This window comes from Streptomyces sp. 2P-4 (genome assembly GCF_030167965.1).
GTDB classification, from domain to species: domain Bacteria; phylum Actinomycetota; class Actinomycetes; order Streptomycetales; family Streptomycetaceae; genus Streptomyces; species Streptomyces globosus_A.
The window spans coordinates 223,408-279,571 of sequence record NZ_CP095011.1 but is presented as its reverse complement, the minus strand read 5'-3'; the positions used below and the strand labels follow the sequence as shown (position 1 = coordinate 279,571).

The 56,164-nt window shown below is 74.8% G+C and carries 51 protein-coding genes and 1 pseudogene (2 of these 52 running past the window's edge); 32 read left to right on the top strand and 20 right to left on the bottom strand.

Annotation, left to right across the window (positions count from 1 at the left end; all coding sequences use genetic code 11):
- The 6 genes from MUK52_RS01320 to MUK52_RS01295 form a co-directional block, all read left to right on the top strand.
- A protein-coding gene (locus tag MUK52_RS01320; RefSeq protein ID WP_284574234.1) for a hypothetical protein crosses the window boundary here: on the top strand, positions 1 to 2,239 show its 3' portion. It extends 140 nt beyond the left edge of the window; only the last 2,239 of its 2,379 coding nucleotides appear in the window; its start codon lies off the left edge, out of view; the stop codon is at positions 2,237 to 2,239.
- A 240-nt stretch (positions 2,240 to 2,479) separates the two neighbouring features.
- Positions 2,480 to 2,746: a hypothetical protein gene (locus MUK52_RS01315; RefSeq protein ID WP_114055665.1), complete on the top strand. Its 267-nt coding sequence runs from the start codon at positions 2,480 to 2,482 to the stop codon at positions 2,744 to 2,746.
- A gap of 769 nt (positions 2,747 to 3,515) precedes the next feature.
- Positions 3,516 to 5,051, top strand: a complete 1,536-nt coding sequence (locus MUK52_RS01310; RefSeq protein ID WP_114055666.1) for a SulP family inorganic anion transporter — start codon at positions 3,516 to 3,518, stop codon at positions 5,049 to 5,051.
- Between the two features lie 288 nt (positions 5,052 to 5,339).
- The gene (locus MUK52_RS01305; RefSeq protein ID WP_174250396.1) at positions 5,340 to 5,492 is read left to right on the top strand and encodes a hypothetical protein; all 153 of its coding nucleotides are present in this window, start codon (positions 5,340 to 5,342) and stop codon (positions 5,490 to 5,492) included.
- Between the two features lie 160 nt (positions 5,493 to 5,652).
- Entirely contained in the window at positions 5,653 to 6,990 is a 1,338-nt protein-coding gene (locus MUK52_RS01300) for a phenylacetate--CoA ligase family protein (protein ID WP_284574232.1), read from the top strand.
- Positions 6,987 to 7,517: a glycine-rich domain-containing protein gene (locus tag MUK52_RS01295; protein ID WP_284574231.1), complete on the top strand. Its 531-nt coding sequence runs from the start codon at positions 6,987 to 6,989 to the stop codon at positions 7,515 to 7,517. Before MUK52_RS01300 ends, MUK52_RS01295 begins: the two co-directional genes overlap by 4 nt.
- Before the next feature lie 32 nt (positions 7,518 to 7,549).
- Here MUK52_RS01295 and MUK52_RS01290 read toward each other — a convergent pair whose 3' ends face one another.
- Both MUK52_RS01290 and MUK52_RS01285 read right to left on the bottom strand, forming a co-directional pair.
- Positions 7,550 to 8,770, bottom strand: a complete 1,221-nt coding sequence (locus tag MUK52_RS01290) for a serine hydrolase domain-containing protein (protein WP_284574230.1) — start codon at positions 8,768 to 8,770, stop codon at positions 7,550 to 7,552.
- Between the two features lie 120 nt (positions 8,771 to 8,890).
- Positions 8,891 to 9,859, bottom strand: coding sequence for an aldo/keto reductase (locus MUK52_RS01285; RefSeq protein WP_246042537.1), 969 nt, complete (start codon positions 9,857 to 9,859; stop codon positions 8,891 to 8,893).
- Positions 9,860 to 9,941: 82 nt separating this feature from the next.
- On the opposite strand from MUK52_RS01285, the gene MUK52_RS01280 reads away from it, so the two are divergent.
- Positions 9,942 to 10,967, top strand: a complete 1,026-nt coding sequence (locus MUK52_RS01280) for a glutathione S-transferase family protein (RefSeq protein ID WP_114055670.1) — start codon at positions 9,942 to 9,944, stop codon at positions 10,965 to 10,967.
- 69 nt (positions 10,968 to 11,036) lie between these two features.
- On the opposite strand, the gene MUK52_RS01275 is transcribed toward MUK52_RS01280, so the two are convergent.
- The gene (locus MUK52_RS01275) at positions 11,037 to 12,560 is read right to left on the bottom strand and encodes a serine hydrolase (RefSeq protein ID WP_284574228.1); all 1,524 of its coding nucleotides are present in this window, start codon (positions 12,558 to 12,560) and stop codon (positions 11,037 to 11,039) included.
- A 143-nt stretch (positions 12,561 to 12,703) separates the two neighbouring features.
- On the opposite strand from MUK52_RS01275, the gene MUK52_RS01270 reads away from it, so the two are divergent.
- Together MUK52_RS01270 and MUK52_RS01265 are read left to right on the top strand one after the other, a co-directional pair.
- Positions 12,704 to 12,946, top strand: coding sequence for a DUF6480 family protein (locus MUK52_RS01270; protein ID WP_114055672.1), 243 nt, complete (start codon positions 12,704 to 12,706; stop codon positions 12,944 to 12,946).
- A gap of 88 nt (positions 12,947 to 13,034) precedes the next feature.
- Positions 13,035 to 13,817: a VOC family protein gene (locus MUK52_RS01265; RefSeq protein WP_114055673.1), complete on the top strand. Its 783-nt coding sequence runs from the start codon at positions 13,035 to 13,037 to the stop codon at positions 13,815 to 13,817.
- A 15-nt stretch (positions 13,818 to 13,832) separates the two neighbouring features.
- On the opposite strand, the gene MUK52_RS01260 is transcribed toward MUK52_RS01265, so the two are convergent.
- Complete coding sequence (locus tag MUK52_RS01260) at positions 13,833 to 14,366, bottom strand: flavin reductase family protein (protein ID WP_502963530.1); 534 nt, start codon at positions 14,364 to 14,366, stop codon at positions 13,833 to 13,835.
- Positions 14,367 to 14,520: 154 nt separating this feature from the next.
- Positions 14,521 to 16,122 carry an FAD-binding oxidoreductase gene (locus MUK52_RS01255; RefSeq protein ID WP_284574224.1) on the bottom strand — a complete coding sequence of 534 codons (1,602 nt, stop codon included), beginning with the start codon at positions 16,120 to 16,122 and terminating at the stop codon, positions 14,521 to 14,523.
- A gap of 165 nt (positions 16,123 to 16,287) precedes the next feature.
- Here MUK52_RS01255 and MUK52_RS01250 point away from each other — a divergent pair, with 165 nt between their 5' ends.
- From MUK52_RS01250 to MUK52_RS01240, 3 genes are all read left to right on the top strand, one after another.
- The gene (locus tag MUK52_RS01250) at positions 16,288 to 16,956 is read left to right on the top strand and encodes a TetR/AcrR family transcriptional regulator (protein WP_284574223.1); all 669 of its coding nucleotides are present in this window, start codon (positions 16,288 to 16,290) and stop codon (positions 16,954 to 16,956) included.
- A 151-nt stretch (positions 16,957 to 17,107) separates the two neighbouring features.
- Positions 17,108 to 18,772: a flavin-containing monooxygenase gene (locus tag MUK52_RS01245; RefSeq protein WP_284574222.1), complete on the top strand. Its 1,665-nt coding sequence runs from the start codon at positions 17,108 to 17,110 to the stop codon at positions 18,770 to 18,772.
- A gap of 275 nt (positions 18,773 to 19,047) precedes the next feature.
- A complete protein-coding gene (locus tag MUK52_RS01240) occupies positions 19,048 to 19,602 on the top strand; it encodes an EF-hand domain-containing protein (protein WP_114055678.1) in 555 nt (184 codons plus the stop codon).
- 15 nt (positions 19,603 to 19,617) lie between these two features.
- Here MUK52_RS01240 and MUK52_RS01235 read toward each other — a convergent pair whose 3' ends face one another.
- Together MUK52_RS01235 and MUK52_RS01230 are read right to left on the bottom strand one after the other, a co-directional pair.
- On the bottom strand, positions 19,618 to 20,448 hold the full coding sequence (locus MUK52_RS01235) for a class I SAM-dependent methyltransferase (RefSeq protein WP_284574221.1): 831 nt from the start codon (positions 20,446 to 20,448) through the stop codon (positions 19,618 to 19,620).
- Positions 20,449 to 20,540: 92 nt separating this feature from the next.
- Positions 20,541 to 21,500 (bottom strand): STM4015 family protein, encoded by a 960-nt coding sequence (locus tag MUK52_RS01230; RefSeq protein ID WP_284574219.1) that lies wholly within the window; start codon positions 21,498 to 21,500, stop codon positions 20,541 to 20,543.
- A gap of 149 nt (positions 21,501 to 21,649) precedes the next feature.
- Here MUK52_RS01230 and MUK52_RS01225 point away from each other — a divergent pair, with 149 nt between their 5' ends.
- Genes MUK52_RS01225 through MUK52_RS01215 form a run of 3 tightly spaced genes read left to right on the top strand, consistent with a single transcriptional unit; the run spans position 21,650 to position 24,531 of the window.
- Positions 21,650 to 22,651, top strand: coding sequence for an ATP-binding cassette domain-containing protein (locus tag MUK52_RS01225; protein ID WP_284574217.1), 1,002 nt, complete (start codon positions 21,650 to 21,652; stop codon positions 22,649 to 22,651).
- Positions 22,648 to 23,463, top strand: a complete 816-nt coding sequence (locus MUK52_RS01220) for an ABC transporter permease (RefSeq protein ID WP_114055682.1) — start codon at positions 22,648 to 22,650, stop codon at positions 23,461 to 23,463. Before MUK52_RS01225 ends, MUK52_RS01220 begins: the two co-directional genes overlap by 4 nt.
- A 51-nt stretch (positions 23,464 to 23,514) precedes the next feature.
- Positions 23,515 to 24,531, top strand: a complete 1,017-nt coding sequence (locus MUK52_RS01215) for an NsdA family TPR-like regulatory protein (RefSeq protein WP_284574214.1) — start codon at positions 23,515 to 23,517, stop codon at positions 24,529 to 24,531.
- Here MUK52_RS01215 and MUK52_RS01210 read toward each other — a convergent pair.
- Both MUK52_RS01210 and MUK52_RS01205 read right to left on the bottom strand, forming a co-directional pair.
- Positions 24,464 to 24,604: pseudogene (locus MUK52_RS01210) on the bottom strand (histidine phosphatase family protein); the annotation flags it as partial. The gene MUK52_RS01215 and the pseudogene MUK52_RS01210 overlap by 68 nt on opposite strands.
- Before the next feature lie 13 nt (positions 24,605 to 24,617).
- Complete coding sequence (locus MUK52_RS01205) at positions 24,618 to 24,815, bottom strand: hypothetical protein (RefSeq protein ID WP_284581808.1); 198 nt, start codon at positions 24,813 to 24,815, stop codon at positions 24,618 to 24,620.
- A 182-nt stretch (positions 24,816 to 24,997) separates the two neighbouring features.
- Between MUK52_RS01205 and MUK52_RS01200 the strand changes: the two genes are divergently transcribed.
- Both MUK52_RS01200 and MUK52_RS01195 read left to right on the top strand, forming a co-directional pair.
- The gene (locus MUK52_RS01200) at positions 24,998 to 26,650 is read left to right on the top strand and encodes a phospholipase D family protein (RefSeq protein ID WP_284574213.1); all 1,653 of its coding nucleotides are present in this window, start codon (positions 24,998 to 25,000) and stop codon (positions 26,648 to 26,650) included.
- 122 nt (positions 26,651 to 26,772) lie between these two features.
- Positions 26,773 to 26,970 carry a CsbD family protein gene (locus MUK52_RS01195; RefSeq protein WP_284574211.1) on the top strand — a complete coding sequence of 66 codons (198 nt, stop codon included), beginning with the start codon at positions 26,773 to 26,775 and terminating at the stop codon, positions 26,968 to 26,970.
- Positions 26,971 to 27,068: 98 nt separating this feature from the next.
- Here MUK52_RS01195 and MUK52_RS01190 read toward each other — a convergent pair whose 3' ends face one another.
- Positions 27,069 to 28,292, bottom strand: coding sequence for a GDSL-type esterase/lipase family protein (locus tag MUK52_RS01190; protein ID WP_114055687.1), 1,224 nt, complete (start codon positions 28,290 to 28,292; stop codon positions 27,069 to 27,071).
- Positions 28,293 to 28,353: 61 nt separating this feature from the next.
- A complete protein-coding gene (locus MUK52_RS01185; protein WP_284574208.1) occupies positions 28,354 to 28,929 on the bottom strand; it encodes a TetR/AcrR family transcriptional regulator in 576 nt (191 codons plus the stop codon).
- A 194-nt stretch (positions 28,930 to 29,123) separates the two neighbouring features.
- Here MUK52_RS01185 and MUK52_RS01180 point away from each other — a divergent pair, with 194 nt between their 5' ends.
- The gene (locus tag MUK52_RS01180) at positions 29,124 to 29,939 is read left to right on the top strand and encodes a class I SAM-dependent methyltransferase (RefSeq protein ID WP_114055689.1); all 816 of its coding nucleotides are present in this window, start codon (positions 29,124 to 29,126) and stop codon (positions 29,937 to 29,939) included.
- Between the two features lie 89 nt (positions 29,940 to 30,028).
- On the opposite strand, the gene MUK52_RS01175 is transcribed toward MUK52_RS01180, so the two are convergent.
- The 3 genes from MUK52_RS01175 to MUK52_RS01165 form a co-directional block, all read right to left on the bottom strand.
- Positions 30,029 to 30,532: an FxLYD domain-containing protein gene (locus MUK52_RS01175; RefSeq protein ID WP_174250397.1), complete on the bottom strand. Its 504-nt coding sequence runs from the start codon at positions 30,530 to 30,532 to the stop codon at positions 30,029 to 30,031.
- A 382-nt stretch (positions 30,533 to 30,914) separates the two neighbouring features.
- Entirely contained in the window at positions 30,915 to 31,559 is a 645-nt protein-coding gene (locus MUK52_RS01170; RefSeq protein WP_114055691.1) for a class I SAM-dependent methyltransferase, read from the bottom strand.
- A gap of 28 nt (positions 31,560 to 31,587) precedes the next feature.
- Positions 31,588 to 32,511 carry an NAD(P)/FAD-dependent oxidoreductase gene (locus MUK52_RS01165; protein ID WP_284574204.1) on the bottom strand — a complete coding sequence of 308 codons (924 nt, stop codon included), beginning with the start codon at positions 32,509 to 32,511 and terminating at the stop codon, positions 31,588 to 31,590.
- Between the two features lie 96 nt (positions 32,512 to 32,607).
- Between MUK52_RS01165 and MUK52_RS01160 the strand changes: the two genes are divergently transcribed.
- The 10 genes from MUK52_RS01160 (at position 32,608) to MUK52_RS01115 (ending at position 44,348) form a co-directional block, all read left to right on the top strand.
- Positions 32,608 to 33,288 (top strand): SAM-dependent methyltransferase, encoded by a 681-nt coding sequence (locus MUK52_RS01160; RefSeq protein WP_284574201.1) that lies wholly within the window; start codon positions 32,608 to 32,610, stop codon positions 33,286 to 33,288.
- A gap of 43 nt (positions 33,289 to 33,331) precedes the next feature.
- Positions 33,332 to 33,943, top strand: coding sequence for a TetR/AcrR family transcriptional regulator (locus MUK52_RS01155; protein ID WP_162793205.1), 612 nt, complete (start codon positions 33,332 to 33,334; stop codon positions 33,941 to 33,943).
- Between the two features lie 452 nt (positions 33,944 to 34,395).
- Entirely contained in the window at positions 34,396 to 35,499 is a 1,104-nt protein-coding gene (locus MUK52_RS01150) for an amidinotransferase (RefSeq protein WP_114055695.1), read from the top strand.
- A gap of 196 nt (positions 35,500 to 35,695) precedes the next feature.
- Positions 35,696 to 36,688: a proline dehydrogenase family protein gene (locus tag MUK52_RS01145; RefSeq protein ID WP_284574199.1), complete on the top strand. Its 993-nt coding sequence runs from the start codon at positions 35,696 to 35,698 to the stop codon at positions 36,686 to 36,688.
- A gap of 153 nt (positions 36,689 to 36,841) precedes the next feature.
- The gene (locus tag MUK52_RS01140) at positions 36,842 to 37,153 is read left to right on the top strand and encodes a hypothetical protein (RefSeq protein ID WP_114055697.1); all 312 of its coding nucleotides are present in this window, start codon (positions 36,842 to 36,844) and stop codon (positions 37,151 to 37,153) included.
- Between the two features lie 135 nt (positions 37,154 to 37,288).
- Complete coding sequence (locus MUK52_RS01135; RefSeq protein WP_114055698.1) at positions 37,289 to 39,361, top strand: SpoIIE family protein phosphatase; 2,073 nt, start codon at positions 37,289 to 37,291, stop codon at positions 39,359 to 39,361.
- Between the two features lie 125 nt (positions 39,362 to 39,486).
- On the top strand, positions 39,487 to 40,938 hold the full coding sequence (locus MUK52_RS01130) for an amino acid permease (RefSeq protein WP_114055699.1): 1,452 nt from the start codon (positions 39,487 to 39,489) through the stop codon (positions 40,936 to 40,938).
- A 115-nt stretch (positions 40,939 to 41,053) separates the two neighbouring features.
- Positions 41,054 to 41,644, top strand: coding sequence for a hypothetical protein (locus tag MUK52_RS01125; protein ID WP_114055700.1), 591 nt, complete (start codon positions 41,054 to 41,056; stop codon positions 41,642 to 41,644).
- Between the two features lie 284 nt (positions 41,645 to 41,928).
- Entirely contained in the window at positions 41,929 to 42,924 is a 996-nt protein-coding gene (locus MUK52_RS01120; protein WP_284574195.1) for a GNAT family N-acetyltransferase, read from the top strand.
- Between the two features lie 137 nt (positions 42,925 to 43,061).
- A complete protein-coding gene (locus tag MUK52_RS01115) occupies positions 43,062 to 44,348 on the top strand; it encodes a phytase (RefSeq protein WP_284574193.1) in 1,287 nt (428 codons plus the stop codon).
- A 22-nt stretch (positions 44,349 to 44,370) separates the two neighbouring features.
- Here MUK52_RS01115 and MUK52_RS01110 read toward each other — a convergent pair whose 3' ends face one another.
- From MUK52_RS01110 to MUK52_RS01085, 6 genes are all read right to left on the bottom strand, one after another.
- Positions 44,371 to 44,925, bottom strand: a complete 555-nt coding sequence (locus tag MUK52_RS01110; RefSeq protein ID WP_114055703.1) for a DM13 domain-containing protein — start codon at positions 44,923 to 44,925, stop codon at positions 44,371 to 44,373.
- A 56-nt stretch (positions 44,926 to 44,981) separates the two neighbouring features.
- Positions 44,982 to 46,151, bottom strand: coding sequence for a tryptophan 2,3-dioxygenase family protein (locus MUK52_RS01105; protein WP_284574190.1), 1,170 nt, complete (start codon positions 46,149 to 46,151; stop codon positions 44,982 to 44,984).
- A gap of 259 nt (positions 46,152 to 46,410) precedes the next feature.
- Positions 46,411 to 47,145 carry a CAP domain-containing protein gene (locus MUK52_RS01100; RefSeq protein ID WP_284574188.1) on the bottom strand — a complete coding sequence of 245 codons (735 nt, stop codon included), beginning with the start codon at positions 47,143 to 47,145 and terminating at the stop codon, positions 46,411 to 46,413.
- Between the two features lie 397 nt (positions 47,146 to 47,542).
- A complete protein-coding gene (locus tag MUK52_RS01095) occupies positions 47,543 to 49,897 on the bottom strand; it encodes an ABC transporter permease (protein ID WP_284574185.1) in 2,355 nt (784 codons plus the stop codon).
- A gap of 2 nt (positions 49,898 to 49,899) precedes the next feature.
- Positions 49,900 to 50,682, bottom strand: a complete 783-nt coding sequence (locus MUK52_RS01090; protein WP_114055707.1) for an ABC transporter ATP-binding protein — start codon at positions 50,680 to 50,682, stop codon at positions 49,900 to 49,902.
- Positions 50,679 to 51,185, bottom strand: coding sequence for a PadR family transcriptional regulator (locus tag MUK52_RS01085; protein ID WP_114055708.1), 507 nt, complete (start codon positions 51,183 to 51,185; stop codon positions 50,679 to 50,681). The genes MUK52_RS01090 and MUK52_RS01085 overlap by 4 nt, the downstream gene beginning before the upstream one ends.
- A 170-nt stretch (positions 51,186 to 51,355) precedes the next feature.
- Here MUK52_RS01085 and MUK52_RS01080 point away from each other — a divergent pair, with 170 nt between their 5' ends.
- From MUK52_RS01080 to MUK52_RS01065, 4 genes are all read left to right on the top strand, one after another.
- Positions 51,356 to 52,630, top strand: a complete 1,275-nt coding sequence (locus tag MUK52_RS01080; protein WP_284574183.1) for an ABC transporter substrate-binding protein — start codon at positions 51,356 to 51,358, stop codon at positions 52,628 to 52,630.
- Between the two features lie 273 nt (positions 52,631 to 52,903).
- Positions 52,904 to 54,586 (top strand): glycoside hydrolase family 13 protein, encoded by a 1,683-nt coding sequence (locus MUK52_RS01075; protein ID WP_114055710.1) that lies wholly within the window; start codon positions 52,904 to 52,906, stop codon positions 54,584 to 54,586.
- A gap of 115 nt (positions 54,587 to 54,701) precedes the next feature.
- Positions 54,702 to 56,036, top strand: a complete 1,335-nt coding sequence (locus tag MUK52_RS01070) for an ABC transporter substrate-binding protein (protein ID WP_284574182.1) — start codon at positions 54,702 to 54,704, stop codon at positions 56,034 to 56,036.
- Between the two features lie 8 nt (positions 56,037 to 56,044).
- A protein-coding gene (locus MUK52_RS01065; RefSeq protein WP_284574180.1) for an ABC transporter permease crosses the window boundary here: on the top strand, positions 56,045 to 56,164 show its start. It continues 1,233 nt past the right edge of the window; 120 of the gene's 1,353 nt are visible here — the first part of the coding sequence; the start codon lies at positions 56,045 to 56,047; the stop codon falls past the right edge of the window.

Below are 56,164 nucleotides of genomic sequence, written 5' to 3'. Positions count from 1 at the left end.
CGCGGCCGGACGGATGGAGAAGTGGCGGGCGGTGCTCGCGGGCATGGCGGACGGCACCCTCGCGGTCGGCTCCCGCACGCCCGTCGCCGGACTGCCCGCCTGGGTCACCCCCGAGGTCGTCCGGGGCGGCTTCGCCACCGGCACTCCCGCCGCCGGCGGCCCGCTCGCCCCGTACGAGGAGGAGGCCGCCCGGCGGGCCGGGGTGCCCGCGGACCGCGCCGCCCTCTTCGAGCACGCCCTGACGGAGGACGGCCTCGCCGGCCTGTGGCAGCTCCTCGACAGCGGCCGGTACGAGGTCGCGCTGCCCGAGGAGGCGGCCCTGCTCACCGTCGCCTGGCTGGTGCGCGCCGACGACTTCGAGGCCGCCGCCGAACTCGTCGCCCGGCTGCGGCCGTTCGCGGGCCGGCTGCGGTTCCTGCCGCGCCCCGCCGACCGCCCCGCCGCGGACCCGAACGCGGTGCACCGCCGCACCGTCGGCGAGGCCGCCGCCGCACTGCGGGCCCGGCGGCCCAAGGAGGCCGTCGAGACCCAGCGGGAGGCGCTGTCGGTGTGGCGGCCCTTCGACGACGAACTCCTCGCCTACTGGCTCCCCCGCACCGACGCCGAAACCGCCGCACCGGCGCGCACCGGCGTACGGGACGGCGGCGCCCGCGCCCTTCGTACGGCGGCCCCGTGCGCCGAGGCCGCGCGCCTGCTGGAGCGCTACCGCACCCTCGCGGCGGCCCACACGCGGTGCGGCAGGCACCGCGACCCCAAGAGCAACACCGGCATCATGCTGCGGGCCCTGGAGGACGCCGCCGCGGGCCGCCCGCAGGAGCCCAGGCTCGCGGGACTGCTGCGGCACGCCGTGACGTCGGCCGTCGCCAAGCGCGGCCGGCCCGGCTCGCCCGAACACGCCCGGCTGCGCGCCGAGCAGGCCCGCCAGGCCGCCCGGCCGGCGCACCACCGCATCGCCGCGGCCGTCGCCGACCGGCTCGCGGAGCTGGACCAGGGCGCGGGCACGCCCGACGTGGACGGCCCCGTCGCCCCGATCGGCGTACCCGAGGCCGAGGCCACCGGCCTGCCGGCCGGCACGGTGGTCCCGCCCCGGCTGCAGCAGGCGGTGTTCGGCGCGCTCAGCGCCCCGCCGGAGACCCTCGTCGAACGCGGCCTCGTGCCGTCGGCGGAGGTGCTGGCCGCGCTCGTGCCGCAGCTCGTGGCCAACGCCACGGCCGCCCGCCACGCCGACCCTGCGCTGCGCACCCTGGCCGCCGCCACCTACCGGGCGTTCCGCAACCGCCGTTCGCTGCTGCTGGTCCAGTACGCGCACCAGGTGCGCGTCGACGAGCTGCCCTGGGTGCAGGCCGTCGCCGCGCACGGCGTCGACGCCGATGCCGGGGCCCGGGCGAGGGCCGCGGCGCATGCCGCGCTGCGCCGGGTCGGCGACCTGGCCGTCGGTGCGTTCCCCGGCACGCTGCTGCCCAACCCGCTGGTGCGGGAGATGTCCCACCTGGCTCAGCAGGCGGAGCTGTCCGCGCCGTTCACCGAGGAACTCGCAGCCGACATCTTCATGGGGGGCTTCACCCCGAAGTTCCTCGCCGCCGCCCGCACCGCCGCCGACCTCCTCGACGGCAGCCTGTACGCCCGCTACTACGGCATCGACTGCGCCGCCGTGCGCAGCATGGCCGTCGTCCACGCCGCGGAAGGCCTCGGCAGCCCGTCCCGGCGGCCCCGCACGGTCGAGGCCTTCGACCGGCTGTGCGCGCAGCGCGCGGGCGGGGACACGGGTCGCTCCTGGTCGCCCGCGGCGAACGGCACCGTCATCGAGCAGGCGCAGATCCTCACCACGCACAACCTGGCCGTCCTCGTGCGGTACGCGGACGTGGCGCCCGCGGCCGGGTGGGAGGCGCTGGCGGGGGAGTGCCTGGCGACGGTGTGCCGGCTCGTCACCCGCGTCCAGGGCCACCCCCGGCCCCTCGGGACGCTGAAGGACGCGGCGTACGCGTGGCGGCAGATGCTGTTCCACCTGTCGCTGTGCCCGCCCGACCGGCAGGCGGCGTTCGCCGGGCACGCCGCGGCCGAAGCCGCCCGGCAGCCCTGGCACACCGCGGCCCGCCTGGCCCCGGCGGTCGCCGGACTGCGCCTGGTCGCGGCCGGCGGGGCGTTCGACGCGGACGGCACCGCTCTGGGCGGCCTGGCGCGCCGCTTCCAGGGCTGGACGACGACCGGGCACTGGATGCGGGGCCGGCCAGCCGGCTGAGCTGCGCGGGGGCGCCGCGGCTCGGGACGGGGGAGTGGCGTCGCCCACACTCCGAGTCGCCGGATTCCAAGGCGGCTGCGGTGGTTTGTGCATCGATCCGCAGGGGGCCGGTGGCCGCAGCCGTCGAGCCGACGGACTGAACCCTTCCGACAGGGGGTCAGCCCGCACCGGCCTCCCGGCGGTTGTCGGAGCCGGATGGCACCATCTGGCGCGTGGTTCGAACGGCTACAGGGGGTAGGCATGGCGAACACGTACGACTGGCCGCGCGGAGCGGAGAGCGCCGACAGCGAGGCGCTGGAGCGCTGGCTGGACGCCCGGGGGTGGGAGGTCGACCCGACGGTGTTCATGGCGGGCGTCCTCGGCCCGGCGGTCCAGGTGCGCCCCGTCGGCGAGACCGCGTTCGAGGACGAGGCGGGCCTGCTGATCCTGCCCGGTGAGACGGTGGAGTTCGACGGCCGGCGCATGCGCATCGTCCCGCCCCTCGCCGCCGCGGCCGCCCCCGCATAGCGGCACCCACGGGAGACGCCGCCCGCCCGGCGGCGGCATCCCCCACCCGGGATTCGCCCGGCGCATTGCCGCACGGGGGGCGTTCCGCCTGCGGGCGGGAGAACAGGCGGAGGATTCCGGGGCACGGGCCGGGGCGTGCGCCGTCCGGGCGCGGATGTCACCCGCCCGGCCTACCATGAAACGGCCGGACCGCTCCCCGGCCGCGTGTAGCGACGCCCCGGGCGGCTCCGGCGTTTCCGCAGGCCGCGGCACCCGTCTCGGGGGACGCACGGGCTGCACGGCCGCCTTCGCCACCGGACGGGAGGGCGCGATGTCCGCGTACCGCACCGCAGCCGCCGACGGCCGGATCGTCCGAGTCCCGAGCGGGACTCTCCCCAGCGTGCACGGGGCCCGGTATTCCGGCTATTGAACGAGCGGGGGGCGCGTGCAGCGATTTCGTGCGCCCGCGTAAAGCGCCGGCCTTAGGTGCCTGTATGGCGAAATCGTTGTGGCGAGAAATGCATCTGCCATGAATTGGTAATGCCTTGGTAAATTGGGCGCTGCTCCTGTGGTGTGGAATGCGCCGCGGGTTTTCCGCCCGACCCCGGCTCTTCCGGGGCCGTCCCCGTGTGCCGCACCACCCGCCCCAGCAGCGCATCCGGACCCGACCCGACCACACCGCGCCCACACGGCACAACCCCCCTGCGGGCGCAGGAGGCAGGCCTTCGTGAATCCCTCATCGAAACGGCGCGCCCATGCCGCCCCGATCGACGAACGGGAAACCCCGCCCATGACCGACACCACTTCCGTGTTCGCCGCATTCCGGCGCCCCGCCCTGCTCCGCAAGGAGGCGATGGCATCCCTCGTCGTCTTCCTGGTCGCCCTGCCGCTGTGCGTCGGCGTGGCCGTCGCCTCCGGTGTCCCCGCCGAACTCGGCCTCATCACCGGCATCGTCGGCGGCATCGTCGTCGGCCTCATGCCCGGCAGCAGACTCCAGGTCAGCGGGCCCGCCGCCGGCCTGACCGTCCTCGTCTTCGAAGCCGTACGGGAATTCGGGCTCGGCATGCTCGGCCCCATCGTGCTCGCCACCGGACTGCTCCAGGTCGTCCTCGGGTGGGCGCGGTGCGGCCGCTGGTTCCGGGCGATCTCCGTCTCGGTGGTCCAGGGCATGCTCGCGGGCATCGGACTGGTGCTGGTCGTCGGCCAGTTGTACACCGTCGCCGGGGCGGAGCAGCCGCACTCCGGCCTCCGCAAGATCCTCGGGATCCCCGGCCTCCTGGCCGACACCGTGACCAGCGCCCCCGCGCTGACGGCGGCCGGTGTCGGCGTGTTCACCGGCGCCGTCCTCGTCGCCTGGAAGAAGGCGCCCGCCCGGGTGCGCGCCGTGCCGGCGCCGCTCGCCGCGGTCGCGCTCGCCACCGCGGGAACGGCTGCCCTGGGACTGGACGTTCCGAAAGTCGAGGTGCAGGGGCTCCTCGCGGCGATCCAGCCGCCCAGCCTGAGCGACCTCGGCGGACTGGGCACCCTGGCCGTCCTCGGCACCGTCCTCGCTTTCACCCTCATCGCCTCCGCCGAATCCCTCTTCAGCGCCGCCGCCGTGGACCGCATGCACGACGGCCCCCGCACCCACTACGACAAGGAACTCGTCGCGCAGGGAGTCGGCAACACCGTCTGCGGCGCCCTCGGCTCCCTCCCGATGACCGCCGTCATCGTGCGCAGCTCCGCCAACGTGCAGGCCGGCGCGACGACATCGCTCTCCCGCGTGCTGCACGGAGTGTGGCTGCTGCTGTTCACGGTCCTGTGGCCGACCGCCATCGGCGTCATCCCGCTCGCCGCGCTCGCAGCCGTGCTCGTCCACGCCGGCTGCAAGCTGATCCCCGTCAAGGCGCTGGTGCCGCTGTGGCGCGAGCACCGGGGCGAGGCCGTCATCCTGTGCGCGACGGCCGCGGCCATCGTGATGACGAGCATGTTCGAGGGCGTGGTCCTCGGGCTCCTGCTGGCCGTCGTCAAGTGCGCGTGGGAGACCTCCAAGGTGCAGGTCACCGTACGCGAACTGGTCGGCGGGCGCACCGTGGTGGCGCTCACCGGCAACGCGACCTTCCTGCGCCTGCCGCACATCCTGGAAACGCTGGAGGCGCTGCCGCACGGCCGGCCTGTCGAACTCGACCTCACCGAGGTGCGCCACCTCGACCACGCCTGCCGGGCCGCCCTGGAGGGCTGGGCGGAGCGGCACCGCGGGGCCGGCACGGCGCCGGTGCGGGTCAGGGAGCCGGCCGCGCAGGAGGCCGGCGGGGCCGGCCCCGGGCCGTCGGCGGCGGGAGGCTGACGCACACACCTCCCGGCGGGGCGCCGGAGCCGCGGAGGGCGGCCCGGCGCCCCGCCGCCGGCCGCGCCCGGCTCCGGACAGGCCCGAGCGGTCCCGAGCAGCTCGCAGACGGCTCGAAGCAGGACCGGCTCCCGCCGGAGCGCGCAGGATTCAGGCCGTCCTTCTGGCCGACCGACGGCGATTCCTTGGTTTCCCCTTGTCCGCTTCTTGGGTCCCCCTTTACTGTCTGGAAGCGGCGGGTGCAAAGCAGCACTCTCGCCGCAATTCCCCATCTATCGGAGGTTTCCCATGGAGCAGCTCATCCGCAAGATGACGCAGGACGACGTCTGGAACCGCTGGGTCGCGGCGAACTCCGCCCAGGGCGCGAAGGACGGGTGCATCAGCTCCTCCCCGAAGGCGGGCTGCATCAGCGCCGCCGGCAAGACCGGCTGCATCTCCTGACGGCCGGACCACCCGGCACCGCCTGAGGCGGGGCCCCGAGGCCGGCGCCGCACCGGCAGGGCCGCCCCCTGCCCGCTGCGACGGCCCGACGGCCCCGCCCGGCGGCCGAGACAGCACCCGCCGCGCCGCCACTCCGCGCCCCGCACACCCGAAGGTGGTCATGGACGCCACACCCGCCCCGAGCGGCATCCCGGACGCGGACGGGCTCCCGTCCGCCGAAGTCCTCGCCTGCATCCGGGACATACCCCTCTACCAGCCCTCCCTCGCCCGCGGCCGCTTCCCGATCCTGGAGAAGCCCGACATCGCCCGCGGCTTCCCCGACAACTGGATGACCCCGGGCCTGGCCGCCGCCCTGGAGTCCGGCGAAGCCGAGTACGTCCTGTCGACGGGCACCAACCACGCCCGGATGCAACTCATCCGGCCCCCGTACTTCCTGCTCCGCTCCTACTACCGGCTGTGGAGCGAGCACCCCGACCTCGCCCACACCTGGGAGAGCGGCTGCCGGCGCGTCTCGCTGACGACCGTCCTCGCCACCGAGCACGTCGCCCGCGTCAACGCCCGCAAGCACGGCACCGAACCCGCGGCCGTGCCCTCCCTCGAGGACCGCCGGCTCGACGACCGCACCCTCTACCTGAACCTGCACCTGGACCCCGCCGAGTGGAGCCGCGCCGACATCGCGCGGATGCTCGCCGAGATCCGCCGCGTCTGTGCCGAACACCCCAAGGGCGACTACCACCTGGACTGCTCCGGCTACCACCTGGCCCACCTCGTGCACCGCGCGCAGGCCTTCGGCCTGTGGAACCCGGAGGACTTCCCCCGGCCGGCGAGCATCGTGACCGCCTACGAGTACACGCCGGCCAACGTCCGCCGCTATCTCGCCGACCGGTTCGACGTCCCCGTCATCGACCTGTTCGGCAGCACCGAGCTGGGCTACCTCTTCCACAGCGACCGCCACGGCCGCTACCACCCCTACCTGGACCGGATGGGCGTCGAACTCGTGCCCGTCGCCCCCGGCAGCGGCATCCACAGCCTCATCGTCACCAGCATCCGCAACCCGTACATGCCGCTGGTCCGCTACCGCTCCGGGGACTGCGTCCGCACCGCCGACGGCAGCCCCGACCCGGACAGGATCACCGCCTTCTGCGGGCGCGAGAAGGAACTGCTCGCCACCCCGCACGGCCCCGTGGCCCACGCCGACGTCGACGACGTCGTCACCGCCACCGCCCCTCAGGTCTTCCTCGCCCGCCTCGACGTGGCCGCCGGCGGACCCGCCGCAGCCGCCCGGCTGCACTACACCACCTTCGACGGCCGCCCGCTGGACGCCGACCGGGCCTCCGCCCTCGCCTCCGGCCTCTCCGCCCTGACCGGCAGCCCGTGCACCACCGCCCACGCGGCGCACCTTCCCATCGGCAGGTCGGGCAAGTACCCCTGGCTCGCCGTCCACGACGACCCGGCCGCCGCGCCCGCCGCGCAGCCGCCGCAAGGAGGCACGGCATGAGCCCCCGTACCAGCCCCGAGGCGCTGCGCGCCCTCCTCGGCCCCGTCCTGCACGAGGAGGCCGTCCGGTACGCCGAGGCCCGCACCGGCGCGGGGCGGGCACATGCCGAACGGCAGGTCCTGGAGTGCCTGCGCTACCTCCACCTCGTCTCCTCCCAACCCGACCGGCTCGGCGGCCTGTTCCTGCCGGTCGAGCAGGACATCGACGAGATCTGGCACTACCTGATCCTCCAGACACGCGAATACCGCGCCCTGTGCGAGGAGCGGCTGCCGGGCCGCTTCTTCATCCACCACCGCAGCATCGGCTACCAGGACTACCAGGCCGAGCCGGGGCGGGAGCGCGCCGCGGAGGAGGCGCTGCGCTGGATCCCGCTGTACTGCGCCGAGTTCGGTCCGCTGGACGAGGGCGTGCTGCCGCACTGGACCATCGTCCGGTTCCTGCACGAGAACCTCGGGCTGTCGCTCGCCGAGATCTCGGCGCTGGACGCGGCCCCGCAGCCGCAGCCCGAGCCGGCCTCCGCGGGCTGACCGCCCGGGACGGCGTCAGCGCGGCACCGGGGTCAGCGCGGGAACGGGGTCAGCGGGCGGTCGGGGGCGAGGGCGGCGGAGATGCGCCGGGCGACCGTCTCCGCCGTGTTTCCCTGCGGGGCCCGCGGACCGGTGGTCGTCGACACCGCGATCGCGAGCCGCTCCTCCGGCAGGTACGCCTGCACGGCTGCGTAGCCGAAGAACGAGGGGTTCGTCATCACCCACCCGTCGAGGACGATGACCCCGACCCCGAAGTGCGCCTCGCGGGTCTGCCGCAGGCACACCGAGGCCGGGCAGTTCACGGTGGCATGCCCCAACCCGGCCGTACCCGGGTCGCGTTGCAGCCGGTACGAGGCGGGGGACAGCAGCTCGCCCGCGCCGACGGCCCGCGCCGACCGGGCCAGGTCGCACACGTCCATGGTCAGGACCGCCCCGGGGGCCGTCGTCCAGGAGGGGTTCCAGTACGTGGAGTCGACGTACAGGCCCTCCGCGTCCTCGGTGAAGGCGTGCAGCACAGGCTGCGGGATGGCCGGCGTGTACCCGTTCCGGGTCTGCCGCAGCCCCGCCGGGCCCATGACGCGCTCCTGCAGCAGCCTGTCCAGCCGGGTCCCGGTGATCTTCTCCAGTGCCGCTCCGAGCAGGACGAAGTTGGCGTGGGAGTAGCTCCAGTCGGTGCCCGGGGGGTACCAGAGGGGGTGCCGGATGGAGATCCCGACGAGTTCCTCGGGCGTCCAGTGCCGGTTCGGATCGGCGCTCAGCTCCTTGACGAACACCGGGTCGGTCACGTAGTCGTGCAGGCCCGAGGTGGAGGTGCCGAGCATCTTCAGCGTGATGCGGTCGCCGTCCGGCAGGTCGGGCAGCCAGCGCGAGACGGGGTCGTCGAGGCGGACCCGCCCCTCCTCGGCGAGCTGCAGCAGGACGATGCCGAGGTAGACGATGCCGACCGAGCCGGCGCGGAAGTGCATGGCGGGTGTGGCGGGTTCGCCGCTGCGGGACTCGCCCACGGCGCCCGTCACGACCTCCTGCCCGTCCACGGCCACACTGAACTGCACCGCCCTCAGATCGAGTTCGGCCTTCGCCTGCTCGACGATGCCGCGGATCTCGCGGGCCGCCGGCCCGCCGGCGGAGGCGGGAGTGGCCACGCAGCCGCCCGCGGCGGAGGGGACCGCACCGGCGGGGACCGCGGCCGGAACGTGCAAGGCCGCGGCGGCCAGAGCGGCGACGCAGAGCGACGCAACCCGTCGGTAGCTCATAAGGGCACTATGCGCCCGCCCCCGCCCCACCGCGCGCCGGGGGCAACGGCCGTGCCGGGCGGATCCGCCCGTGGGAAAATGGCGCCCCGGCAGGGGACAGGGGCTCCGGCCCGGGCTCGGCTACGGCAGGGGCGTGCCGCGGGCCGTGGTCCAGAGGGTGTACCACTCCTCGTGGGTGAGGTCGGGGGCGGGGCGCCGGGCCGCGTCGCGGCAGGCGCGGATGCGGGCCGGGTCGGACGTGCCGACGATCGGGGCGATGCCTGCCGGGTGGCGCATCAGCCACCACAGCAGCACCGTCTCGGGTGTCGTGCCCTTCTCCTCGGCCAGCCGGGACAGGAGCGCCGCCGTGGCCCGCTCGGCCGGCGTCTCCTGACGGCCCGTGAACCGGCCCTGCGCCAGGGCGCCCCACGCCTGGAGGCCGATGCCGCGCTCGCGGCAGAACTCCAGGGTGCCGAAGGGGAAGCCGTTGGCGGCGGCCTGCGGCGTGTTGAGGAGGACGCCCGCCTCGACCCAGTCGCGGCTGTGCAGGCTCATCTCCAGTTGGTTGGCGACCAGCGGCATCTCCAGCCGGGCCTGGAGCGCGGCGATCTGCGCGGCGCCCGTGTTGGACACGCCGAACCGGCGGACGAGGCCCTGCCGGCGCAGCGACTCCAGCGCCTCGGCCGTGTCGTCGGGGTCCGCCAGCGGGTCGGGGCGGTGGAGCAGAAGGATGTCGATCACGTCGGTGCGCAGCCGGGCCAGGCTCTCCTCCACCCGGTGCAGGATGCTCTTGCCGCGCAGGTCGTACATACCCGGCCGGCCGCCGTCGGGGAGGCGGATGCCGCACTTCGTCTGGAGGGTGATGCGGCCGCGCAGCCCGGGGTCGCGGGCGAGGACCTCGCCGAAGACGGCCTCCGACTTGCCGTGCCGGTAGATGTCGGCGTGGTCGAAGGCCGTGATCCCGGCGTCCAGGGCGGCCCGTACGGCAGCCTCCGCCGCGTCGACGTCGGCGGGGCCGTACGGCTCGGTGTCCCAGCTCCCGCCGAGGCCCATGCACCCGTACAGCACCCGCCCGGGGCCGCCGCCCGCACCGCTCGCACTCGTCGTCATGGGCGCCACCCTAGTGCTGTGGCCGGGATGGATCACCGGGGCCGGGGTGTTCGCCGCCCGGGGCGCGGGGTAGGCGCGCGGTATGAGCTACGTCCATGCGGGCCGGGACTACGAGCGCGACACCCGGTACCTCACCACGCGGATCACCGCCGACGGCCGCGACGGGTACCCGGTCGAGCCGGGCCGTTACCGCCTCGTCGTGAGCCGGGCCTGCCCGTGGGCGAGCCGCGCCGTGATCGTACGCCGGCTCCTCGGTCTGGAGGACGTCCTGCCGATGGCGGTCGCCGGACCCGTCCACGACGAGCGCAGCTGGACCTTCGACCTCGACCCCGGCGGCCGGGACCCGGTCCTCGGCATCGAGCGGCTCCGCGACGCCTACCTCGCGCGGGACCCGGCGTACGACCGCGGCATCACCGTGCCCGCCGTCGTCGACGTGCCCACCGGCAAGGTCGTCACGAACGACTTCGCGCAGATCACCCTCGACCTGTCCCTGGAGTGGACCGCCCACCACCGCCCCGGCGCGCCCGACCTGTACCCGGCCGTACTGCGGGAGGAGATCGACGCGGTGAACGAGCCGGTCTACCGGGACGTGAACAACGGCGTGTACCGCGCCGGCTTCGCCGGCTCACAGGAGGCGTACGAGGCGGCGTACGACCGCCTCTTCGACCGGCTCGACCGGCTCGGCGAGCGCCTGACCCGCTCCCGGTACCTGGTCGGCGACACCGTCACCGAGGCGGACGTGCGGCTCTTCACGACCCTCGTGCGGTTCGACTCCGTCTACCACGGCCACTTCAAGTGCAACCGGCACAAGCTCACCGAGCTGCCCGTGCTGTGGGCGTACGCCCGGGACCTGTTCCAGACCCCCGGTTTCGGCGACACCGTCGACTTCGACCACATCAGACGGCACTACCACCTCGTGCACACGGACATCAACCCGACCGGGATCGTCCCGGCCGGCCCGGACCTCTCCCCGTGGCTCGCCCCGCACGGACGCGAGGTCCTGGGCGGCCGCCCCTTCGGCGACGGCACCCCGCCCGGCCCCGTCCCGCCGCAGGAGGCGGTCCCCGCGGCCCACACGCCCCGGCGGCACGCGCCGATGACGCAGTGACGCCGGAGACGGCGGCCACGCGGCCCGGGAGCGTCCGGAGACCGCCGCCGGGCCTCGGCCGAGCAGCTCCTACCGGCCGGCCTTCTCGAAGGTGCCCAGCCCGTTGGCGTCCAGGTACTCCACCCGCATGCGGCCGTCGGTGAAGGTCACGTCGGTGCGGCCGACCGCGTTCTCTCCGGCGGTCTCGAAGCTGAAGGTGCTGCCGCTGTAGTGGGTGAGCGGGTAGTCCTGCGGCTTCGGCCCCAGGCGCAGGACCAGTCCGCCGCCGGACGTGGCGGTCACGGTGGCGCGGCCGTAGTAGGGGTTGGTGTAGGTGCCGGTGTACGCGCTGTCGGCGCGGGCCGGCTCCGGGTCGGCGGGCGGTGCGGCGTAGTCCGTCTCGGAGCTGCCCTCGCCGAGCTGCTCCTCGTAGGACTTGGCCACCACCGGCAGCCAGTCGCGGCTGGGCTTGCCGTACTCGGCGGTGTCGAAGAAGTTCAGGGCGACGGTGTCGGGGAGGCCCGTGGGGGCGCCGTTGGTGAGTACCGCGATGGCGAGCTTCTCGGCAGGGACCAGCGTGACGTTGGTGTTGGCGCCGAGCGCGAAGGCACCGGAGTGGCTCAGGCGCAGCCGGCCGTGGTCGTCGTAGCGCACGTTCCAGCCCAGGCCGTAGTAGCCGGGCTGGGCGCCGGGCTCGGGGGGCGGCTGGCTGATGCTGTGCGGGACGTGGGTCTCGGCCAGGCCGTCGGCGTTGACGACCTGCTGCCCGTCGATCTTTCCGCCGTTCAGTTGGAGGCGGAGCCAGCGGGCCATGTCCCGGGCGTTGGAGCTGACGCCGCCGGCGGCCGTCTGCGCGTCGGCGTTGCGCACGTAACGCGGCTTCCAGGTGCCGTCCTCGGTCTTGACGTGGGTCAGGGCGCGGTCGGCCGCGTTCTGGTAGTCGCTGAAGCGGGAACTGGTGCGGGTCATCCCGGCGGGTTCGTACAGCAGGTCCTCGGAGAGCTGGTCCCACGGGACGCCCTTGGCCTTGGCGGCGGCCTCGGCGGCCGCGGTGAAGCCGAAGTTGGTGTACGCGTAGCTGGTGCGGAACGGGCTGAGGGGCTCGTAGCGCAGGTGGGACAGGATGTAGGACTGGTTGTACCCCAGGTCCTCCAGGAGGTCGCCCGAGTGGTCCGGCAGGCCCGAGCGGTGCGAGAGCAGGTCGGCCGCGGTGACGTGCGCGCTGACCCAGGGGTCCTTGAGGGTGACGCCCTTCAGCGGGGCGTCGAAGCCGTCGGCGCCGAGGGCCTGGGCCAGGACGGTGGTGGCCACCGGCTTGGAGACCGAGGCGAGCTGGAAGACGGTGTCCGGGCCGACCCTCCCGCCCGGGGCCTCCGTGCTGCGGACACCGAACCCCTTGAGGTAGACGACCTTGTCGTCGTGGACCACGGCCACCGAGACGCCGGGCACGCCGGTGCGCCGCATGCCCTCCTGCACCTGTGCGTCGAGCGTGTCCAGGGCCCTCGCGACGTCGAAGCCGCCGGGGCTCGGCGAAGGTGTGGCGGCGACGGCCCCGGCCGCCAGGGCGAGCCCGGCGGCAACTGCGACTCCCCTGCGTGTGAGGTTGCGCGGCATGACTCCATTGAACGGCGGTTCCGCGCCGGGCGCCCGCGGAAGCTGCGGGCGCCCGGCCCGCCCCCCTTCCGAAGCACCGCGCCCGCCCGCTATTTCCCGGCCCCGCCGCGCATGGGCGGCGCCGGGCTGGAAAGGGGCCGGGCATGAACGAATACGGACGCCAAGGCAATCCCGACCCCGAGCCGGCGGCCACCCCCGGGCCGGCCGCGGGCGGCGGTGTGCAACCGGGGGAGACCCCGCCGGGCGAGTCGAGCACCGCCGGCGGCGCGGGGCCGTACCGGCCGCTCAAGCGCGGCTGGGCCGGCGGGCCGCTCACGATCATCGTGACGGTCGCCGTGCTCTGCGCCCTCTTCTTCCTCGCCTACGCAATCGTGGTCGCGCTCTGAGCCCCCGCCCGACCGCTCCCCGAGGGCGTGATCCCCGCGGGAATGGAACAGTGGAAGGGGTGCCGGAGGGATCGGAGGGCTGCAGAGGATGTCCACCAGCGGGGAGATCTTCGGGGCGCCGTGCTGGGTGAGCCTGGCCACCCGCGACCTCGCCTCCGCCGAGGCCTTCTACGGCGCGGCACTCGGCTGGACCTTCCGCCCCACCCGCCTCGGCGAGGAGTTCCGCGTGGCACTCCAGGGCGGGGTCCCTGTGGCCGGCATCGGGGCCGTGGCGCCGCGCCTCGGCATCCCGATGGCCTGGACGCCGTACTTCGCCGTCGAGGACGCCGACGTCACCGCCGCCCGGATCCGCGAGCGCGGCGCCACCACGGCCGTCGGGCCGCTGGCGTTCGCCACCGGTCGGGCTGCGCTCGCCGCCGACCGGGAGGGCGCGGCGTTCGGCTACTGGGAAGGCGAGGTGGTCTCCCAGTGGACGTCTGCGGAGGACGGGGCGGCCTGGGCGGAGCTGCGCTCGCGCGACCCGTTCGCGGCCGCCGTCTTCTACGGGGAGGTCCTGGACTGGGCGACCGGCCGGCCGGGATCCCTGGACGTCGCGTACGAGCACGACCACGTCGTCGTACGGCGCGGCACCATGACCGTGGCCCGGATCAGCGGGGGCGCGGTCGGCGGGGACCCGGACCCGCGGCTGCGCCCCCGCTGGTGCGTGCACTTCGCCGTGCCCGACCTGGACGAGGCGGCAGAGCGGGCGGTCCGGGCGGGCGGCAGTCCCGCCTCGCCCGTCGAGCAGACGCCGACCGACCGGCGGATGGTGCTGCGGGACAAGGCCGGCGCACTCTTCACGATCACCGAGGTCCGCGACCCGGGCGCCTGACGGCTCCGCGGGCCCTCACGCGGGGTGGCCCGCCCGCACGTGCCACACGTCGTGGAGCGTCAGCAGGTCCGGCAGCGGGTCGGGGTCGGGCGACTGCTCCACCGGATCCAGCAGGAACCCGACGTGGTCCCCGCCGTCCACGCGGGCGGTGATGCGGCCGACGAACCAGGCGCAGGCCCCGTCGAGCAGCGGCGTCCCATCCGCGGCGGGCCGCCACGCGACCCGGGCGAACTTGTCGACGCGGTCGCCGGTCTCGCCGCCGAACAGCTCGGCGAGCGGCAGCCCGCCGCGGTCCACGACGTGGACGGCAAGGCTCTCGGCCGCCCCCGCCACACGGAAGGTGTGGTTGAGGCGGGAGAGCCACACGACGAAGCGCGGCGGGCGGATGGAGCACTGCCCGGCAAACCCCACCAGGCATCCGGCCCGCTCCCCTCCCGCCTGCGCGGTGACGATACAGACGGTGTCGTCGAACAGATCGGTGAACCGGTCCAGGCCCGTGTCCGGCACACGCACCACCTCCCGCCCCCTCCCTACCCGCTGCCGCCGCATCGATCCCCGCCGGCCGAGAGGGCCGGGCGGCCACCCGCGGGCCGGGTCCGGAGCCCTTCCCGTACCGGTCGGGCAGCACGAGCTGCGCCACGACCGCCGCGAGCCCGGGATCCGGTCCGCCGACGCGCCGCGTACCCCCTGTCCCGCGGGCGCCTCAGTCGACCAGGACGCCCGGGTTGAGGATGCCCCGCGGGTCGAGCGCGGACTTCACGGCGCGCAGGGCCAGGCCGAAGGGCTCGGGGCGCTGGAGGTCGTAGCCGGGGCGGTGGTCGCGGCCGACGGCGTGGTGGTGGGTGATGGTGGCCCGGTGGCGGTGCAGGACCTCGTTCGCGACGGCCTTCAGGTCGTCCCACAGGGCCGCCTCGTCGCCCGGCCGGCCGGCGGCGAGGACGGTGAAGTAGGGGGCGGCGCCGTCCGGATACACATGCGTGAGACGGCAGTTGACCGTCGCCGGGTAGCCCGTCGCCTTGGCGGCGGCCGCGCCGACCTCGCTGCGCACCGCGTCGATCAGCGCGGGGATCCCGTCCCAGGTGGCGGCCGTCTCGAACGTCTCCGCGACGGCGCCCATGCGGGCCAGCCCGTCGCGCAGGTACGGCATCCGCAGGAACGCCGAGCGCCACGCGGCCACGGCGGCGTCGCCGCCCGTACTGTCGCCGCCGCCCCCGGCGCCGGGGCGGCCCCCGTGCGCGCGGGCCAGCGCGACGGCCCGGTCCAGCAGGCCGGCGACGGGCGCGTCCGCGGACTCGAAGCCGAGGACGAGCACGGCCGAGCCGTCGGCGCGGACACCGGACAGCGCTGCCTCCCCGGCGTCCAGCAGACGGCAGTTGGCCGGCCGGAGGTCGGACTGGGCGACGGCCCGCACGGCGTCGAGCGCGGCCCCGAAGCCGGTGAAGGCGAGCGACGCCGACGCCTTGTGCCGGGGGCGGGCCACGAGGCGGACCCACGCCTCCGTGATGACGCCGAGGGCCCCCTCCGAGCCGATGAACAGGCGGTCGGGGGAGGGGCCCGCCCCGGAGGCGGGCAGCCGCCAGGAGGCGTTCACCCCCGCCGGGGTGACGACGCGCAGCGACTGGACGGAGTCGTCGATGCGGGTGCGGCCGGTGGCGTAGTGGCCGCCCGCCCGGGTGGCGATCCACCCGCCGAGCGTGGAGAACTCGAAGCTCTGCGGGAAGTGCCGCAGCGTCAGGCCGTGCGGCCGCAGCTGCGCCTCCAGGGCCGGTCCGAGGGCGCCCGCCTCGATGCGGGCGGCCCGGCCGTGGGCGTCGACCTCCAGGACGCGGCCCATGCGGGTGAGGTCGAGGGAGAGCACCGCGTCGTGGGCGCCCCCGCGGTACTCGACGCCGCCGGTGACGGACGAGCCGCCGCCGTACGGGACGACGGCGGTCCCCCGGCTGCCCGCCCAGTCGAGGAGGTCGGCGACGTCCTGTTCGCCCGCCGGGCGGGCGACGAGGTCGGGGATGCGGCCGGGGCGCCCGCGCAGCGCCCGTACGACGTCCCGGTACGCCTTCCCCATCGCGTGGGCCGCCCGGACCGCGGGGTCCGCGGTGACCAGGTGGGCGAGGCTCGCGGGCGGCTCGGCGGCGGGGCCGCCGATGCGCAGGTCGCGGACGTGCGGCACGGGGAGCGGGCGGGGCAGGGTGCCGGGGAGCAGAGCGCCCATCGCGGCGCACTCGGCGTCGTCCGGATGGGCGTCCGCATATCCCCAGCCCCACCAGGAGCGGGGGCGGGACGTCGGCTGCGCGGTGGTGCCGGCCATGGTGTGCTCCGAGGTCGGATCCCGCCCGCGTTGGGGCGGGGGGCGGATGTGGCGGCTGGTGCTCGTACCGGTGCCACTGGTGCAGGAAGGGACGGGAGCGGGTCGCCGGAACGACCCCGCAGAGAACTTACCCAGAGGTAAATTACTAACTGTTAATATCTGCCCATGGCAACCCCCCGCTCCAAGGCCGGCACCAAGGGCGTCCCCCGCCGGGACCGCCAGCAGCAGATCCTGGCGGCCGCCACCAGGGAGTTCGGCACCCGCGGCTACGCCGCCGCCTCGCTCGCCGCGATCGCCGCGCAGGTCGGCGTCACCAAGACGCTGCTCCACCAGTACTTCGGCACGAAGGAGGCCCTGTACACCGCCTGCCTGACCCCGGTCGGGGAGCGCCTCCTGGGTGCCGTCACCACCGCCATGGGCTCCGGCGGGACCACCGGGGAGACCCCGCTGCGGGTCCTGAACGGCATCTTCACCGCCCTGGAAGGGCAGCGCGAGGCGTGGTTCGTGCTGTACGACACCACCCTGCCGCCCGGGGGCGGGGCCGCCGCCCGCGCCGCCGAATACCGGGCGGAGATCGACCGGCTCGCCGCCGGCGGAACCGCCGACCTGCTGCGCCGCTCCGGCTCCGCCGACCCCCTGGACGCCGACGCCCTCACCTACGTCTGGCGGGACATGGTCGCCACCCTCGTCCGCTGGTGGACCAAGCACCCCGAGCAGTCGCCGGAGGCCATGACACAGCGCTGCGCCCGCCTCTTCGCGGCCGCCGCCGCGCTCACGCCCGCGCCCGGGACCGGCACCGGGACCGGGACCGGGATCGGCGCCGGGACCGGCTGAACGACCCCGCCGCGGTACCCGATCGGGGCAGCCCGTCGGCCACCCTTCGGCCGGATCCGCCCGTTGTGCGGGGCCGCCGGCACGGGAAGACTGGGGCTCCCGGCACAGCCGAGCGGCTCCGGGCCGCCGTACGACGCCCCCAGGAGAGCGCATGGACACGGCCGCCCCCCGGCCCGCCGCCCAGCACCCCGCCCGGCCCGCCCCCGGGGAGCCGGAACTCGACGCGGCCGTCGTCGGAGCCGGCTTCGCCGGCCTCTACCAGCTGTACCGGCTGCGCCGACTCGGCCTGCGCACCCGCGTCTTCGAGGCCTGCGGCGACATCGGCGGCACCTGGTACCGCAACCGCTACCCCGGCGCCCGCTGCGACATCGAGAGCGCGGCCTACTCGTACTCCTTCTCGCCCGAACTCGACCAGGAGTGGGAGTGGAGCGAGCGGTACGCCGCCCAGCCGGAGATCCTCCGCTACCTCCACCACGTCGCCGACCGCTTCGACCTCCGCCGGGACATCACCCTCGGCACCCGCGTCGACCGCGCCGTCTACGACGAGGCCCGCCACACCTGGCGGCTCACCACCGACACCGGCGAGGCGGTGACCGCCCGGTTCGTCGTCCTCGCCACCGGCTGCATGTCCGCCGTCAAGGAGCCGGACGTCCCCGGCGCCGACACCTTCGCCGGCCGCACCCTCCACACCGCCGACTGGCCGCACGAGGGCGCCGACCTCGCCGGCCGCCGCGTCGCCGTCATCGGCACCGGCTGCTCCGCCGTGCAGCTCATCCCGGTCCTGGCCGAACAGGCCGCCGCCCTCACCGTCTTCCAGCGCACCCCGGTCTACGCCCTGCCCGCCCACAACCGGCCCCTGACCGCCGCCGAGACCGCCGAGCTGAAGGCCCGCTACCCCGCGTACCGGGCCGCCCAGCGCCGCTCCCGCGGCGGCACCCTCGTCGAACCGCCCACCGGATCCGCCCTCAAGGCCGACGAGGCCGAGCGCACGGCCGCCTACGAGGCCGGCTGGAACTCGGGCCTCCTCAGCGGCCTGCTGCGCACCTACACGGACATCCTCACCGACCGCGCGGCCAACGAGACCGCCGCCGAGCACATCCGCGCCAAGATCCGCGCGATCGTCGCCGACCCGGCGACCGCCGAGGCGCTCTCCCCGCGCACCTACCCCTTCGGCACCAAGCGCCCCTGCCTCGACAGCGGGTACTACGCCGCCTACAACCGGCCCCACGTGCGACTCGTGGACCTCGCCCGGACACCCCTCACCCGGATCACCCCCGGAGGGATCAGGACCGCGGAGGGCGAGCACCCCGCCGACGCCATCGTCTTCGCCACCGGCTTCGACGCACTGACCGGCTCCCAGCTCGCCGTGGACATCGTCGGCAAGGACGGCGTCACCCTCAGGGAGAAGTGGGCCGGCGGCCCCCGCAACCACCTGGGGCTGCTCTCCGCCGGCTTCCCCAACCTCTTCACCGTCCTCGGACCCCTCAGCCCCTCCGTCCTCAGCAACGCGGTCTTCTCCATCGAACAGCACGTCGAGTGGATCACCGACTGCATCGCCCACCTGCGCGGCGCAGGCCTCACCGAGATCGACGCCACCCCCGAGGCCGAGGACCGCTGGTGCGCGCACGTCGCCGAGACGGCCGCCGCGACCCTCTACCCGGACACCGCCTCCTGGTACACCGGCGCGAACGTACCGGGCAAGCCGCGGGTGTTCCTCGCGTACGCGGGCGGCGCCGACCGCTACCGGGAGGCGTGCGAGGCCTCCGCGCGGGACGGCTACCGCGGCTTCGCGCTCTCCGCCGCGGCCCCGCGCTGAGCACGGGGCGCACCCGGCGCGGGTGCGCGCCGCTGGACGGGTGAAACGCGCGCCCCTCGGCACGCCCCGCGCCCCGGCCCGGGGCCGACGGCAAAACCCGAGCTCGCGGCCGGTGCGGCGGGCTCTCGTACGCTCCTGCGGCGGGCACGCCGGCCCACCCGGGCACCCCGCGCACGGCACTAGCCTGGCCGACGCCCGCCCTGCCCCGCCCCGTCCGCCCGGCGTGCGCGCGGGCGATCGGCGCGTCGCGCCCGGCCCACCCAGGAGGACCCACCGTGACCCCCACCGCGACACCGGTACTGACGCACAAGCTCCGGCACATGTTCGCCCTGCTGGACACGGACCGGGACGGCTACCTCACCGCCGCCGACCTGCCCGCCGCCGCGGACCGCATGGCCGCCGTGCTGCCCGCCGGGCAGGAGAAGGCCGAACGGCTGCGCGCCGCCCTGGGCCGGATCTGGGAGGCGCACCTGCGCCACATGGACGGCGACGGCACGGGCCGGCTCGGCCGCGCCGCGTACGAGCGCGGCGTCCGCACGGCCGTTGCCACCGCCCCCGCCGCCTTCCTCACCGCGGTCCACGAGGCGGCGGCCGCCTGGCTCGCCCTCTGCGACGCCGACGGCGACGGCAGGATCGTCCTCGACGAGTACCTCCGCATGGGCGAGGCCCTCGGCGGGATCGCCCGCGAGGACATGGAGGACGCCTTCGGGCGGCTCGACCGCAGCGGGGACGGCGGCCTGGACCCCGTCGACGTCCACGCCGCCGTCATCGAGTTCTTCACCAGCGACGACCCCGAGGCCGCCGGGAACTGGCTGTACGGCCCGCTGTGAGGACCGGCGCCGGAATCAGGCCGTCCGGTGCGCTGTGAGCAGCAGGAACTCCCACTCCATCACGCCGTCGCGGGTGTGCTCCTCGGCAAGCGCGTCCAGTTCGCGGTCCAGGGCCGCCGCACGGTCGGAGTCCTCGCCCAGCGACCGGTAGACGGCGATGGTCGGGCCGTAGCAGGTCTTGAAGAAGGTGCGGAACGAGCCCGGTTCGGGGAAGGCGTCGACGCGGACCACGAGGCGCTGGGCCTCCACGTCCGTGACGCGGTCCCCGAGCAGCTCGTACACGTGCTCCTCGTCGCCCCACAGCGGAGGCGGCGACGCCCCGGGCGGCGGAGGCGGCGCATACGGCTTCATCACCGCGAACATGCGGCCGATGAAACCCTGCGGCGTCCAGTTGGACATGCCGATCGTGCCGCCGGGGCGGCACACCCGGACCATCTCGTCGGCCGCCGCCTGGTGGTGCGGCGCGAACATGATGCCGAAGCAGGACATGGCGACGTCGAACTCGCCGTCGGCGAAGGGCAGGTGCTCGGCGTCCGCCTCCCGCCAGTCCAGGCGCACCCCGCGCACGGCGGCCACCTGCCTGCCGATCTCCAGGAGTTCGGGCGTCAGGTCGCAGGCCACCACGTCCGCGCCGGCGAGGGCGGCCGGGATCGCCGCGTTGCCGGCGCCCGCCGCGATGTCCAGGACGCTGTCCCCGCGCTGTACGCCGCACTCCCTGACGAGTTGGGCGCCGGCCTCCGGAATCACGTGCGAGGCGACGGAAGGGTAGTCGCCCATGGCCCACATGGCCCGGTGGCGGGCCTTCAGCGCGCGATCGGCCGCGACCGCGTCGGTCGCCTCGGACATAAGACCGCCTCCAGGGCTCGGGGCCGCCCCCCTCCCGAGCATAGGCGGCCCCGCTCACGGCCGCCGTCCGAGCCGGACCACCGCCGGCCCCCCTATTCGCCGACGGCGACGTACCGGGTCACCTCGCCGTCGTACTCCGTCGTGCCCGCATGCCCGGGGCGGATGTCCAGGGCCACCCCGGCGCCCTCGAAGACCTCCTTCAGGCGCTGCCGCAGCGGCTCGCCGATGTAGTTGTGGTGCAGGTCGAGGCTCTTGAGGCGGGCCGGCGGCCGGCCCGCCAGCAGGGCGCGCGCCCCCTCGTCCGTGAGGACGCCCAGGGACAGGTCGAGGTGTTCCAGCCGCGCGACCACCGGCGCGGCCGCGGCCGCGGCGGCGATCTCGTCCTGGATGTCGCTGTTGCGCAGCCCCAGGCGGCGCAGGCGCGGCAGCAGCGACCCATCGAAGACAGGCGACAGGTCCCCGATCTCGCAGTCACCGCCGAACCAGCTCGTCCCGAGCCACAGCTCCAGGTGCTCCAGGGCGGGCAGGCCGCTGCCGGCGATACCGCGCACGGCCGCCGCGGGCATTCCGCCGGTCTGGACGACCAGGGACCGCAGCCGGCGGTGCGTGAGCGCCCGGAACTCCAGACCGCTGCCGCCCCGTACGCCGAGCTCCTCCAGCGCCGGAAGCCCCTCCAACAGCCTGCCGGCGTCGCCCTGGTGGATGGCGGAGATCTCCAGCTCACGGTTGTCCATGTCGCCCAGGAACACCGCCCGCAGGGCGGGGAACTGCTCACGGGCCTCCACAATCGCGGCGTTGACCTCGTCCGGGCCGACCTCGACCGTGTCCCGCCTGCAGCCGACGACGAGGGACCGCACCCGGGCCGTGTCCACGGCCGCCCGGAACCGGGCGAAGACCTCCGGCCAGGTCTCCCGCACCTCCCGGGGGTCGGCGGAGATCCGCCACGCCACGGCGTCCGGCTCGGGCAGCGCCGCCGCGTCCCCCTCCGGCCCGACGGGGAAGTCGTGTACGGGAAGCCCGTACCACTCCGTCAGACGCCCCGGATATCCCATGGTCCTTCTCCCGCCCGCTGGTCCGTGCACCCGGCCGATACCGGTGCGGAGCCGTTGTAGCAGGCGGCACCGACAGCCGCCGGACGGCCGGTGTCAGTGGCATGCGTCACAGTGGAGAGGATGCCGATCCGCTGGAAGAGGTGGACCCCATGGGGTACGCGATCCAGGCCGAGGGCCTGGCCAAACGGTTCAAGGAGACCCGCGCGCTCGACGGGGTCGACCTGGCGGTGCCGGAGGGCACCGTCCTGGGGCTGCTCGGGCCCAACGGGGCGGGCAAGACGACCGCTGTGCGGATCTTCGCCACCCTGCTGCGCCCGGACGCCGGCCGGGCCGAGGTCGGCGGGCACGACGTGGTGCGGCAGGCGGGCCTGGTCCGCTCGCTGATCGGCCTGACCGGGCAGTACGCCGCCGTCGACGAGAACATGACCGGCACGGAGAACCTGGTGATGATCGGCCGGCTCCTGGGCCTGCCGCGCCGCTCCGCGCGGACCCGCGCGGCCGGGCTGCTGGAGGACTTCCGCCTCGGCGACGCGGCCGGGCGGGCCGTGAAGACGTACTCGGGCGGCATGCGCCGCCGCCTGGACCTCGCGGCCAGCCTCGTCGGCCGGCCGCAGATCCTCTTCCTCGACGAGCCGACCACCGGGCTCGACCCGCACAGCCGCGGCGAGGTCTGGGACATGGTCCGCGAGCTGGTGGCCGAGGGCATGACCGTCCTGCTGACGACGCAGTACCTGGACGAGGCCGACCGGCTCGCCGACAGTATCGTCGTCGTCGACAAGGGCAAGGTCATCGCCGACGGCACCCCCGACCAGCTGAAGTCCCAGGTCGGCGGCCAGGTGCTGCACCTGCGCCCGCTCCGCGCCGACGACCTCGCGCCGGCGTGCGCGCTCGTCGCGGAGGAGGCCGGGCCCCAGACCAAGATCGAGGACGAGGTCATCACGGCCCCCGTCGGCGACCCGGCCCTGATGCCGCGCGTCGTGCGCCGCCTCGACCAGGCCGGCATGGCCGTCGCGGAGCTCACCCTGCGCCGCTCCTCCCTCGACGAGGTGTTCCTGGCCCTCACCGGCCACCGCGCCCGCCCGGAGGCCCCGCCGCCCGACGCGGACGACCACGACCACGACGCGTACGCGCCCGCGGGGAGCCCCTCATGACCAGCGCCGCCGTCACCGGCGCCCTCGGCCCCTCCGGCACCCGGGTGCGGCCGCTCGCCGCCCTCCAGCAGACCGCCACGATGGCGTGGCGCAGCCTCGTCTCCGTCAAGCACAACCCGCTCGAACTGGTCGACTACAGCATCACGCCGATCATGTTCGTGTTCCTGTTCACCTACGTCTTCGGCGGGCAGATGGCGGGCTCCCCGCAGGAGTACCTCCAGTACGCCCTCGCCGGGATCATCGTCCAGAACACGCTCTTCATGAGCATGTACACCGCCATGTCGCTGAACACCGACCTGACCAAGGGCGTCTTCGACCGGCTCCGCAGCCTGCCCATCGCCCGCTCCGCCCCGCTGTTCGGGCGCATAACCGCCGACCTGGCCAAGCAGCTGTGGGCGATGCTCCTGATGATCGGCCTGGGCACCCTGCTCGGCTTCCGGATGACCGGCGGCCTCGGCGGGCTCCTCGCCGCGACCGTGCTGCTCCTCGTCTTCGCGGCGGCCGTCTCCTGGACGGCGGTCCTGATCGGGATGCTCGCCGGGGACGCCGAGAAGGTGCAGGTGTACGCCTTCACCTTCATCTTCCCGCTCACCTTCACGAGCAGTGCGTTCGCCCGCGTCGACACCATGCCGGGCTGGCTCCAGGCCTGGGTGAACGTCAACCCCGTCACCCACCTCTCGGACGCCTTCCGCGGCCTCCTGCTCGGCACCCCGGCCGCCGGACCCGTCCTGTGGTCCCTGGCCTGGGCCGCTGCCATCACCGCCGTGTTCATGCCGCTGGCCATGCACGTGTACGGATCCCACAGCCGCTGATCGGCCCCCGGCATACTGGACCGGGACGGGGGAGACGGGGGAGGCGGGAACGTGTCAGACCGCGACGTGCCGGACTGGTCCGCGGCCGAGGCGGCGGCCCTCACGCGCAGGCTGATCGACCTCGACGTCGCCGAAGGGGCCCTTCGGTCCGCCGGACCGGCGCTGGACGCCGTGCGCGGCCTCGGCCCCCGCCCGCCGTCACGGGACCGGGCGCGCCGTGCCGCGTACGCCGAACTGCTCCAGGTCGCCGCCTGGATCACCTTCGACGCCGAACGGCACCACACGTCGCAGCGCCTGCACCTGCGCGCCCTGGAAGCCGCCGGCGGCGGGCCCGACGGCCCCCTCCCGGTCGAACCGCTCATCCTCGCGGTGCTCAGCATGCAGGAGGAGCACCTCGGCCGGCCCGACCGCTCGCTGCGGATCGCCTCCGCCGTCCTGGCCCGCCCCGACCTGCCCGGGCGCGTCGCGGCCGTCTTCCACGTCCGGGCCGGGCGTGCCTTCGCCCGCCTCGGCCGGGGCCCGGAGGCCACGCGGTCGCTGCGCACCGCGTCCGACCTGCTCGCCGACCCGCCCGGCCGCCGCGACCCCGCCTGGGCGTGGTGGATGGATGGCCGCGAACTCGACGGCCACCGCGGCCTGGCCGCGGCCGCCCTGGGCCGCCGGGACCGCGCCGCAGAACTGCTCCACCGCGCCGTCCACGGCGCCGGCGGCGGCCCCGCCTACCGGGTCCTCTTCGCCGCCGAACTCGCGCGGGTCCTCGCCGAGGCGGCCGACTGGCGCGAGGCCGACCGCGCCCTGGCCGCCCTGCCGGACACGGTGGCGACCGTCGGCTCCGTACGGGCGCTGCGCGCCATGGCCCGGGCCGCACGCGTCGTGCGGCAGAGCCCCTCGGCCCCGCGCCGCCACCGCACCACGGCCCGCGACCTCACAGCCCTCCTCCACGCCGCCCGCACCGCGCCCGAACCCACGGCTGAAGCCGCCGGCCGGCCGGCCCGGGACATCAGACGTGCAGCTCCCGCGGGAAACCGGTCCAGCGGAGTGCGGCGGGGAGATGGCCGGCGCCGTTGAACACGACCACCGAGGCAGGCCGACCGGGCACGCAGCGGATGACGGCCGGCGCGGCATGGGCGTGGTCGATGCCGGGCGTGGCGGTGTCAGCGGTCGTCGGGGCGGTCGGGTGTGTCGTGGTCTTCCTCCGGGACCGCCTCGCCGGGGCGGCGGCCCAGTTCCTCCGGGGTCTTGCCCGCCGCCCTGCCCGAGGCCGGGCGCGAGCGGTCCTGGCCCTTGCGGGGGCGGTCCTGCTCCTCGCCCCCGCTGCCGGATCCGCGGCGCGTGTCCTTCGTTCCGTCCATGGCGACGGCTCCCGTCTCTCGTACCGTGCCGTGCCGGCGCACGGCGTGCGCCCACCCTCACACGGGCGGTGCCGACCGGCATCTTTTCGATCACCGACGGTGACCGGCGCCGCCCGCTCCCACCGCCCCGGGGTGTGCGGCCGGGCCCGCCGGGTAGGGGCGGCGGGAAGGAGACGCACGCCATGGGCCCTGCCGACCTGAGCACCTGGCTTCTGACCGCAGCCGAGCGCGGCAATCCGGACACCGGCCTCGACCGGCGCCACCCCGGCGGGGTCGCCTGGTCGCGGGGGAACGAGGCGCGGCCCGTGGTCCACGGAGCCGCCTACTTCGCGGAGCTGCTGGAGCGGATCGGCGCCATGCGCGCCGGAGACCTGCTGCTCTTCACCGACTGGCGCGGAGACCCGGACGAACGGCTCGCACCGCACCGCACCCCGGACGGCCGCACCCACGACGGCGACCGCGCCGGCAGCGGGATCGGCGCCGTGCTGTGCCGGGCCGCCGAACGCGGCGTCGTCGTCAAGGGCCTGGTGTGGCGCTCGTACCTGGACCGCTTCCGGTTCAGCGAGACGCAGAACCGCCACCTCGGCAAGGAGATCCAGGAAGCCGGAGGGGAATGCCTCCTGGACATGCGGGTCCGCCCGGGCGGCTGTCACCACCAGAAGCTCCTCGTGCTGCGCCACCCCGGCCGCCCGCAACTCGACATCGCGTACGCCGGCGGCATCGACCTGTGCCGCAGCCGCAACGACGACGCCGCCCACGGCGGCGACCCCCAGGCCCTGCGCATGGCCGACGCCTACGGGGCGAACCCGCCGTGGCACGACGTACAGCTCGCGCTGCGCGGGCCGGTCGTCGGCGACCTGGAGGCCGTCTTCCGCGAGCGCTGGGAGGATCCGGCCCCCCTCAGCCGCAGCCCCCTCACCCGCCTGCGGGCCCGCGCGCACGGCGAGGACACGCACGCCGACCGCCTGCCGCCGCAGGCCCCCGACCCCGAACCGTGCGGCACCCACACCGTGCAGGTGCTGCGCACCTACCCCGACCGGCTGTTCGGCGGCTACCCCTTCGCCCGCGACGGCGAGCGCAGCATCGCCCGCGGCTACCTCAAGGCGGTCAGGCGGGCCCGCTCCCTGATCTACCTGGAGGACCAGTACCTGTGGTCGCCGCGCGTCGTCGACTGCTTCGCGCAGTCCCTGCGGGCCCACCCCGGGCCGCGGCTGACGGCCGTCATCCCCGCCGTCCCCGAACAGGACGGCCGCCTGACCCTGCCGATGCACCTCATCGGCCGCATCACCGCACTCGACGGGCTGCGCCGGGCCGGCGGGGACCGAGTCGCGGTGTACGCGCTGGAGAACCACGCCGGCACCCCCGTCTACGTCCATGCCAAGGTGTGCGTCATCGACGACGTGTGGGCGTCCATCGGCTCCGACAACATCAACCTCCGCTCCTGGACGCACGATTCGGAGCTCGGCTGCGCCGTCCTGGACGAGTCGGACGACGGCCGCCCGCCCGCCGATCCGGGCGGCCTCGGCGACGGAGCCCGGTCCTTCGCCCGCCGGCTGCGCTTGGAGCTCTCCTGCGAGCACCTCGACCTGGACCCCGCCGACGGCGGCGCCCTCTGCGACCCGGGGGCCGCCTTCGACGCGTTCGCCGCCTCGGCCGCCGCCCTCGAATCCTGGCACGCGGGCGGCTGCCGCGGCCCGCGCCCACCGGGGCGGCTCCGCCCTTACGTGCCACCGGAGTTGTCGTCTCCCGCCCGGATCATGGCGACACCCGCCCACCACCTGCTCGTCGACCCGGACGGCCGCCCCCTCCGGCTGCGCCGCCGCAACGCCTTCTGACCGGCCCTGTCTGCCCGGCCGCCGCCCGCCGGCCCCGCCCCGTGCGCGGTTCTCGCCGCGCAGGACCGCGGTGCTTCGCCTAGGTTGAGGGCCGGGGGAGTTCCCGACCCAAGGAGTTCGCTATGGCTGACAAGGGCAAGATGGAGCAGGCCAAGGGCAAGGCGAAGGAAGCCGCCGGAAAGGTCGCCGGCAACAAGCGCATGCAGGCCGAGGGCAAGATGGACCAGGTCCGGGGCGAGGCCAAGGAAGCCCGCGCCGATCTCGACGATCGCGCCCGCGAAGCGGGGGAGCAGATGCGCGGCAAGCACAGGAAGAAGTAGCCGCACCCCGACGCGCGGCCGCCCGCCCGCAGCGGTCCCGGTGCCCGGCACCGGCCCGCGGCGCGGCGGGCGCCGCCCGTCCCATGCGCAGTATGAGGTCAGCCCGCGGGCCGGTGCGGGGCGGCGAAGGGGCCGCCGGCTCCGAAGGCGTGCCGCGCGAAGCGCTCGCCGATGAGGCGGTGGGTCGCCGCGTCCGGGTGCAGGTTGTCAGGCAGCGGCAGCGCAGCCCCGTCGGCCGGGCCGTACAGGGCGAGGCCGTCCAGGTGGTGGAGGTGCGGGTCGTCCGCGGAGCGCTCGCGGACGATGCGCGCCAGCTCCTCCCGGACGACGGCCAGCGTCAGTTTCCCGGCGGGCACCTCGCGCGGGTCGCCGGCGGCCCGGAACGCGGGCCGCCCCGCGGCGAGGGAGGCCGCGTCGAGCGCGGTCGGGCCGGGGGTGTCCTCGTGTACGGGGCACAGGATCGGCGAGACGACCAGCAGCGGCACGTCGGGCCGGCCCTCGCGGACCGTGTCGAGGAACCCGTGCACGGCGGGCCCGAACGCCCGGCGGCGCATCAGGTCCAGGTTGACGACGTTGACGCCCACCTTGAGGCTGATCAGGTCCGCGGGGGTGTCCCGCAGGGCGCGCGCGGTGAACGGGTCGAGGAGCGCACTGCCGCCCAGGCCGAGGTTGACGAGGTCGGCGCCGCCGAGTGCGGCGGCGACGGCGGGCCACGTGCCGGTGGGGCTCGCGGCGGTGGATCCCTGGCTGATCGAGCTGCCGTGGTGCAGCCACACCGGCCGGCCGCGGTCCGGCAGCGGCTCGACGGGGGCGTCGGTGCGCAGGGCGACGAGCTCGGTCGTCTCGTCGTGCGGCAGCCATATCTCCACGTCCTTGGCGGCGCCCGGCAGGCCGGTGAAGCGGACGGTCGCGGGCGGTCCGGGCCGCAGCTCGCTGCTCCAGTCGGCCGGGTCGACGACGAGGGTGTTGCCGCCGCGTGCGGTGCCCTGCGCGGTGAGCCGGCCGTCGACCAGCAGGTCGTAGACGCCGTCCGGGCGGGGCACGCCGGCGTGGACCCGCTTCGTCGGCAGGGTGTCGAGCTCCACGGCCGTGGCCCGGGTGCGGAAGGCGAGGCGCACGCCCGAGGGCTGGGACTCGGCCATGGCGAGCTGCCCGTCGGAGCACTGGGCGCGGGCCGCCGCCGGCAGCCGGTGCGGCAGCAGCCCGTGCCGGGTGCGCTCCAGTGCGGCGGCGCCGCGCACGAGGGCGGCGGTGATCGGGGTGGCCGCCGTCCGGGCGGGGGCGGGGCCCCCTCCGGATGCGGGGCGGTGTGCGGGGCTCACGGGCGGACTCCAGGGGGTGCGTACAGCGGGGCATGTGGGGCGCGGCGCGCCGGCCGGGGGGTCAGCGGGCCGGCGGCCAGGTGCGCAGCAGGTGGTCGAGGGCGTCGACGATGCGCTCCCAGCTCTCCTGGCTGTCGGGGGCGCTGTGGGGGAAGCCGCCGGCGTTCTCCAGGTCGACGTAGCCGTGGAAGAGGCTGCCGAGCATGCGGACGGCGTGCGTCTGCTCCGGCTCGGCCAGGCCGTAGCCGCGCAGCACGGCCCGGGTCAGCCGGGCGTGGCGTACGCCGGCACTGGCCAGGGCGGTGTCGGCGTCCAGGGGGAAGCGGGTCGCCGCGTAGCGGCCGGGGTGGCGGCGGGCGTACGTGCGGAAGACCTCGGCGTAGGCGGCGAGCGCGTCCCGGCCGGACCGGCCGGCCACGGCGTCCGCGGCCAGGTCGGCCAGCTCCTCCAGGCCCAGCAGGGCGATCCGGGTCTTGAGGTCCCGGGAGTTCCGCACATGCGCGTACAGGCTCGCCACCTTGACGTCGAAGCGGCGGGCGAGTTCCGACAGGGTCACCCGGTCGAAGCCGATCTCGTCGGCCAGCTCCGCTCCCGCCTGCGCCAGCCGCTCCGCCGTCAGTCCGGCCCGCCCCGCCATCGCGTCTCCCTCCGCCGTACCGGCCTGTTCCTGAAGAGAGTATGAATCTGCCTAAAGCATTTAGGCAAATGCAAAAACTGTGGAGGCAGGGGTGGGGACGCGCCCGCGGCCGGGCCAATCCCGCGCCGGGAACCGCCTGCCGGGCGACCCTGGTGGCCCCCGGGCCGATACGGCCCCCGGCCGGAAGGAACGCGGTGGCTGCAGCACCCGACGAGCAGACCCCGGCGGGCCGGTACGGCGAGGACCTGTTCCCGCCGGGCCTCCCGGGCGAGGGCGACCGCATCGACCACGCCGCCCTCGTCTACGACCCGTACACCCGCGAGCGCCTGGCCGCCCTCGGCGCCGGCCCCGGCACGCGCTGCCTGGACGTCGGCGCGGGCACCGGGACCGTCGCGCGCTGGCTCGCCGAGGAGGCCTGCGCCGACGAGGTCGTCGCCCTCGACCGCGACACCGGCCACCTCGACCGACTCGCCGGCGACCGGCTGCGCGTCCGCGCTGCGGATCTGACCCGGCTCGCCGACGAGCCGGGGCTGGGCACCTTCGACCTCGTCCACGCCCGGTTCGTCCTCATGCACCTCCCCGAGCGGAGGGAGGTCCTCGACCGGCTCGTCGGCCTGCTCAACCCCGGCGGACACCTCGTCCTCAGCGACGCCGCCGACGTCCCCGACCCCGGCGACACCGCCTCCCCGTACCGCCGCACCCTCGACGCCATGTGGCACACGCTCCGGGAGACCATCGGCACCGACCTCGCCGCCGTACGCGCCCACCCGCATGCCCTGCGCGCCGCCGGCCTGCACGACGTCGCCGCGGAACTGGTGTGCCCGCCGCTGCGGCCCGGCACCCCGATCGCCGCCTTCTGGACCGACACCCTCCGCCGGCTCCGCCCGGCCCTGCTCTCCGGCGGCCGCCTCGACGAGGCCGTCCTCGACGACGCCCTCGCCTACCTGGAATCCCCGGACCTCGCCGAACTCGCGCCCGGCATGCTCACCGTGTGGGGCCGCCGCCCGTAACCCCGGGCGGCCCGGGCACCGGCCGCACGCCGACCGCCCCGGACCCCCGGCGCGCGGCCGGTGCCCGGGGCGGTGCGGCGGGGCCGCGCTCAGTACCGCAGCGCCCTTGCCGTCTGCGCGGTGACGCTGCCCGACAGCTCGTGCGTGCTGCGCGCGGTGGCCTCCTTCCGGCCTTTCGCCGCCACGTCCTGCACGGTCACCACCACGGTGTCGACCGTGTTGCCGTCCCCGTCCCGGAAGTCGACCTGCACCGCGAACGACTTCGCCGCGTCGTCGGTGTTCTCCACCGTCACCGGCACTTCCGTGTGCCCGTCGCCGGCGGTGGACGGCTTCCCGAGGGTGACGGCGCCCTTCGCGTCCACCCCGTCCTTGACTTCGTCCAGCTTCTTCCGGGCCTCCGCGGCCGCCGAAGCCGCCGCGTCCGCAGCGTGCGTCGCGGCCGCCGAGACCTCGGCGCCGGCCGACCGGACCGCCGACGCGGCCCGGGAAGCCGCGTCGGACGCGGAACCGCCGTTCGAACAGCCCGCCGCGCCCAGGGCGGCCGCCGCAACCGCCGCCGCCCACACCATCCCCGCCAGTCGGCGCCTCACCATGTCCCGCCTCCTCGAAGTCCTCCGTGCATGCCGCCAGTCAACGCCGCCGCGGGCCCGCCGCCCGCGCGACCCGGCAGCGCATACGGATGAAGCACCCGCCCGGCGGGACGCCGCCCGCCCACCGGCCGCCCGGCAGGGCGCAGGCGGAGTCCTCCTCGGAGATGCGGTGGCAGACGATCCAGAGCTCACCGAGGACGAGGCCAACGACCTGCTCGACGGCGGTGACCGCGACACCGGCGGGGAGGACGGTGCGTATGAGTGGGTGAGGTGAACGTGCCGGGAGCCCGGGCGGGGAGAGCAGCGACCCGCCCGGGCTCCCGGCACATACGGGCTCGTTCAGTGGTACCGGCCTGCCGGCTTACGGCGGGATTCCGGGTCGCGTCTACCGTTCCCGCACGTGGGGGTGGAAGCGGAAGAGGTAGGCGGTGGCCGGGTGGGTGTAGGAGGCGCCTCTGCCTGCGGCGTGGAGTTGTTCGCGGGTGGGGTGGGGCGGGCGTTTGGGCTGCAGGTAGCGGTCGAGGTCGCCGGTGGTGAGGCGGTAGCGGCCGGAGCGGTGGTGGAGGACGGCGGCGAGCCGGCAGCGGGGGTCGAGGTGGGCGAGGCCGGCGTCGGCGTGGCTGTTGTTGGCCAGGAGCCAGCCTCCCGGGCGCAGGCAGCGGGTGGCGTGCTCGGATACGGGGCCCGCGTACAGGGAGATCACCAGATCCCATTCGGCCGCGGGGAGTTCCGCCAGGGTGCGGGTGTAGTCGCCGGGGACGAAGGCGATTCGGGGTTGTTCGCGGTACTGCTTGTGCCGGGTGGCGAGGGCGGTGGCGTCGGGGCCCCGGAAGGCCTTGCAGGCGCGGGCGTCGGCGTCGAGGTAGGTGACGTCGGGCCAGTGGTAGGAGGGGGCGAGGTCGAGGTAGCTGCCGGGGTAGAGGACGCGGCCGGCTCCGGTGTGGGCGGCGACGGCCTGGTAGAGGGTGGTGCGGTCGCCGGTGTGGCCGCCGATGCGGTCGATGTAGTCGGTGAAGTCCTGCTCGGGCACGGAGGGCTCCGGTGGAGTGTCGGGGCCGTCAGGCCAGGTGGGCGAAGTGGATGGCGTCGGCGGCAGCGGATCCGGCGGTGACGGCGGCGACGGTTCCCTGTTCCCACGTCCTTCCGGTCAGGTCGCCGGCGGCGTAGAGGCCGGGGATGCTGGTCCGGCGGCTTTCGCCCACGGCGACGTAGCCCTCGCTCAGCGCGAGGCCGTGGTCCCTGACCAGGCGTTCGACGAGCGGGACCTGCCGCTGCGGCTGGGGCCACAGCAGGGTCTGGCGCTCCAGGAGGGTTCCGTCGGCCAGCTCGACGGTGTGCAGGTCGCCGTCGGTGTGGTGCAGGCGGGCGATCTCGCCCTGGACGAGGTCGCTGCCCTGCTTGCGCAGGCTGCGGCGCAGTTCGTCGGCGCCGGAGAGCAAGGGCGGGGCGATGGCGATGGTGTCGCCGGTCCAGGCCCGGAAGGCGGTGGCGGCCATACCGAGGTAGCGGGGGTCGTCGGAGACCAGGGCCCAGGTGCGGTCGGCGTTCTCCTCGCCGATGCAGAACGGGCAGTGGATCACCGTGCGGCCCCAGCACGCGGCGAAGCCCTCGACGCCCTCGGGGTGCTGATCGATGACGCCGGTGGCCAGGATGACGTTCCGGGCCCAGACCGTGGTCCCGTCGTCCGCGCGCACGGTGAAGCCGTCGCCGGCCGACGGGGTGATCTCGCTGACCGCGGCATCGAGCCGCTGGGCCAGTCCGTAGCTGCCCAGCTCCTCCCAGGCACGGGCACGCAGCTCGTCAGGGGTGGCGCCTTCCAGGCCGATCAGGCCGTGGACACCGCGAGAAGCGGCGTTGCGGGGCGGTGCGGGGGACTCGATGACCAGGGTGCGGTGGCGGTAGCGGGTCAGGGTCAGTGCGGCGGTCAGGCCGGCGGGCCCGCCGCCGATGATCACGGTGTCGTACTGGGCGGTGGGGTTCACAGGATGCCTCCGAAGGGACTTGACGGAATCGAATGACCAGCGGTCATACTACTGACCAACGGTCATTCGCTCGATCTCATTCCCACCGGAGGAACTGTGACCCACAACACCGGCCATGCCTGCGGCACGCCCGACGGCGGCCATGCCCATGGGCCCGGGGCCGCCTCGTACCCGGACTTCGCGTGGGACGACCTCTACGCCGGCGACGGCAGCGACACCGCCGCCCCGGACCCGGTGCTCCTGGCCCCCGCCGAAGGCCTTCCCCCGGGAAGGGCCCTGGACCTGGGCTGCGGCGCCGGCGGCAACGCCCTCGCGCTCGCCGAACGCGGCTGGCGTGTCACCGGTGTGGACCTCGCACCCCGCGCCATCGCCTCCACCCGCGCCGGCGCCTGCACACGAGGCCTGGACGACCGGGTTGAACTCGCCGTCGCCGACAGCGCCGTCTGGCAGCCCGAGACCACCTACGGCTTCGCCCTCAGTTCCTACGCGCTGCCGCCCCGCGGCCCCGCCCGCACTGCGACCCTCGCCACCCTGGCCACCGCACTCGCCCCCGGCGGGATCCTGGCCCTCGGTGAATGGGACGAGGAAGCCTGCGACTGGGGTGCACCCGGCGACCTGGCCACCCTCGCCGAGCTGACCGAAGCCTTCGCCGCGCTCGGCCTGGACATCGTGCGCGCCGAACGGAAGGTCGTACCGCGGATCCAGCACCCCGGCGCGGACCACGCGGTCATCGTCATCGCCCGCAAGCCGCATGACACCCTGGAGTCCGCCGGCTGACCGACCGCCGGTCAGTCAGTCACCCGACGACGAAGGAGGGACCGTGCCCGCGGACCAGTCCGCCCCCGCCCAGCCCACCGGCCGCTTCCAGCCCCCGGACGTCCGCCGCCGCCAGATCCTGGACGCGACGGCCGCCCTGCTCCTGGCCGACAGCTACGAGGCCCTGACCATCAGCAAGGTCGCCGCCCGCGCCGGGGTCGCCAAAGGCACGGTCTACCTCTACTTCGACTCCAAACAGGAACTCCTGGCCGCCCTCCAGGCGGAGATGTGGGACCGCATGCTCCAGCAGCCCGCCGCCCTCCTCGAACAGCCCGGCCTGACCTGGACCGAACGCCTCGACGGACTCGTCGCCGCCTGGATCGCCGCCGAACAGAACCACCACGAGCTCTACCACCGGCTCTTCCACGAACCCGGCGGCGCCACCGGCGAGGAACCCGCCACCGCGGCCCGCGACCTGCTCGTCACCCTCCTCACGGAAGGTCGCGCGGCGGGTGAGTTCGACGTGCCTGACCCCGAACTCACCGCGGACTTCCTCACCCACGCCTACACCGGCCCCTGCCACCACACCCAGACCGACACCGACATCACCAGAGCCGTCCAAGCCCTCTTCCGCCGCGTAGTCGCCGCTCACCCGCCGAGCGAATCGGCCCCCTGACCACCTTTGGTGACTGCCGTCGTGCTCCGTGCTCTCGCGAGATCGCCGGTGCCCGCCGTGTACACCTGCGTGCGGCCGTCGCGGGTCAGCAGGGCGTCCCGCCGGGCGGGCCGTCGTCCTGGGCGGCCGGCCGGTCCCGCTGCTGCCGGAGGCGGCCGTCGCGCGCCTGCTGCGGCGGTTCGGGGGCGCGGGCGGCAGCAGGCCGCCGAGTGCGGCGGCGGCAAGCAGCAGCAGCCCCGGCCCGCGCCGGCGCGGCGGCGCGCGCCCCGTCCCGCCCGGTCGGCGGACGCCGCGGCCGCCGGCCCCGAGTCCGTACGCGCACTGCGGGTGCTCCGGTACGGGCCCCAGGGGCGGAGGCCTTCCCGTCGCCGCGCCGCAGGGGCCGCCGTACACTGCCGACAACGCCCGGGACGGCGAAGGCCGTCGATTCCTGCGACGGAAAGCGGTCGAGCATGGCGGCAGTGCAAGCGGAACCGCTCGTCTCGCCGGTCGGGTCGCACAACGAGTGGGACCCGCTCGAAGAGATCATCGTCGGGCGCCTCGACGGCGTCCGCATCCCCTCCCGGCACCCCGTCGTGGCGTGCAACATCCCGCCCTGGGCGGCCCGCCTCCAGGGGCTCGCCGCCGGGTTCCGCTACCCGCGCGTGCTGGTCGAGCGGGCGCAGCAGGAGCTGGACGGGTTCGTCACCCTGCTGGAGTCCCTCGGGATCACCGTCAGGCGCCCCGAAGCCGTCGACTACGGGCGCCGGTTCGGCACTCCCGACTGGTCCTCCCGCGGCTTCTGCAACTCCTGCCCGCGCGACAGCATGCTCGTCATCGGCGACGAGATCATCGAAACGCCGATGGCCTGGCCCTGCCGCTACTTCGAGACGCACTCCTACCGCCCGCTGCTCAAGGAGTACTTCCAGGCCGGCGCCCGCTGGACGGCCGCGCCCAAACCGGAGCTCGCGGACGCGCTGTTCGACCCGGGTTTCCGGGTGCCGAAGCCCGGCGAGCCGATGCGCTACATCCTCACCGAGTACGAGCCGGTGTTCGACGCCGCGGACTTCGTACGGGCCGGGCGGGACCTGTTCGTCACCCGCAGCAACGTCACCAACCGCAGCGGCATCGAGTGGCTGCGCCGCCACCTCGGGCCCGCGTACCGCATCCACGAGATCGAGAGCCGCTGCCGCACCCCGATGCACATCGACACCACGTTCATGCCGCTGGCACCCGGGAAGGTGCTCGTCAACCCCGAGTACGTCGACGTCGGCCGGCTGCCCGCCGTGCTCGACTCGTGGGAGGTGCTGGTCGCCCCCGAGCCGGAGCCCATCCGGGACCGCCTGCTGCGGACCGCCTCGCTGTGCGGCAAGTGGCTGAGCATGAACGTCCTGATGGTCGACGAGAAGCGGGTGATCGCGGAGCGGCACCACACGGGCATGCTCCGCGCCCTCGAACGGTGGGGCTTCGAGCCGATCCCCTGCGACCTGCTGCACTACGCGCCCTTCGGCGGCTCGTTCCATTGCGCGACGCTCGACGTGCGGCGCCGCGGCGGCCTGGAGTCGTACTGCCCCTGACGCCCCGCCGGCGCCGCGCCGTCAGCCGACCGGGTCGAGGGGCGCCCCCGGCGCGGGCTGCGCCCCTCGGCTGGCAGCAATCAGCTGCCAGGTGTCACTTCTGCCACTGTTCCGCGACGGCAGCGGGCTGGAAGGCTGGGGGCCGACCCGCCGCCGGCCGCACCCCGGCCGCCCGTTCCCGACCGCAAGGCGCACCGTGACCACCACCGCTCCCGCATCCCCGTCCCGCCCCTCCGCACCGTCCCGCCCCTCCGACGCCTCGGATGCCTCGGCCGCGGCCGCCGCGGTCCTGCGCGGCCTCGCCCTCGACGAGGACCTGAAGTGGCGCATCCCCGCGGACCCCCTCCTCGGCCCCCTGGCCCGCCGCGTGGCCCGCCGCTTCGTCGCCGGGGAGACCCTCGCCGACGCCTGCGAGCGCGCCGCCGCCGTCCTGGCGGCCGGCCACCGCGCCAACGTCGAGTACATGGGCGAGAGCTGCCGCGACCCCCGGCGGGCGACCGCCGAGACCGAGGTGTTCACGGAGGCCGCCGACCGGCTCCCGCCCGGCTGCTCGATCTCCCTCGACCTCTCGCACATCGGCCTCGCCGTCGATCCCGACCTGGCCTTCGCCAACGCCTCGCGCATCGCCCGGGCCACCGCCGACACCGGCCGCGAGATGGTCGTCTCGGCGGAGGGCTCCGACCGCACCGACGCCGTCCTGGCCCTCCACGAGCGGCTGACCGCCACGTACGACCACGTCGGCATCACCCTCCAGGCCCGCCTGCACCGCACCCGCGACGACCTGCCCCGCGTCCTGGCCCGCCCCGGCCGCGTCCGCCTCGTCAAGGGCGCCTTCGCCGAGCCGGAGTCCGTCGCCCTGCCCCGCGAGTCCCCCGAACTCCAGGCCCGCTACCTGGAGTCCGCCGACACCATCGCCGACTCCGGGCACCTGTGCTCCTTCGCCACCCACGACCGGGACCTCCTCCACCGGCTCGGCGAGCGGCTCGGCGGACCGGGCCGCCCCGACGCCTTCTGGGAGTTCGAGACCCTCCTCGGCCTCGGCACCGACCGCCTCGCCGAGATGGCCCGGCTCGGGCACCCCACCCGCGAGTACGTCGTCTTCGGCACCGAATGGTGGCTCTACGTCTGCAACCGCCTCGCCGAGGACCCTCAGCGCCTCCTCCGCGCCGTCGCCGACGCGGCCTCCTGACGGCTGCCGCCCGCCCGGCGGCCCCTCGGCCATGTCGGTGGATCGTGCCGCCCGCCGGGCGCGGGCGACCGCCCCGGGCGGGCCCGCCGGTGTTCACTCGGTGCCGGCAGGCCCCGCACCGTGCGGGGCACCGAACCCTCCGGGAGGCCCGGCATGCAGTTCGTCCAGATCATCGACTTCGAGACCGAGCGCATCGAGGACGTGCGCAGGCTGCTCCACGACTACGACGAGCGCGCGCGGGCGGAAGGCCGCGAGACCGGCCCGGTCAGCCGCCTGCTGCTGAAGGACCGCGCCAACCCCAACCGCCACCTGGCCGTCGTCGGCTTCGACTCCTACGAGACCGCCATGGCCAACAGCCGCGCCCCCGAGACCGACGCGTTCGCCTCCCACCTGGCCCAGCTGCTGACCAGGCCGCCCGTCTACACCGACTGCGACGTCGAGGAGCAGGACGGCGGCCGCGGCTGACCCGCACCCGCGGACCGTCCCGATGGTGGAAACCGGACGTCCGGCACGGAGAGCGGCCCCGCCCCGGCCGGGCGACCATGGAGGGGTGGAGACGACGGAGCCGCCGCGGGGCCGGCACGGCCGGGGCGCGGGGCGATGAGCGACCCCGCGGGCATGGAAGGGCTGGTCAGCAGTGCCGCGCAGGCCGCCGGCGGCTGGCTCGGGGCCCTCCCCATCGCCCAGGTCGCCACCAGCGCCGACGGCACCATCGTCCGCTGGAACAGGGCCGCCGCCGACCTCCTCGGCTACGGCCCCCAGCAGGTCATGGGCCGGCACATCGCCGACCTGCTGCACCCGGGCGTCGACCGCACCCTCGGCCGCTCCCTGTGGGAGGCCGCCACCAACCGGCGCGGCGTCATGGGTACCGTCACCGCCTGGCACGCCGACGGGCACCCCCTGGAACTGGAGATCTGGGCCTGCCCCGTGCCCGACCAGTACGACGGCCCGTCCGCCCTGCTCGTCTTCGCCGCCGACGCCCACGCCGCCCGCCGAATCCGCGGCTCCTCCGCCGTGTGGGACGGCCTCTTCACCCGCTCTCCCGTCGGCATCGGCGTCCTCGACACCGAACTGCGGTTCCTCCAGGTCAACCCGGCCCTGGAACAGATGAACGGCCTGTCGCAGGCCGCGCACATCGGGCGGCGGCTCACCGAGCTGCTCCCGGAGGTCAACGCCCACGAGATGGAGGAGGCGATGCGGCAGGTCCTGGAGACGGGACTGCCCATCCTGGACCTGCGGCGCACCGGACGCACCCCCGCCCGCCCCGACCGCGACCGCGTGTGGTCGTGCTCGTACGTGCGGGTCGAGGACCCCGGCGGCCGCCCGATCGGCATCGTGGCCACCCTCCTCGACATCACCGAGAAGCAGCACGCCCAGGTCGAGGCCGAAGCCGGCCGGCGCCGCCTGGCCCTGCTCAGCGAGGCGTCCATGCGGATCGGGTCCAGCCTGGAGGTGGAGCGGACCGCCCAGGAACTCGCCGACCTCGCGGTGGGCCGCCTCGCCGACGCCGTCACCGTCGACGTCCTCGAATCCCTCGCCCGCGGCGACGACACCGGCAGCGGCCTCGCCGGCGGCACCGCCCTGCGCCGCCTCGGCAAGGCGCCCCTGACCGGCTCCGCGGTCATCGGCGTCCTCGCCCCGGTAGGCCGCACCCTCACCTTTCCCTACGCCGCCCCCTACACGCAGGCCCTCTCCGCCCGCCGCCCGTTCGTCGTGCCCCGCCTCGACGAGGAGGCCATCGCCCCGGCCGGCCGGCACACCAGCCGCCCCGCCCGCCTGCTCGCCCTCGGCGTGCACTCGATGATGATGGTCCCGCTCGTCGCCCGCGAGACGGTGCTCGGCGTCGCCGGCTTCTACCGCACCGGCCCGTGCGGCCCGTTCGCCGCGGACGACGTCACCCTCGCCTCCGAACTGGCCGCCCGGGCCGCCGTGGGCATCGACAACGCCCGCCTCTACCACCGCGAGCACGACACCGCGCTCACCCTCCAGCGCAGCATGCTGCCCCAGCACATCTCCCCGCCGCCCGGCGTCGAGGTCGCCCACCGCTACCTCCCCGCCAGCGACGTCAACGAGGTCGGCGGCGACTGGTACGACGTCCTGCGACTGCCCGGCGGCCGGGCCGCCTTCCTCATCGGCGACGTGATGGGGCACGGCACCGCGGCCGCCGCGGTGATGGGCCGGCTCTCCGCCAGCGTCCGGGCACTCGCCCGGCTCGACCTGCCGCCGCCCGAACTGCTCCGGCAGCTCGAAGCCGCCCTGGACGACCTGGCCGAGCCCATGCTCGCCACCATGTGCTACGTCGTCACCGACCCGGCGACCGGCCGGTGCAGCGTGGCCCGCGCCGGGCACCCGCCGCCCGCCCTCCTCGCCCCCGGCCGCGCCGCACGGCTCCTCGACATCCCACCCGACCCGCCCCTCGGCGTGGGACACCCCCGCTACACCACCACCCACCTCACCCTGGAGCCCGGCAGCATCCTCGTCCTCTACACCGACGGACTCATCGAGGCCCGCGGAAGCGACATCGACGAGCGGCTGGCCGAACTCACCGGCACGCTCTCCGAGGAGCCGCACCCCACCCTCGCCGGACTCGCCGACGGCCTGCTGGCCCGCCTCGTCCCCGCCTCCGCCGACGACGACATCGCCCTCCTCATCGCCCGCATCCAACCGCCCTGACCGGCGGCCGGCGCAGGGCGCCGCGGACGGCCCACCGCCGGCCACTTCCCGGAGCGCCTAGTTCCGCCCGTGGTGCGGCTCCGCCATGATGAGCGCCCGTCGGGTTCCGAGGGAAAGGACCGCCCATGGCGAGGCCGCAGACGGGGCAGGGTGTGCTGCGCCGCAAGCCGATCGACCACATCGACGAGACCGAGGGCGCCCCGAGCGAACAACTCGCGCGCACGCTGGGCCTGTGGCAGCTCACGGCCATCGGCGTCGGCGGCATCATCGGCGCCGGCATCTTCACCCTGGCAGGCACCGTCGCCAACGGCACCGCGGGACCGGCCGTCCTCATCTCCTTCCTCATCGCCGGCGTCGCCAGCGCCGCCGCGGCGTTCTCCTACGCCGAGTTCGCCGGGCTGATCCCGAAGGCCGGATCCGCGTACACCTACGGGTACGCCGTCCTCGGCGAGATCGCCGGCTGGTTCATCGGCTGGGACCTCCTGCTGGAGTACACAGCGATCGTCGCGGTCGTCGCCATCGGCATCTCCGGCTACTTCAACTTCCTCCTGGAGGCGACGGGCACGAGCCTGCCCGTCTGGATGCTCGGCGCGCCCGGCACCGGGGAAGGCCACCGCGTCGACCTCATCGCCGCCGTCCTGTGCCTCTTCACCGCCTACCTGCTCACCCTCGGCATCAAGAACGCCGCACGCTTCGAGACGGTCGTCGTCGTCCTGAAGGTGCTGGTGGTGCTGCTGGTCATCGTCGTCGGCTTCTTCCACATCGACACCGCCAACTACACGCCGTTCTTCCCCTACGGCGTCGGCGGAGCCATCACCGGCGCGGCCACCGTCTTCTTCGCCGTCTTCGGCTACGACGCCATGAGCACCGCCGCCGAGGAGTCCAAGGACGCCCAGCGCCACATGCCCAAGGCGATCATCTACTCGCTCGCCATCTCCATGGTGCTGTACGTGCTGGCCTGCCTCGTCCTGACGGGCATGCAGAACTACACCGAGATCGACCCGGAGAGCGGCTTCTCCACCGCGTTCCAGTCCGTGGGCCTCGACGGGGTCGCCAACATCATCGCCGTCGGTGCCATCATCGGCATCCTCACCGTGATGTTCACCTTCATGCTCGGTGTGACACGCGTGTGGTTCTCCATGAGCCGCGACGGACTCCTGCCGCACTGGTTCGCCAAGACCCACCCGACCCGGCACGTACCGACGCGCGTCACCTGGATCGTCGGCGCGGGCTCCGCGCTCATCGCCGGGTTCGTGCCGATCGGCGAGGCCGCCGAACTCACCAACATCGGCATCCTGCTCGCCTTCGCCGTCGTGTGCACCGCCGTCATCGTGCTCCGCTACCGGCGCCCCGACCTGCCGCGCCAGTTCCGCACCCCCCTGATGCCGGTCACGCCCGCCATCGGCGTCATCGCCTCCCTCTGGCTGATCACGTACCTGCGGGTGGAGACCTGGCTCCGCTTCGCGGTGTGGTTCCTCGTCGGCCTGGTCGTCTACCTCGGCTACTCCTACCGGCACTCGAACCTCGCCAAGACGCAGCCGGAGGCGGGAGCGGGCGGCCGGCGCCCGCCCGTATAGCCTGCGCAACACCCCGAAAACCCCACTTCGCAACGGGTTTCACACATCGTGCGAACCGCCTGACAGGAGCGGCCGGGCGTGGGACTTTGGTGGCTCCGCCACGAGGAGGGGATGCATGCCGAAGCACGCCGGCAGCGAAGCCGAGGCCGAAAAGGACCTCCAGGAGTACTGCGCCTCGATCGGGTTCGACCCCGAGTGGATCGGCCCGGGGGACTGGCAGACGACGATCGGGATCGCCTGCAACGAGAAGTACGGCTTCGCCGAAGCCCACAACACCATCGACAAGGACAAGGAACGGCTGCTCAAGGCGGGCGCCCGCGACGCACGCCAGGCCACGCTCGACGCGGACCCCGACGGCCTGCTCGCGGCCGTGGCCAAGCACTACGCCCTCAAGGACACCCTCGTCCCCGTCATCCTCAAGCAGTGCGCCGCCGCCTACGCGGGCGGGGAGCGTGTCAACCTCGGCCTGGGCGGATCCCCCCTCGACCCCACCGCGTACGAGGAACTGCGCGAGGAGTGGCGGACCGCGTCGCAGCTCGCCGGGGGCGGCGTCTTCACCGGGTTCGTCAGCCACGCCCCGCAGGACAAGGCGGCCCTCGGCAAGGGAAACGTGGGAGCCACCCTCGCCCGGCGCAAGGTCCAGGGGAACCTCCTCGTCAAAATCGCCGGGGTGCGCTTCAACATGCACGTCGACATCGACGCGTAGTCCCGCCGCGCACGACCGTGCCGCGCCGGCGGAAACCGCCTGCGCGGCACGGGGGTACGGGGCCCGCGGGCCTGCCGTCAGCCGTAGCCCCCCCTGCGTACCCGGTGCCGTGACGGCTCCGGGCCGTGGTGACCGCCGGAGTGCAGGGGGTGCGGCAACCGCCGCCCCCGGGCCGGTCCCGTACGGACGTGACAGGGACGGCCCGAGGGCCTGGCCGACGGTGCGCCAGGCGGCTAGGGTCGCCCGGCAGCACCGACCCCGCCGCCGTACCGACAAGGCACTCCGTGACCCGTACCCCCGCCCACCGCACCGCCCCGTCCGCCGGCCGCCCCGCCCGGCCCGTCCGCCCGGCCCGCCCCGGAGAACTGCCCGCGCTCGTCGAGCACCCGGGCGACCCCGAGCGGAACGCCGCGACGCGCGCCTACCTCGCCCGGCTCCTCGACAGCGCGTGCACTCACCCCGCATGGTGCCTCGTCGCCGAGGGCGGCGACGGGCGGCCCGTGGGCAGCGTCGTCCTGTGGACCCTCCCCGGCCACGACATCCCCCTGGCCGTCGTCCTGTTCGAAGCCCCGGCCGACGAACCGGAGACCGCGGCCGCGCTGCTCGGAGCCGCAGCCGACCTCGCGGCCGAGCTGGGCGCGACCGCCCTGGAGCACGTCCTCGACGCGCCCGCCCAGGCCCCCCAGTTCCAGCGCGACCCGGAGCGCCGGGCCGGCCTGCTGCGGCAGGCGGGCTTCCGGCAGGTCCGCGACGGCTGCCGCTTCAGCCTGCACACCGGCCCGCACACCGGCGACCGGCTCCCTCCGGACGACCCCGCGCTCGTCTTCCGCCCCCTCGCAGAGCTGGGACGGCAACCGTTCGTCGCCCTGCTCGAAGACCTCCTCACGGACACGGCGGACGCCCGGCTCGCCGCCGACGTCCGCGAACACGGCGCGCGCCGCGCCGCCGAGCTGCTCTTCGAGGAGACCGCCGAGCTGACGCACGATCCCGACTGGTGGGAGATCGGCTACGACGCCGCCGACGGCACCCCGGCCGTGATCAGCCTGCCCGCGGAGAACCCGCTCGTGCCCGTGATCGGCTTCGTCGGCGTCGCGCCCGCCCACCGCGGCAAGGGGTACGCGGCAGCGGCCGTCGTACGCGGCACCCGCATCCTCGCCGCGCACGGCGCGACCGAGATCCGCGGGGACTGCGACGCGGGCAACGCCGCGATGGCGAAGGCGTTCCTGCGCGCCGGGTACCGGGTCGTCGCGAACCGGCAGGAGTTCAGCCGCCCGCTGTGACCGCCCCGGGGGAGGGGCCGCACCTGCGCACCACGGCGAATTCACCTGCCGGTCGCCCGGCCGCCCCGCGCGCCGCCCGTCCGGCCGCGAGAGTGTCTCCCGTCCTGACGATGCAACCCCCCTACACGGGAGGCAACATGACGACACGTCTTGCGGGCCGGGCCTTCGCGCTGGTCCTGGGCCCGGTCCTGGCCACGGCACTGTCCCTGCCGGCCGAGGCCCACAGCACCCGGGAAGTCCACCCGAAGGCCGAGACCGCGGCCCTGTTCGACGACGGGCCGGGCGGCGACGCCAACGCAGACGACCCGGCGATCTGGCGCAACGCCGCCGACCCCGGCCGCAGCCTCGTGATCGCCACCGCGAAGCAGGGCGGGCTGCGCGTCTACGGCCTGGACGCCCGGCAGATCCAGTCGGTCCCCGCCCCGGCCGGCCCGGGCGCCGACGACGCGCCCGGCCGCTTCAACAACGTCGACCTGGTCCACGGGATGCGCCTCGCGGGCGGGCGCGCCGACGTCGCCGTCGTCACCGACCGCGGCAACGACCGGCTGAGGATCTACCGGATCGACCGCGACCGGCCCGGCGGCCCCCTCACGGACGTCACCGACCCCGGAGTGCAGCCCGTGTTCTCCACCGGGCAGGAGGAGATCAACGAGCAGGCCACCGCGTACGGCCTGGCCACCTGGACCGACCGGAGCACCGGGCGGTCCTATGCGCTCGCCAGCCGGCGCAACCGCACGAGCATCGCCCTGCTCGAACTGGTCCCGACCCGCGCCGGCACCGTCGACTACCGGCAGGTGCGCACCATCGACCTGCCGTCGTCCTTCCGGCTGCCGAACGGCACCTCCTGGACGCCGTGCGGCGAGCCCGGGGAGCTGCCGCAGGTGGAGGGCATGGTCGTCGACCCGGCGAACGGCATGCTCTACGCGGGGCAGGAGGACGTCGGAATCTGGCGGATCAAGGCCGACCTCACCGGTCCCGCCCGGCTCATGGACAAGGTCCGCGAGTACGGGGTCCCCGGCACCTACGACGAGGAGACCGAGGAGTGCACGCCCGGTGCCGACCCCGGCTACGGAGGCAGGCACCTGGCGGCCGACGTCGAGGGCCTGACACTGATCACCGAGCCCGACGGCGACGGCTACCTGCTGGCTTCCGGCCAGGGTGACAACCGGTTCGTCGCCTACGACCGGGAAACCGAGGACGACAACGAGTTCGAGGGCTCCTTCCGCATCACCGCGGCCTCCGCGGCCCTCGACGGCTCGGAGGCCTGCGACGGGGCAGCCGCTCTGAACGCACCGCTCGGCGCCAGGTACCCCAGCGGACTGCTGGTCGTCCAGGACGGCCAGGAGACGCCCGGCGACGGCGACCGCGAGGCCACCGGCTTCAAGTTCGTCGACCTGGGGGAGGTCCGCGAGGTCCTCGACTGACAGGACGCCGCCGGCGGGGCGGTCAGGCCCTGCCGAGGGCCGCTGCCCCGAACGACACGTTGAAGCGGTCGCACCAGATGCTGACGCTGGTGTAACGGGCGGGGTCGGTCCCGGCCGGCAGGGGGTAGTTCTGGTCGCCCCTGTTGGCCTTGAGCCTGCCGAGGCTGAGGTGCTCGCCGTCGTCGAAGACGTGCCAGCCGTCCCGGCCCTCCTTGACCGGCGCGTCGGCCAGCCACACGTACAGGTCCGGGCCGTCGCTCGTCTCCAGGCCCTCCAGGCGCAGTGTGTACGAGCCGTCGGCCAGCCGGAGGAGCTTCACCGACCCGGTGGTGTCGTGCTCGTGGCTGACGAACGCGCCCGACGCCACCGTCTGCGGGCCGGCCGGGGCGGGCGGCGCGGTCCGGCCGCCCGCCGTGGGGGAGGGGGCGGCGGTGGCGCTCGGCAGGGCCTCGCGCAGGGTGCGGTCCGTCCACAGCTTCCAGGGCTGGAACCAGTACATGCCGAACGCGACCGCGACGACGCCGGCGACCGCGAGACCGATCAGGATCTTCCGCTTTCCGCTCCCCAGAGCCGGCATGGGACGTCCTCTCCGTATCCGCCGCAGCGTGTTCCGCCAGGCTACCCGCCGGGGGATCAGGCGGCCGCCTGGCCGAGCTGCCAGAAGAGCCGGTTGCGCAGGCAGCCGTCCAGGTAGGGGACGCCGTCGGTGTGACCCGAACCGCTCGCGCCGCCGAGCATGCGGGCGGCGATGCTCCGGTGGGCCGTCTTCCACCGCTGGTGCCGGTCCTCCAGCCGGCCGACCGCACCGTGCAGCAGCCCCCACTCGCGGGAGTCGATGCCGCTGCCGCGGCGCAGGTCGAGATAGGCCCGGGTGAGGGTGTCCCGGCCGGCGTCCTCGGCCTCGGCCCGCACGGCGGGGAGGTCCGCGAATGCGGCCGACGCCAGGCGTGCGGCGGGCGGCGTCCCGCAGAGGACCTCGAACCGCTTGTACTGCTCGGACTGGATGGCGCTGGCGCCCTGCGTGAACCGCCGGAAGGAGGAGAAGTGCCCCGGGCGCATCGTGGCGACGAGCCGGAACAGCGCGGAGGCCCGGGAGAACAGGCAGGCCGCCCGGTCCACGTGCTCCGCGGCCCCGGCGGGCCGCCCGTCCCGCAGCGCCCCGACGGCGGACCCCACCTCGCGGGCGATCGCCGTGAAGAGCATCTCGTGCGTCTGGAGCACGCGGATGAAGAAGTACTCGTCGTGCAGGACGTACACGGGCTGCACGGTCACGTCGAACCACCGCCCGGCCTCCGTCGCCGGCGGCCGCGGCAGCGCATCGGCGATCCCGCGCCACTGCGCCCGGGAGGAGCCGGCGGCGTCGGCGAGATCCGGGGCGGCGAACCGCAGCGCGTGCCGCAGCCGCTTGCGCAGGACGGCCGGATCGGGCGGATCCCCGTCCGAGCGGTCCCCGCCGGCGACCGCCGCCGTGATCTCGAAGCGGGCTGCGTCGGCGATGAGGAGCGTGGCGAGCCCCTCCGGGTCGGGCGCGCCGCCCGCCCCCTCCAGAACCAGCTCCAGCACGGGCAGCGCGAGGTAGGTGCGGTTCCAGTACACCCCGTCGTGCTTGTCGAGGACGCAGTCCAGGAACGCCCGGACGAAGGGGCTGCCGGACGTCGACGGGCACGCCCGGAAGGCGCTGAGCCGCTCCAGGAGGGGCTGCGGCAGGAAGTGCTTCCCGGTCCGGCGCACCTCCTGCGTCACCCGCTGCGCCAGGTGGATCCCGTCGCCGCTGAACCGGTGGGCAAGGCAGTGCGTCGTCATCGGGCTCGTCTCCTCGCTGGGTCGGACCCCCGCCGCTCGGCGGGAGTGGGGAGACCTCGATTAGGCGACACGGCACGCCGACCGGTCAGGCCTCGAATTGTCGTGGCTTGACAACGAGGCCCGCCGGCCCATCCTCAAGGCGCTCCGTCCGGGCGGGGAAAGGCGTGTGCCCCGCTGATCCGGAGGGATCGCGGGGCACTGTGCCGGGCCGTCGCCGGAATCGGAAACGGAACCGCTGCCGACCTGTGTGGGGAAGGCGTCAGCGGGATGCGCCGAAGTTCTGCGTCCAGTAGTGGTTCGGCTGGGCGAGGCCCACGCCGATTTCCTTGAACGCGCAGTTCAGAATGTTCTGCCTGTGGCCGGGGCTGTTCATCCAGCCCTGCATGACCTGCTCGGCGCTGCCATAGCCGTAGGCGACGTTCTCGCCGTACGTGCGCCACTCGTACCCTGCGCGCGTGATGCGCTGACCCGGGTCGGACCCGTCGGAGCCGGTGTGCGACATGGTGGAGTGGCTCGCCATGTCCTCGCTGTGGGCCTGGGCCGCCTTGGTCAGCTGCTCGTTCACGGTGAGCGCCGGGCAGCCGACGGCCGCGCGCTCCTTGTTGACGAGCGCGAGGATCTGGGCGGCGGCGCCCGAGGCGGGCGCGGCGGTGGGCGCTGAGGGCTCGGGCGCGGCCGGGGCCTGCGGTTCCGGCCGCGCGGCCGGCGGCGCCGGGGCCTCGCGCACGGGGGCCGGCTCCTGGGCGACGGGCGCGGCGGGGGCGGGAGCGTCCTGTACGACGGGCGCCGCGGGCGCCTCGGGCGCCGTGGGGGCGGCCTCGGCGGCGGTGTGCTGCCAGGCGCGGGACTCGTGCCGCTCGGCGGCCCGGGGGCGGGGCGCGTCCTGCGTGTCGAAGCAGGCCATGGCCGCGGTCGGCACGCCCAGGATTCCCACGGCGCCGACGGCGACGGCTATTTTCCTGTAGTGCGTCTTCTTCTTCCGGTGCTTCTGCATGTGACCTCATTCGGTGATCGCGAAGCTTCCGGCGGCGGTCATGGAACCCGGCGCCGGAGGAGTCGCCATTCTCAGAAGCCCGGCAACGCGCTGGCAAGTTACCCCGGGCCCTTTCCGCGGGAGATCCGGAACGCCGCTTGAAATACGCGGCCGATCATGTATAGCGCTGTGAAACGGTTTTCCGGTCAGCCTGATGGCCTGCCAGGAACTGCTCTGAACAGTGCAGTCCCGGCGCGGGGGCCGACCACCGCGAATTTCTTTTCCGTAAGAGAGGGGAATGTCGCCGCCAAACCGGACAAGTGTTGATATGTCGAGCGCCTGGTTCGGCAAGGGAGCCGGTGCGGCCCGCCGGGGTTCCGTGACGTATGTCACGGAACCATCCGGGCCCTGCCGGGTTTCAGAGGGTTTCGCTGAGGGAGTCCGCCAGGCGCCGGCGGGCCGTGCGGGTCGCCGGGAGGACGGCCGCGGCCGCCGCGCCGAGGACCGCCGCGGCCACGACCGCCGCCAGGACCGGCGGCTGCGGGAGGCGGGCGATGCCGGCGCCGATGCCGCTCGCCGCGGCCTGCAGGTCGACGAGCAGGACGCCGCCGAAGGCGCCCGCCGCCGTTCCCACCAGTGCGGCCGCCAGGGCGGTCAGCCCGGCGGCCGCCACGATCGTCGCACTGATCTGCCGGGGCGTCAGCCCGATCGCCTTCAGCGCCAGCAGGTCCCGGCCGCGGTCCCGGACGCCCGTGCTGACCAGCGTCAGCACTTCCGTCAGCCCGATCAGCGCCAGTACCCCGACCAGGGCGGCGATCACCGCGCGGGCGGACTCCAGGCCCTCCACGGGGCCGGAGGCCTGCCGGACCTCCAGCGTCCCCGCCGCCGCCCGGTCGACGGCGTCCCGGACCTCCCGCGGGTCGGCGCCCTCGCGCAGCACCAGGGCGTGGTGGTCGGGGCGCAGCTGCGGATCCCGTTCGCGCAGCGCGTCCATCGTCGTGGTGATCACCCGGCCGCCGGACTCCGGCTCGATGGTCCGGCCGACGACGTGGAGGATCTGCGGCCGCCCCGCGACGGTCATCCGCACCCAGTCCCCCACCCGCACCCCGAGCAGGTCCAGCAGCCCCTGTCCGGCCACGGCCTCGTCGGGCCCGGCGGCGGCGCGGCCCTCCACCACCGCGGACGGGAACGGCTCCCGGGCCGTGCCCAGCCCGCGGAGCGTGATCGTGCCGGTCTGCCCCGGCACGAGCGCCGCCATCTCGGCGCCCGGGTGGACCGATGCGACGCCGGGTACGGCGGCGAGGATCCGCTCCGCCTCGGCGTCTGACGGCCCTGCGGGCTGCGGGGCCCGTACGGTGAGCGCGGCCGCCAGGCCGACCTGCGCGGGCCGGCTGCGGAACTGGTCCAGCGTCGACCACGCGACGAGGGCGACGGCGACCAGGGCAAGCGGCAGGGCGAGCCGGGCCACCGCGGCGAGCGTCCTGCCGCGCCGCGGGAACGCCGCACGCCAGCCCAGCACCAGCGCGGGCGGCACCCGAAGGCCGAGCGCCCGCCGGCCGAGCGCCGTCATGGGCGCCGCGGACGGCAGCGCCGCCCGCGCCACCGGCACCGGCGGTACGCGCCCGGCCCGCCACGCCGACAGGCCGGTGGCGGCGGCGATCAGCAGCACCGCGCCGCACGGGATGCCGATCATCAGCGCGGTGTGGCCCGGCAGGTCCGGCCACACCTGTGCGGCCTCCCCGATCCGGCCCGGTATCCGGGCGCCCAGCAGGCCGATCGCGGCCGTGCCGAGGGCCACGCCGAGGACGGCGAAGGCCAGGTGCTGCACGAGGAACCCGCGGGTCACCTGTCCGGGCGTGAACCCGACGGCCTTCAGGACGGCGATGTCCCGCAGCTGGCCCCGGACCCGGGCGGCGATCGCCCCGGACGCGGCGAGGGCCGCCGCAGCCAGCGCACCCACCCCGAACACGGCGAAGACCTGCCCGAGGAGCCGGTCGTCCCCGCCCGCCTCGGCCCGCGCCTGCTGCCACTTGGCGACCTGCGCCACCCGGTCCGCGCCGAGGACGGTCACCGCTCGCTGCACGGTGAAGTCGGTGTCGGCGGGGTCCGCCAGGCGCAGCCCGACGCTCTGCCCGACCTGCCCACCCGCGACCGCGTCGAGCGTGGCGGGGGACACCCAGCCGAGGCCGGGCGCGCCGCCGGGGCGGTAGCGGGTCTCGGCGGTCTCGGCGATCCCGGCCACCCGCAGGGCGTGCGGGGCGCCGTCCGGCCCGGCGAGGCGTACGGTGTCGCCCGGCTCGGCCCACAGCGCCCGCGCGAGGGCCCGCTCCAGGACGACGGCGCCGGCGGCCGGGCCGCCGTCCTCGGCCGCGGGCAGCCAGCCGCCTGCGGTGACGAGCGGCCGGCCGGTGTGCGGGGGCTCCGCCCCGGCCGCGCGCAGCGTCAGCGGGGCCCGCGTGCCGCGCGACTCGGCGGTCGCGGCGGCTGTCCGGAACGGCCCCGACAGTGAGGCGACCCCGTCCAGTCCGGACAGCGCCTCCGCGTCGGCGGCCTCCGCGCCGGCCGGGGCGCCGGCCGCGGGCCGGGTGTGCAGCCACACGTGGGCGCCCTGGGACTGGTTGAAGATCCGCTGCCAGGGGTTGGCGGCGTACCCGAACAGGGCCCCGGCCAGCAGCAGGGAGGCGATGATCCCGGCACTGGCGAGGACGACGAAGAGGGCTTCGCCGCGGTGTGCGCGGAAGTCGGCGTGCGCCCAGCGCAGCGTGGCCCGCACGGTCACTCCTTCAGGTCCAGGACGCGGGAGACGCCGCCCGGCTTCTCGCGGCGCCCGCCTCCGAGCTGCGCGTCGTCGGCGATGCGCCCGTCGAAGAAGCTGATGACGCGGTCGGCGGCGCTGGCCATGCGGGCGTCGTGCGTCACCATCACGATCGTCTGGCCGCGCTGGTGGAAGCGGGAGAGCAGGCGCAGCACCTCGCGGGTGCCCTTGCTGTCGAGGCTGCCGGCCGGCTCGTCGGCCAGCAGCAGGGCGGGGTGGTTGACCAGCGCGCGGGCGAGCGCGACCCGCTGCTGCTCGCCGCCGGACAGCTCGCCCGGCATCGCCCGCTCGCGGCCCTCGAGGCCCAGCTCGGCGAGCAGCTCGGCCCGCGAGTCCCGCGCCGCCTTCGGGGAGGCGCCCGCCAGCAGGGCGGGCAGTTCGACGTTGTCGGCGACGGTCAGGTTCGAGACCAGGTTGAAGAACTGGAAGACGACGCCGATGCTGCGGCGCCGCAGGACCGCCCAGCGGGCCTCGCGGAAGGTGTCGACGCGCTGCCCGCCGATCCACAGCCTCCCGCCGTCGGGCCGCTGAAGCCCGCCGATCAGGTGCAGCAGCGTGGACTTCCCCGCCCCGGAGGGCCCGGTGACCGCGACGAACTCGCCGGGCCGGACGGTCAGGTCCACCCCGCGCACCGCGTGTACGGGGGCGCCCTCGCCGCGGTGCGTCTTGGTCAGGCCTTCGGCGCGCACGATGGGCGCGGGCTCGGGCGCGGCAGGAGCGCCGCCGGCGGCGTCGTCGCTCATTCCAGCTCCTCCTGGCAGCGTTCCAGCCAGTCGAGGTCGGCCTGGAGGTGCAGCATGGCGCCCTCGATCAGCAGTTGGGAGATCTTGTTGTCGCGGTCCTCGGAAGCAGCCAGCTTCGACAGGTCCCGCATGGTGTTGAGGTACTGCCGCCGCTGCCGGTTGATCAGCGCGATCGGATCGGCCATCCCCGACTGCGGCGCGAGGGCGAGCTTCATGAAGAACTCGTCCCGTACCCGGGGCTCCTCGGCGGTCTCCTCGAACCAGGCGAGCACGGCCTCGCGCCCGGCGTCCGTCAGCCGGTAGGTGCGCTTGTTGGGCCGGCCCGACTGCTCGACGTCCTCGCCCTCGATCAGGCCGCTTTTCTCCAGCCGGCCGAGGGTGACGTAGACCTGGCCCACGTTTGGCTGAGGGTACGCGGCGCCCAGCAGCTTCTCAAGGTCCTGCTTGAGCTCGTAGCCGTGGGCGGGGCCGCGGGTCAGGAGTGCCAGGAGCGGCAGACGCACGCGCTCCCCCCTCCTTCCCGCACCGTAGCCGACCGTAGACCCCTGCAGCGGTCCGGTGGCACCGCCGCCCGCCCCGCCCTGCCTGGGCGTCTAGTATCGCCCATGCCTAACAGGTATATATAGGCCGTACTGGTCGGCGACGCAGCCGGATCGTGTACTGGGAGGAACCTGTGCGGTGGATGCGTGCCGCGGGCAGGGCTTTCCTGGTCGCGGCGGTGGTGCTCGCGGGGTACGCCGGCTTCGGCGCCCGCGGCGACGCCGGCGCGGACGCGCCGGCCCGCGGGCCCCTGACGCTCGTGACGGCCGGCGACCTGACCGACTACCTCTCCCCGCTCCTCGACGAGTGGAACGAGCAGCACCCCGGCGAGCGCGTCACCCTCGTCGAGCTGCCCGAGTCCGCGGACGAGACCCGCGCCCAGATGACCAGCGAACTGCGCTCCGGCAGCAGCCGCTTCGACGTGCTCAACATCGACGTCGCCTGGACCTCCGAGTTCGCCGCCGCCGGGTGGGTCGCCCCGCTGCCGCGTGACCGCTTCCCGCTGGAGTCCTTCCTGCGCCCGGTCGTCGACACGGCCACCTTCGAGGGCCGGCTGTACGCGGTCCCGTACGTCACCAACGCCGGCCTGCTCTACTACCGCAAGGACATCCTCGACCGGGAGGGGGAGAAGCCGCCGGGCACCTGGGCGGAGCTGGCCCGGCAGGCGGCCGAGGTCGCCCCGCGGCACGGGCTCGACGGCTACGCGGGCCAGTTCCTGCCGTACGAGGGGCTCACCGTCAACGTCACGGAGGCCGTGCACTCGGCCGGCGGGGCCGTCCTGCGCGACGACGGCGCGGAGGTGGCCGTCGACTCGCCCGCCGCGCGGGCCGGCCTGCGGTTCCTGGCCGACGGCGTCCGGGAGGGCTGGATTCCCCGCGCCGCACTCGGCTGGAAGGAGGAGGAGTCCCGGCGGGCCTTCCAGGACGGCCGGCTGCTCTTCCTGCGGAACTGGCCCTACGTGTACGCGGAGGCGAGCGCGCCGGACTCGAAGGTCGCGGGCCGCTTCGGCGCCGTGCCGCTGCCCGGGCCCGACGGGCCGGGAGCCAGCGTCCTCGGCGGCTCCAACCTCGCGGTCAGCAGCCGCTCGCGGCATCCCGCGTCGGCGGCCGACCTGATCTCCTACCTCACCAGCGAACCGGTGCAGCGCAAGGTCCTCACCGAGGGGGCGCTGCCGCCGGTGCGGGCCGCCCTGTACGAGGACCCCGAGCTGGTGCGCGCGTACCCGTACCTGCCGGTGCTCCGCGAGAGCGTGCTGTCTGCGGTGCCGCGGCCCAAGAGCCCGCGCTACGACCAGGTGAGCCTCGCTGTGCAGGCAGTGGCGCAGGACCTGCTCTCGCTGCGCCAGACGCCCGAGCAGGCCGTCGCGCGGCTGGCGCGCGAGCTCGAGGCGCTCACCCGCAAGGGCTGACCGCGGCGGCTGCCGCTGCCGCTGCCGGTGCGGCCGGCGGGCGGCACTCCCCATCTTCCCCACCTCCTCCAGGGCACCTACTTACATGTTAAGTAGGTGCCCTGCGCTTGCCTCTCGGCACATTCATGCCCATACCTGGGCAAAACCCCCCATCTGCAAGCCGGTTTCTGGACACACCGTTGACACCTTCCGGTCGTCGCTACTTAACATGCATGCATAACAGCGCACCTGATCAGGGCGCTCTCGCATTCAGCAGAAACAGGTCGACGCGAGATGCTCAGCACCCTTCCGGCCGACTCCGGCCTCCCCTCCCGCTCAGCCGCCGCCCGCGATGCCTGGTGGCGCGACGCGGTGATCTACCAGGTCTACGTCCGCAGCTTCCTCGACAGCACCGGGGACGGCATCGGCGACCTGGCCGGCGTCCGGGCCGGGCTGCCCTACCTCAGGAAGCTCGGCGTCGACGGCATCTGGCTCAGCCCCTTCTACCCCTCGCCGCAGCACGACCACGGCTACGACGTCGCCGACTACTGCGGCGTCGACCCCGTCTACGGCGACCTCGCCGAGTTCGACCGGCTGATGGCGGACGCCCGCCGCCTCGGCCTGCGCGTCCTCCTCGACATCGTGCCGAACCACTGCTCCAGCGAGCACCCCTGGTTCCGCGAGGCACTCGCCGCCGCCCCCGGCAGCGCAGCCCGCTCCCGCTTCCACTTCGCCCCCGGCCGCGGCCCCGACGGCGCCGAGCCGCCGAACAACTGGCGCGCCATGTTCGGCGGCCCCGCCTGGTCCCGGACCACCGGCCCGGACGGCACCCCCGGCGAGTGGTACCTGCACCTGTTCACCCCCGAGCAGCCCGACCTGAACTGGCGGGACCCGGCCGTCGGCGACGACTTCGAGCAGATCCTGCGGTTCTGGCTGGACCGCGGTGTCGACGGCTTCCGCATCGACGTCGCCGCCGGCCTGTTCAAGCACCCCGAGCTGCCCGACTCCGACGACCCGGAGGCCGACGAGCGGGCCCGCGACGCCGTCAACCAGCTCGCCTGGAACCAGCCCGAGGTCCACGGCGTGTGGCGCCGCTGGCGCGCCGTCTGCGAGGAGTACACCGCCCGCGACGGCCACGAGCGGCTCCTCGTCGGCGAGGTCTCCGTGCCGACCGCCCGCGAGCACGCCGAGTACGTCCGCCCCGACGAGCTCCACCAGGCGTTCTTCTTCGACCTGCTCAGCGCCCCCTGGGACGCGGACGCCTTCCGCTCGACGATCTCCGAGGCGATGCGGGACATCGCCGGCACCGGATCCACCGTCACCTGGGTCCTCAACAACCACGACCAGGTCCGCACGGTCACCCGCTACGCCGGCGAACCCGGCGTCGAGGGCAGCGGGCTCGGGGCCGCCCGCGCCCGCGCCGCCGCCCTGCTGATGCTCGCCCTGCCCGGGGCCGCGTACGTCTACCAGGGCGAGGAGCTCGGCCTCCCCGAGGTCCTCGACCTGCCCGACGAAGTCCTCACCGACCCGATCTTCCGCCGCACCGGCAGCCGCAAGCACGTCCGGGACGGCTGCCGGGTGCCGCTGCCCTGGTCCGGGCACGCCTCGCCGTTCGGCTTCACGCAGGCCGCGGACGGCGCCCGGCCGTGGCTGCCGCAGCCCGAGTGGTTCGCCGAGCACGCCACCGACCGCGCCCTTGCCGACACCCGTTCCTTCTGGCACCTCTACCGCGACGGCCTCCAACTGCGCCGCAGCCTGCCCCAGCTCGGCGACGGCACCCTGCGCTGGCTGGACGCCCCGCCGCAGGTCCTCGCCGTCGTCCGGGGCGACGGCCTGGTCTGCGCCGTCAACTTCGGTAGCGAGCCGGTCCCCGCCCCCGTCCCCGGGGCGCCGCTGCTGGCCAGCGGCCCCTGCCCGGACGGCGTCCTCCCCGCGGCGACCGCCGCCTGGTGGACGGGGGAGTTCCCGGCCCCCTGAACCGGCGCGGGGACGGCCTTCTCTCCCCGCCGGCCGTCCCCGCCGCCTCCCCCCCCCCGCTGTCCTCCCGCCGTCTCCGCCGTCCTCAGCCCGGCCTACCGAAAAGGACCCCGTCATGCGACGACCCGCCAAGACCGCCCGGCGCACCGCGCTCACCGCCGCGACCGCCCTCGTCCTCGCCCTCACCGCTACCGCCTGCGGCGGCGGCACCACCGGCCCCGCGAGCGGCGGCGAGCTCAGCGGCCAGACCGTCACCGTCGCCGGCGTCTGGACCGGCAGCGAGCAGAAGAACTTCAAGAAGGTCCTGGACGCCTTCACCGCCAAGACCGGCGCCAAGACCGTCTTCGTCCCCTCCGGGGACAACGTCTCCACGTTCGTCGGCAGCAAGATCGAAGGCGGCAACGCGCCGGACGTCGTGATGGTGCCGCAGGTGGGCGTCCTGAAGCAGTTCGCCAAGGAGGGCTGGCTCCAGCCCCTCTCCGAGGAGGCCGCGAAGACCGCCGGCGACACCCTCGCCCCCGTCTGGCGCAACTACGGCACCGTGGACGGCACCTACTACGGCCTGTACTTCAAGGCCGCGCACAAGTCCACCGTCTGGTACGCCCCCGACGCCTTCACCCAGGCCGGCGTCACCGAGCCCACGAGCTACGCCGACCTGCTGAAGACCGGCCGCACCCTCGCCGACTCCGGCCGCCCGGCCTTCGCCATAGCCGGCGAGGACGGCTGGACCCTCACCGACTGGTTCGAGAACATCTACCTCTCCCAGGCCGGCCCCGAGAAGTACGACCAGCTCGCCCAGCACCAAATCAAGTGGACGGACGACAGCGTCGTACGCGCCCTGACCACCCTCGGCGAGCTGTTCAAGGACAAGCAGCTCGTCGCCGGAGGCGCCCAGACGGCCCTCCAGACCGACTTCCCCACCTCCGTCGAGCACGTCTTCGGCCCCCAGCCCAAGGCCGGCATGGTCTACGAGGGCGACTTCGTCGGCGGCGTCGCCAAGGACCAGTTCGGCAAGACGCCCGGCAAGGACGCCAAGTTCTTCCCGTTCCCCGCCGTCGACGGCGGCAAGGCCCCCGTCGTCAGCGGCGGCGACGCCGCCGTCGTCCTCAAGCAGGGCAAGAACCCCAAGGCCGGCATGGAGCTCCTCGAATTCCTCGCCGGCCCCGAAGCGGCCGCGATCTGGGCCGGCGCCGGCGGCTTCCTCTCCCCGAACGGCAAGGTCGACCCCGCCGCCTACGCCGACGACACCACCCGCAGCACCGCCCGCTCCCTCGTCGAGGCCGGCGACTCCGTCCGCTTCGACATGTCCGACCAGGCGCCGGCCGCCTTCGGCGGCACCAAGGGCGCCGGCGAGTGGAAGATCCTCCAGGACTTCCTGCGCGACCCGTCGGACCCGCAGGGCACGGCCGCCAAGCTGGAGGCCGAAGCCGCCAAGGCGTACGGGAACTGAGGCACTCCATGGCTCCCACCGCCACCGCCACCGCCCCCGCCCGCGCCGCGGCCGACCCGCGGCGCCGGGCCCTGGCGAGGAAGCGCCGCCTCGCGGTCGCCTTCGTCCTGCCGGCGCTGCTCCTGCTC

Coding starts and splice junctions, on each gene's coding strand:
- MUK52_RS01115 (WP_284574193.1), top strand. CDS start 43,062: ATGACGACACGTCTTGCGGGCCGGGCCTTCGCGCTGGTCCTGGGCCCG.
- MUK52_RS01245 (WP_284574222.1), top strand. CDS start 17,108: ATGGACACGGCCGCCCCCCGGCCCGCCGCCCAGCACCCCGCCCGGCCC.
- MUK52_RS01200 (WP_284574213.1), top strand. CDS start 24,998: ATGGGCCCTGCCGACCTGAGCACCTGGCTTCTGACCGCAGCCGAGCGC.
- MUK52_RS01290 (WP_284574230.1), bottom strand. CDS start 8,770: ATGAGCTACCGACGGGTTGCGTCGCTCTGCGTCGCCGCTCTGGCCGCC.
- MUK52_RS01130 (WP_114055699.1), top strand. CDS start 39,487: ATGGCGAGGCCGCAGACGGGGCAGGGTGTGCTGCGCCGCAAGCCGATC.
- MUK52_RS01280 (WP_114055670.1), top strand. CDS start 9,942: ATGAGCTACGTCCATGCGGGCCGGGACTACGAGCGCGACACCCGGTAC.
- MUK52_RS01075 (WP_114055710.1), top strand. CDS start 52,904: ATGCTCAGCACCCTTCCGGCCGACTCCGGCCTCCCCTCCCGCTCAGCC.
- MUK52_RS01195 (WP_284574211.1), top strand. CDS start 26,773: ATGGCTGACAAGGGCAAGATGGAGCAGGCCAAGGGCAAGGCGAAGGAA.
- MUK52_RS01110 (WP_114055703.1), bottom strand. CDS start 44,925: ATGCCGGCTCTGGGGAGCGGAAAGCGGAAGATCCTGATCGGTCTCGCG.
- MUK52_RS01310 (WP_114055666.1), top strand. CDS start 3,516: ATGACCGACACCACTTCCGTGTTCGCCGCATTCCGGCGCCCCGCCCTG.
- MUK52_RS01105 (WP_284574190.1), bottom strand. CDS start 46,151: ATGACGACGCACTGCCTTGCCCACCGGTTCAGCGGCGACGGGATCCAC.
- MUK52_RS01295 (WP_284574231.1), top strand. CDS start 6,987: ATGAGCCCCCGTACCAGCCCCGAGGCGCTGCGCGCCCTCCTCGGCCCC.
- MUK52_RS01205 (WP_284581808.1), bottom strand. CDS start 24,815: ATGGACGGAACGAAGGACACGCGCCGCGGATCCGGCAGCGGGGGCGAG.
- MUK52_RS01175 (WP_174250397.1), bottom strand. CDS start 30,532: ATGGTGAGGCGCCGACTGGCGGGGATGGTGTGGGCGGCGGCGGTTGCG.
- MUK52_RS01300 (WP_284574232.1), top strand. CDS start 5,653: ATGGACGCCACACCCGCCCCGAGCGGCATCCCGGACGCGGACGGGCTC.
- MUK52_RS01305 (WP_174250396.1), top strand. CDS start 5,340: ATGGAGCAGCTCATCCGCAAGATGACGCAGGACGACGTCTGGAACCGC.
- MUK52_RS01070 (WP_284574182.1), top strand. CDS start 54,702: ATGCGACGACCCGCCAAGACCGCCCGGCGCACCGCGCTCACCGCCGCG.
- MUK52_RS01135 (WP_114055698.1), top strand. CDS start 37,289: ATGAGCGACCCCGCGGGCATGGAAGGGCTGGTCAGCAGTGCCGCGCAG.
- MUK52_RS01270 (WP_114055672.1), top strand. CDS start 12,704: ATGAACGAATACGGACGCCAAGGCAATCCCGACCCCGAGCCGGCGGCC.
- MUK52_RS01140 (WP_114055697.1), top strand. CDS start 36,842: ATGCAGTTCGTCCAGATCATCGACTTCGAGACCGAGCGCATCGAGGAC.
- MUK52_RS01265 (WP_114055673.1), top strand. CDS start 13,035: ATGTCCACCAGCGGGGAGATCTTCGGGGCGCCGTGCTGGGTGAGCCTG.
- MUK52_RS01250 (WP_284574223.1), top strand. CDS start 16,288: ATGGCAACCCCCCGCTCCAAGGCCGGCACCAAGGGCGTCCCCCGCCGG.
- MUK52_RS01100 (WP_284574188.1), bottom strand. CDS start 47,145: ATGCAGAAGCACCGGAAGAAGAAGACGCACTACAGGAAAATAGCCGTC.
- MUK52_RS01260 (WP_502963530.1), bottom strand. CDS start 14,366: ATGCGGCGGCAGCGGGTAGGGAGGGGGCGGGAGGTGGTGCGTGTGCCG.
- MUK52_RS01150 (WP_114055695.1), top strand. CDS start 34,396: ATGGCGGCAGTGCAAGCGGAACCGCTCGTCTCGCCGGTCGGGTCGCAC.
- MUK52_RS01230 (WP_284574219.1), bottom strand. CDS start 21,500: ATGGGATATCCGGGGCGTCTGACGGAGTGGTACGGGCTTCCCGTACAC.
- MUK52_RS01275 (WP_284574228.1), bottom strand. CDS start 12,560: ATGCCGCGCAACCTCACACGCAGGGGAGTCGCAGTTGCCGCCGGGCTC.
- MUK52_RS01220 (WP_114055682.1), top strand. CDS start 22,648: ATGACCAGCGCCGCCGTCACCGGCGCCCTCGGCCCCTCCGGCACCCGG.
- MUK52_RS01185 (WP_284574208.1), bottom strand. CDS start 28,929: ATGGCGGGGCGGGCCGGACTGACGGCGGAGCGGCTGGCGCAGGCGGGA.
- MUK52_RS01090 (WP_114055707.1), bottom strand. CDS start 50,682: ATGAGCGACGACGCCGCCGGCGGCGCTCCTGCCGCGCCCGAGCCCGCG.
- MUK52_RS01255 (WP_284574224.1), bottom strand. CDS start 16,122: ATGGCCGGCACCACCGCGCAGCCGACGTCCCGCCCCCGCTCCTGGTGG.
- MUK52_RS01125 (WP_114055700.1), top strand. CDS start 41,054: ATGCCGAAGCACGCCGGCAGCGAAGCCGAGGCCGAAAAGGACCTCCAG.
- MUK52_RS01235 (WP_284574221.1), bottom strand. CDS start 20,448: ATGTCCGAGGCGACCGACGCGGTCGCGGCCGATCGCGCGCTGAAGGCC.
- MUK52_RS01315 (WP_114055665.1), top strand. CDS start 2,480: ATGGCGAACACGTACGACTGGCCGCGCGGAGCGGAGAGCGCCGACAGC.
- MUK52_RS01225 (WP_284574217.1), top strand. CDS start 21,650: ATGGGGTACGCGATCCAGGCCGAGGGCCTGGCCAAACGGTTCAAGGAG.
- MUK52_RS01285 (WP_246042537.1), bottom strand. CDS start 9,859: ATGACGACGAGTGCGAGCGGTGCGGGCGGCGGCCCCGGGCGGGTGCTG.